The organism is Thermoanaerobacterium thermosaccharolyticum DSM 571, assembly GCF_000145615.1.
In the GTDB taxonomy this organism is placed as follows: Bacteria; Bacillota; Thermoanaerobacteria; order Thermoanaerobacterales; family Thermoanaerobacteraceae; genus Thermoanaerobacterium; species Thermoanaerobacterium thermosaccharolyticum.
In genome coordinates, this window is sequence record NC_014410.1 from 2,517,914 (window position 1) to 2,575,584 (window position 57,671).

At 36.4% G+C, this 57,671-nt stretch carries 56 protein-coding genes (2 of these 56 running past the window's edge); 2 read left to right on the forward strand and 54 right to left on the reverse strand.

All coding sequences use genetic code 11. The annotated features are described in order from the left end of the window. The 15 genes from pgeF to TTHE_RS12500 form a co-directional block, all read right to left on the reverse strand. Nucleotides 1–167, reverse strand: the start of a protein-coding gene (gene pgeF / locus TTHE_RS12435; RefSeq protein ID WP_013298915.1) for a peptidoglycan editing factor PgeF. It extends 649 nt beyond the left edge of the window; the window shows 167 of its 816 coding nt (coding positions 1–167); the start codon lies at nucleotides 165–167; the stop codon falls past the left edge of the window. A 68-nt stretch (nucleotides 168–235) separates the two neighbouring features. Further along, complete coding sequence (locus TTHE_RS14450) at nucleotides 236–373, reverse strand: hypothetical protein (RefSeq protein ID WP_013298916.1); 138 nt, start codon at nucleotides 371–373, stop codon at nucleotides 236–238. 97 nt (nucleotides 374–470) lie between these two features. Then, nucleotides 471–1,589 (reverse strand): DUF362 domain-containing protein, encoded by a 1,119-nt coding sequence (locus tag TTHE_RS12440; RefSeq protein WP_013298917.1) that lies wholly within the window; start codon nucleotides 1,587–1,589, stop codon nucleotides 471–473. Between the two features lie 15 nt (nucleotides 1,590–1,604). Next, nucleotides 1,605–3,161 carry a murein biosynthesis integral membrane protein MurJ gene (gene murJ / locus TTHE_RS12445; protein ID WP_013298918.1) on the reverse strand — a complete coding sequence of 519 codons (1,557 nt, stop codon included), beginning with the start codon at nucleotides 3,159–3,161 and terminating at the stop codon, nucleotides 1,605–1,607. A 36-nt stretch (nucleotides 3,162–3,197) separates the two neighbouring features. After that, complete coding sequence (gene fabZ / locus TTHE_RS12450; RefSeq protein WP_174664692.1) at nucleotides 3,198–3,626, reverse strand: 3-hydroxyacyl-ACP dehydratase FabZ; 429 nt, start codon at nucleotides 3,624–3,626, stop codon at nucleotides 3,198–3,200. A gap of 107 nt (nucleotides 3,627–3,733) precedes the next feature. Next, entirely contained in the window at nucleotides 3,734–4,075 is a 342-nt protein-coding gene (locus TTHE_RS12455) for a rod-binding protein (RefSeq protein ID WP_013298920.1), read from the reverse strand. Nucleotides 4,076–4,112: 37 nt separating this feature from the next. After that, nucleotides 4,113–4,913, reverse strand: coding sequence for a flagellar basal-body rod protein FlgG (gene flgG / locus TTHE_RS12460; protein ID WP_013298921.1), 801 nt, complete (start codon nucleotides 4,911–4,913; stop codon nucleotides 4,113–4,115). Between the two features lie 19 nt (nucleotides 4,914–4,932). Then, nucleotides 4,933–5,679 (reverse strand): flagellar basal-body rod protein FlgF, encoded by a 747-nt coding sequence (flgF, locus tag TTHE_RS12465; RefSeq protein ID WP_013298922.1) that lies wholly within the window; start codon nucleotides 5,677–5,679, stop codon nucleotides 4,933–4,935. A gap of 14 nt (nucleotides 5,680–5,693) precedes the next feature. Then, nucleotides 5,694–6,722 carry a rod shape-determining protein gene (mreB, locus tag TTHE_RS12470; RefSeq protein ID WP_013298923.1) on the reverse strand — a complete coding sequence of 343 codons (1,029 nt, stop codon included), beginning with the start codon at nucleotides 6,720–6,722 and terminating at the stop codon, nucleotides 5,694–5,696. 128 nt (nucleotides 6,723–6,850) lie between these two features. Continuing rightward, entirely contained in the window at nucleotides 6,851–7,102 is a 252-nt protein-coding gene (spoIIID, locus tag TTHE_RS12475) for a sporulation transcriptional regulator SpoIIID (RefSeq protein ID WP_013298924.1), read from the reverse strand. A 126-nt stretch (nucleotides 7,103–7,228) separates the two neighbouring features. After that, nucleotides 7,229–8,053, reverse strand: a complete 825-nt coding sequence (locus TTHE_RS12480; protein ID WP_013298925.1) for a M23 family metallopeptidase — start codon at nucleotides 8,051–8,053, stop codon at nucleotides 7,229–7,231. 101 nt (nucleotides 8,054–8,154) lie between these two features. Next, entirely contained in the window at nucleotides 8,155–9,222 is a 1,068-nt protein-coding gene (gene spoIID, locus TTHE_RS12485; RefSeq protein WP_013298926.1) for a stage II sporulation protein D, read from the reverse strand. A gap of 57 nt (nucleotides 9,223–9,279) precedes the next feature. Further along, nucleotides 9,280–10,743, reverse strand: a complete 1,464-nt coding sequence (locus TTHE_RS12490; RefSeq protein ID WP_013298927.1) for an S-layer homology domain-containing protein — start codon at nucleotides 10,741–10,743, stop codon at nucleotides 9,280–9,282. 19 nt (nucleotides 10,744–10,762) lie between these two features. Further along, nucleotides 10,763–13,303: an S-layer homology domain-containing protein gene (locus TTHE_RS12495; protein WP_013298928.1), complete on the reverse strand. Its 2,541-nt coding sequence runs from the start codon at nucleotides 13,301–13,303 to the stop codon at nucleotides 10,763–10,765. Nucleotides 13,304–13,319: 16 nt separating this feature from the next. Continuing rightward, on the reverse strand, nucleotides 13,320–18,575 hold the full coding sequence (locus TTHE_RS12500) for an IPT/TIG domain-containing protein (RefSeq protein ID WP_013298929.1): 5,256 nt from the start codon (nucleotides 18,573–18,575) through the stop codon (nucleotides 13,320–13,322). Nucleotides 18,576–19,032: 457 nt separating this feature from the next. Here TTHE_RS12500 and TTHE_RS12505 point away from each other — a divergent pair, with 457 nt between their 5' ends. Beyond that, entirely contained in the window at nucleotides 19,033–19,323 is a 291-nt protein-coding gene (locus tag TTHE_RS12505) for an MTH1187 family thiamine-binding protein (protein WP_013298930.1), read from the forward strand. Between the two features lie 21 nt (nucleotides 19,324–19,344). Here TTHE_RS12505 and TTHE_RS14050 read toward each other — a convergent pair whose 3' ends face one another. From TTHE_RS14050 to TTHE_RS12675, 35 genes are all read right to left on the reverse strand, one after another. Then, nucleotides 19,345–19,488 (reverse strand): YvrJ family protein, encoded by a 144-nt coding sequence (locus TTHE_RS14050; RefSeq protein WP_013298931.1) that lies wholly within the window; start codon nucleotides 19,486–19,488, stop codon nucleotides 19,345–19,347. A 133-nt stretch (nucleotides 19,489–19,621) separates the two neighbouring features. Beyond that, the gene (locus tag TTHE_RS12510) at nucleotides 19,622–19,840 is read right to left on the reverse strand and encodes a DUF2922 domain-containing protein (protein WP_013298932.1); all 219 of its coding nucleotides are present in this window, start codon (nucleotides 19,838–19,840) and stop codon (nucleotides 19,622–19,624) included. 37 nt (nucleotides 19,841–19,877) lie between these two features. Beyond that, a complete protein-coding gene (locus tag TTHE_RS12515; RefSeq protein WP_013298933.1) occupies nucleotides 19,878–20,102 on the reverse strand; it encodes a DUF1659 domain-containing protein in 225 nt (74 codons plus the stop codon). A 111-nt stretch (nucleotides 20,103–20,213) separates the two neighbouring features. Continuing rightward, entirely contained in the window at nucleotides 20,214–21,608 is a 1,395-nt protein-coding gene (gene pepV, locus TTHE_RS12520; RefSeq protein WP_013298934.1) for a dipeptidase PepV, read from the reverse strand. 97 nt (nucleotides 21,609–21,705) lie between these two features. After that, the gene (gene yjeM, locus TTHE_RS12525; RefSeq protein ID WP_013298935.1) at nucleotides 21,706–23,232 is read right to left on the reverse strand and encodes a glutamate/gamma-aminobutyrate family transporter YjeM; all 1,527 of its coding nucleotides are present in this window, start codon (nucleotides 23,230–23,232) and stop codon (nucleotides 21,706–21,708) included. A gap of 120 nt (nucleotides 23,233–23,352) precedes the next feature. Then, nucleotides 23,353–24,174 carry a 5'-methylthioadenosine/S-adenosylhomocysteine nucleosidase family protein gene (locus TTHE_RS12530; RefSeq protein WP_013298936.1) on the reverse strand — a complete coding sequence of 274 codons (822 nt, stop codon included), beginning with the start codon at nucleotides 24,172–24,174 and terminating at the stop codon, nucleotides 23,353–23,355. Between the two features lie 451 nt (nucleotides 24,175–24,625). Next, a complete protein-coding gene (gene murA / locus TTHE_RS12535; protein WP_013298937.1) occupies nucleotides 24,626–25,879 on the reverse strand; it encodes a UDP-N-acetylglucosamine 1-carboxyvinyltransferase in 1,254 nt (417 codons plus the stop codon). 9 nt (nucleotides 25,880–25,888) lie between these two features. Continuing rightward, nucleotides 25,889–26,641 (reverse strand): YwmB family TATA-box binding protein, encoded by a 753-nt coding sequence (locus TTHE_RS12540; RefSeq protein WP_013298938.1) that lies wholly within the window; start codon nucleotides 26,639–26,641, stop codon nucleotides 25,889–25,891. Nucleotides 26,642–26,795: 154 nt separating this feature from the next. Beyond that, on the reverse strand, nucleotides 26,796–27,953 hold the full coding sequence (gene wecB, locus TTHE_RS12545) for a non-hydrolyzing UDP-N-acetylglucosamine 2-epimerase (RefSeq protein WP_013298939.1): 1,158 nt from the start codon (nucleotides 27,951–27,953) through the stop codon (nucleotides 26,796–26,798). 18 nt (nucleotides 27,954–27,971) lie between these two features. After that, on the reverse strand, nucleotides 27,972–29,006 hold the full coding sequence (locus tag TTHE_RS12550) for an MraY family glycosyltransferase (RefSeq protein ID WP_013298940.1): 1,035 nt from the start codon (nucleotides 29,004–29,006) through the stop codon (nucleotides 27,972–27,974). Between the two features lie 71 nt (nucleotides 29,007–29,077). Continuing rightward, complete coding sequence (locus tag TTHE_RS12555; protein ID WP_013298941.1) at nucleotides 29,078–29,521, reverse strand: deoxycytidylate deaminase; 444 nt, start codon at nucleotides 29,519–29,521, stop codon at nucleotides 29,078–29,080. 270 nt (nucleotides 29,522–29,791) lie between these two features. Next, complete coding sequence (upp, locus tag TTHE_RS12560) at nucleotides 29,792–30,424, reverse strand: uracil phosphoribosyltransferase (protein ID WP_013298942.1); 633 nt, start codon at nucleotides 30,422–30,424, stop codon at nucleotides 29,792–29,794. Between the two features lie 16 nt (nucleotides 30,425–30,440). After that, complete coding sequence (gene rpiB, locus TTHE_RS12565) at nucleotides 30,441–30,887, reverse strand: ribose 5-phosphate isomerase B (RefSeq protein ID WP_013298943.1); 447 nt, start codon at nucleotides 30,885–30,887, stop codon at nucleotides 30,441–30,443. Between the two features lie 14 nt (nucleotides 30,888–30,901). Then, the gene (locus TTHE_RS12570; protein ID WP_013298944.1) at nucleotides 30,902–31,342 is read right to left on the reverse strand and encodes a low molecular weight protein arginine phosphatase; all 441 of its coding nucleotides are present in this window, start codon (nucleotides 31,340–31,342) and stop codon (nucleotides 30,902–30,904) included. A 16-nt stretch (nucleotides 31,343–31,358) separates the two neighbouring features. Then, nucleotides 31,359–32,408, reverse strand: a complete 1,050-nt coding sequence (locus TTHE_RS12575; RefSeq protein ID WP_013298945.1) for an L-threonylcarbamoyladenylate synthase — start codon at nucleotides 32,406–32,408, stop codon at nucleotides 31,359–31,361. A gap of 26 nt (nucleotides 32,409–32,434) precedes the next feature. Continuing rightward, nucleotides 32,435–33,154: a ZIP family metal transporter gene (locus tag TTHE_RS12580; RefSeq protein WP_013298946.1), complete on the reverse strand. Its 720-nt coding sequence runs from the start codon at nucleotides 33,152–33,154 to the stop codon at nucleotides 32,435–32,437. A gap of 344 nt (nucleotides 33,155–33,498) precedes the next feature. After that, nucleotides 33,499–34,560: a peptide chain release factor 1 gene (prfA, locus tag TTHE_RS12585; RefSeq protein WP_013298947.1), complete on the reverse strand. Its 1,062-nt coding sequence runs from the start codon at nucleotides 34,558–34,560 to the stop codon at nucleotides 33,499–33,501. Nucleotides 34,561–34,620: 60 nt separating this feature from the next. Beyond that, the gene (prmC, locus tag TTHE_RS12590) at nucleotides 34,621–35,454 is read right to left on the reverse strand and encodes a peptide chain release factor N(5)-glutamine methyltransferase (protein ID WP_013298948.1); all 834 of its coding nucleotides are present in this window, start codon (nucleotides 35,452–35,454) and stop codon (nucleotides 34,621–34,623) included. After that, nucleotides 35,441–36,367, reverse strand: coding sequence for a DUF1385 domain-containing protein (locus tag TTHE_RS12595; RefSeq protein WP_013298949.1), 927 nt, complete (start codon nucleotides 36,365–36,367; stop codon nucleotides 35,441–35,443). Before TTHE_RS12595 ends, prmC begins: the two co-directional genes overlap by 14 nt. A 30-nt stretch (nucleotides 36,368–36,397) precedes the next feature. Continuing rightward, complete coding sequence (locus tag TTHE_RS12600) at nucleotides 36,398–36,979, reverse strand: thymidine kinase (RefSeq protein WP_013298950.1); 582 nt, start codon at nucleotides 36,977–36,979, stop codon at nucleotides 36,398–36,400. 354 nt (nucleotides 36,980–37,333) lie between these two features. After that, nucleotides 37,334–37,543 carry a 50S ribosomal protein L31 gene (rpmE, locus tag TTHE_RS12605; protein ID WP_013298951.1) on the reverse strand — a complete coding sequence of 70 codons (210 nt, stop codon included), beginning with the start codon at nucleotides 37,541–37,543 and terminating at the stop codon, nucleotides 37,334–37,336. 63 nt (nucleotides 37,544–37,606) lie between these two features. Continuing rightward, nucleotides 37,607–39,529, reverse strand: coding sequence for a transcription termination factor Rho (gene rho / locus TTHE_RS12610; protein WP_013298952.1), 1,923 nt, complete (start codon nucleotides 39,527–39,529; stop codon nucleotides 37,607–37,609). A gap of 386 nt (nucleotides 39,530–39,915) precedes the next feature. Further along, a complete protein-coding gene (gene fsa, locus TTHE_RS12615; RefSeq protein ID WP_013298953.1) occupies nucleotides 39,916–40,563 on the reverse strand; it encodes a fructose-6-phosphate aldolase in 648 nt (215 codons plus the stop codon). Between the two features lie 67 nt (nucleotides 40,564–40,630). Next, nucleotides 40,631–41,482 (reverse strand): class II fructose-1,6-bisphosphate aldolase, encoded by an 852-nt coding sequence (locus TTHE_RS12620; protein ID WP_013298954.1) that lies wholly within the window; start codon nucleotides 41,480–41,482, stop codon nucleotides 40,631–40,633. Between the two features lie 73 nt (nucleotides 41,483–41,555). Further along, nucleotides 41,556–41,909, reverse strand: a complete 354-nt coding sequence (locus tag TTHE_RS12625) for a response regulator (protein ID WP_013298955.1) — start codon at nucleotides 41,907–41,909, stop codon at nucleotides 41,556–41,558. A 291-nt stretch (nucleotides 41,910–42,200) separates the two neighbouring features. After that, a complete protein-coding gene (locus tag TTHE_RS12630) occupies nucleotides 42,201–43,631 on the reverse strand; it encodes an N-acetylmuramoyl-L-alanine amidase (RefSeq protein WP_013298956.1) in 1,431 nt (476 codons plus the stop codon). A 209-nt stretch (nucleotides 43,632–43,840) separates the two neighbouring features. Next, the gene (locus tag TTHE_RS12635; protein WP_013298957.1) at nucleotides 43,841–45,754 is read right to left on the reverse strand and encodes an FAD-dependent oxidoreductase; all 1,914 of its coding nucleotides are present in this window, start codon (nucleotides 45,752–45,754) and stop codon (nucleotides 43,841–43,843) included. A 293-nt stretch (nucleotides 45,755–46,047) separates the two neighbouring features. Then, entirely contained in the window at nucleotides 46,048–47,832 is a 1,785-nt protein-coding gene (locus TTHE_RS12640; protein ID WP_013298958.1) for an ABC transporter ATP-binding protein, read from the reverse strand. A 36-nt stretch (nucleotides 47,833–47,868) separates the two neighbouring features. Then, entirely contained in the window at nucleotides 47,869–49,617 is a 1,749-nt protein-coding gene (locus TTHE_RS12645) for an ABC transporter ATP-binding protein (protein WP_013298959.1), read from the reverse strand. Nucleotides 49,618–49,964: 347 nt separating this feature from the next. Next, nucleotides 49,965–50,198, reverse strand: a complete 234-nt coding sequence (locus TTHE_RS12650) for a YgiT-type zinc finger protein (protein WP_013298960.1) — start codon at nucleotides 50,196–50,198, stop codon at nucleotides 49,965–49,967. Further along, a complete protein-coding gene (locus TTHE_RS12655) occupies nucleotides 50,191–50,514 on the reverse strand; it encodes a DUF4258 domain-containing protein (RefSeq protein WP_013298961.1) in 324 nt (107 codons plus the stop codon). Before TTHE_RS12655 ends, TTHE_RS12650 begins: the two co-directional genes overlap by 8 nt. 107 nt (nucleotides 50,515–50,621) lie before the next feature. Next, the gene (locus TTHE_RS12660; protein WP_013298962.1) at nucleotides 50,622–51,980 is read right to left on the reverse strand and encodes a PTS fructose transporter subunit IIC; all 1,359 of its coding nucleotides are present in this window, start codon (nucleotides 51,978–51,980) and stop codon (nucleotides 50,622–50,624) included. Nucleotides 51,981–51,993: 13 nt separating this feature from the next. After that, a complete protein-coding gene (locus TTHE_RS12665) occupies nucleotides 51,994–52,443 on the reverse strand; it encodes a PTS sugar transporter subunit IIA (RefSeq protein WP_013298963.1) in 450 nt (149 codons plus the stop codon). 3 nt (nucleotides 52,444–52,446) lie between these two features. Continuing rightward, nucleotides 52,447–53,382 carry a 1-phosphofructokinase gene (gene pfkB, locus TTHE_RS12670; RefSeq protein WP_013298964.1) on the reverse strand — a complete coding sequence of 312 codons (936 nt, stop codon included), beginning with the start codon at nucleotides 53,380–53,382 and terminating at the stop codon, nucleotides 52,447–52,449. Continuing rightward, entirely contained in the window at nucleotides 53,330–54,154 is an 825-nt protein-coding gene (locus TTHE_RS12675) for a DeoR/GlpR family DNA-binding transcription regulator (protein WP_013298965.1), read from the reverse strand. The genes pfkB and TTHE_RS12675 overlap by 53 nt, the downstream gene beginning before the upstream one ends. Before the next feature lie 359 nt (nucleotides 54,155–54,513). Between TTHE_RS12675 and TTHE_RS12680 the strand changes: the two genes are divergently transcribed. Beyond that, entirely contained in the window at nucleotides 54,514–55,446 is a 933-nt protein-coding gene (locus TTHE_RS12680) for a hypothetical protein (protein WP_013298966.1), read from the forward strand. Here TTHE_RS12680 and TTHE_RS12685 read toward each other — a convergent pair whose 3' ends face one another. The 4 genes in view from TTHE_RS12685 to TTHE_RS12700 are tightly spaced (at most 11 nt apart) and all read right to left on the reverse strand, a layout consistent with a single transcriptional unit that may run on beyond the window. Further along, the gene (locus tag TTHE_RS12685; protein WP_013298967.1) at nucleotides 55,447–56,631 is read right to left on the reverse strand and encodes an ArnT family glycosyltransferase; all 1,185 of its coding nucleotides are present in this window, start codon (nucleotides 56,629–56,631) and stop codon (nucleotides 55,447–55,449) included. It abuts the gene before it with no gap. A gap of 9 nt (nucleotides 56,632–56,640) precedes the next feature. Beyond that, on the reverse strand, nucleotides 56,641–56,979 hold the full coding sequence (locus TTHE_RS12690; RefSeq protein ID WP_013298968.1) for an EamA family transporter: 339 nt from the start codon (nucleotides 56,977–56,979) through the stop codon (nucleotides 56,641–56,643). Continuing rightward, nucleotides 56,976–57,350: a DUF2304 domain-containing protein gene (locus tag TTHE_RS12695; protein WP_013298969.1), complete on the reverse strand. Its 375-nt coding sequence runs from the start codon at nucleotides 57,348–57,350 to the stop codon at nucleotides 56,976–56,978. The genes TTHE_RS12690 and TTHE_RS12695 overlap by 4 nt, the downstream gene beginning before the upstream one ends. Before the next feature lie 11 nt (nucleotides 57,351–57,361). After that, nucleotides 57,362–57,671: the 3' portion of a glycosyltransferase family 2 protein gene (locus TTHE_RS12700; RefSeq protein WP_013298970.1), read on the reverse strand. The gene runs 398 nt beyond the window's last position; 310 of the gene's 708 nt are visible here — the last part of the coding sequence; its start codon lies off the right edge, out of view — the gene reads right to left on this strand; it ends in the stop codon at nucleotides 57,362–57,364.

Consider the following 57,671-nt stretch of genomic DNA (forward strand, 5'->3'; position numbering starts at 1 on the left):
TTATCATCATATCTTGTCAAACTTAAATTGAGAGAACTGTACTGACCTTTGCTGACACCACCTATTCTAGTCGAAAAAAGGTGTTTAACCTTTCCTGTATTTTCAAATGCAGGTATTGTATAAAAAACAACACCATCAATTTCATTTCTTTTAAACCCCTTATTCATAATAATCATACCTTTCTAAATCTAATTATTTCTTCTAAATATGAAAAAAGGACATCAATGTCCTAATTTCAACTTGCTTTCTTGTTTTTATCTTCTTTTTTATTTATGTACTTGTCAGAAAACTTAATCATTGAAAGCATTATTAAAAATAACAGAGCTACCGTAAGCACCCCTGCAACCGGTATTATAATAATGTACTTTTCCATCTTTGACCTCTCCCTTTTCAACCTTATATATACATTATACTACAATCGTATACAAATTTCTTGATTTTTTTAAAAAAATAATACAGGTTTCCCTGTATTATTTTAATTCAATAAGTTCATAATCTGTAGTACCCATCCCAAGCTCTTCACCATATTTAAACTGTATATCGCCTCTCGTCTCTGGATGGACAGAGACAAATTTATCATCCCCTTCTTTAAGACCACGGCCTACATCCCCTAGTGCAGAGTGCAGATTCCCCGGCTGTCTATTTACAAGATCAAAGCTTGCCTTATCTATAGCAACCGGATCAAATGATGCTAATATACCTACATCCTGCACAATAGGTGCATCGCTCCATGGCGTACAATCACATAAAGGTGTCACATTCATTACAAAATTCATAAATGCTATTCTGCCTTTTTTGTTTATGTACGCTCCGTAGGCATATTCAGTCATCCTTTCAACAAATTCATCCATATCTGTTCCCCACTGAGGCTTTATAGCATCGTATTGACACATAGTTATACATTCGCCGCAGCCTATGCACTTATCAGGATCTATGTAAGCTTTTCCATCTACCAATGTTATGGCATCTTCTGGACAGTTTTTTATACAGGTCTGACAAGCAGTGCAATTTTTGCCTACTTTAGGGCTTACCGTTGAGTGCTGCTGCTGCTTCCCTGCTCTTGGTGCACAGCCCATTGCAAGGTTTTTTATCGCACCACCAAATCCAGCAATCTCATGTGCTTTAAAATGCGAAAGCACAATCATTGAATTGGCATTATTTATGTTTGAAGATATCTTAACTGTCTTGAAATGCTTCTTGTTTATCTCTACTTCATCAGCATCTTTACTGAATATTCCATCTGCTATTACAAGCGGTGCATTGACAACAGCATAAGCAAATCCATTTTCTATAGCTGTAATCAAATGGTCTACGCCATTTGAACGACTTCCCTTATAAAGAGTGTTAGAATCAGTTAAAAACGGTTTACCACCATTTGCCTTGACTTTGTCAACAACCTGTCTTACAAAGATAGGATTTATATACGCATTATTTCCCTTCTCGCCAAAATGCAATTTAATAGCGACTAAATCGTCTTTCTTAAAAATATTTTTAAACCCTGCAACGTCAAACAATCTGGCGACTTTTGAAGAAATACTCCCTGAAGGCTTTAAAGACCTCATGTTGTAATAATATACTTTCGATTTCACAGTCATCACTCCTTATCATTCCTTTGCTAATTTTCCTTTGATTATACTTGCACCTTTCTTCACATAACTTACCAAAGAATTGTCAGTCAATAAAATAAATACAAAGTATATAAAAGAACCTATAAATATCGTCATAACTAGAGATAATACATCGTATATCTTGCCATCAGGCAAATATTTTGTAATCATGTTAAAAGTAAAATAAGCAAATGTGCCCATAATGGCTGAGCCTATTAAAGCTTTTACAAAAGCAGATGCTATTTCATATCCGCCAATCCTGCCAATCTTTTTTCTCAAGGAATACATAAGCATCAATGATGTAGCAGTGGCAGCAACTGAAGTAGATAACGCTAATCCGCCTAATGCAAGGTACCTGACGATAGCTAAATTAAGCCCAATATTTATAAGTACTGCAATAGCACCGTTTATCATAGGCGTCCTTGTATCTTTCAAAGAGTAAAAGCCTCTGCTTAGCACATTTCTAAGTCCATTGGCAGTCATACCCAAGCTGTAAAACATGAAAGCAATAGATGTAAGATAAGTGGATCTTTCATCAAAAGCTCCTCTTTCAAATAAAATCCTTATGATTGGAACTCTGAAGATAATGGCACCTACTGTAACTGGAATCATTATATAAAGTATCGCCTTTACCGCCATCTTAATTCCTTTTATAAACTCATCTATGTTGTTTGATGCAAAATACCTTGAAAGCATTGGATATATTACAATTGCTATTGCCATCGAAAATATATCAAATCCAATAAGCCTGTTTGCATAGTTTAATGCTGCAATGCTGCCTGCCGGTAAATATGACGCTATCATCCTATCGACGTAGGTATTTATAACCTGTATGGAAGTTCCTATAAGAACCGGTATTGCCAAAATAATTACTTTTCTTACGCTTTCATCCTTTAAATTTAACACAAATCTGTATTTAAAGCCAAATTTTAAAAGAACCGGTAGCTGAATCAATATCTGCACTATAGAGCCAATAACAGTTGCAATAGCAACTCCATATATGCCGTACTTTGCGCCGTACATCAGTGCCGTTCCTATTATAATAATGTTGTATGGTATGCCTATCATGGCAGGAACAGCAAAGTGTTGAAGCGACTGCAAAGCACCAGTTATGATATTTGACACCGCTACAAATATCATAACTGGTAATAATATTATCGTAAGTTTCAATGTCTCATAGTAAACATCGCCTTTAAATCCAGGAGCCATGATTTTAACTATTATCGGCGATGCAATCGCGGCAATTACTGTAAATAATACCGTCATTAAAATTATGACATTTAAAAGGTTATTTATAAATTCAAATGCCTTATCCTTTCCTTTTTTCGTGAGGTATTCAGAAAAAAGCGGTATAACTGTAGTACCGATAGATGCAGCAATTGCAGCAAACAAAACCATAGGTATGTTCTGGGCCATATTATAAGCATCTACGTCTTTCGTTGTTCCAAATTTTGAGCCCAAAACTACCTCTCTTAAAAAGCCAGTTACTTTGCTTATAAATGTTATAACCATGACAAGCCCTGCGGCTTTAGCGGTATTCTTTGCTATTGACATTTATCGCACCTTCATTATCCATGTTAATCAAATTGCTTAATTTTTTTCAACTAGCATAAATGATATTTCAGCTTCTGCTGCTAATTCTCCATCAACTGTCGCAATGCCCTTCGCTTTCACAAGATTTAATTTTGATGATAGTATCTCTACTTCAATCTTAAGCTGATCCCCAGGCTTAACTACCCTTTTGAATTTACACTTATTAATGCCCGTAAATAATCCTATCATATCATTATTTTTCTTTCCATGCATAACTGTGATACCGCCCAACTGTGCCATAGCTTCAACAATTAAAACACCAGGCACAATCGGATTATCTGGAAAATGTCCTTGAAAATATGGCTCATTTGCCGAAATGTTTTTTATGCCTACAGCCTTTTTGTTATCATCAATTTCCAGTACCCTGTCAATCATCAAAAAAGGATACCTGTGCGGTATGACCTCCCTAATATCCTTATTCTCCAACATCCTTGTCACTCCTACTTTTTTGCTTTTTACTATGATTATACCATAGTTAAATAAAATATGAAAATTGCACGACTTAAAAGCAAAAAAAAATGGGATTAGCCCCATCATATCTTTTTTGACAATTGGTTGTACATGGCATCAGCTATTCCCAAGTCGGCGTTTTTCGCAATTGACTGTGCATAGTTGTCGTACATCATAGTAGTAAACACATCTGTTGCAAAGTCATCACCAGTAAGTGGATCTTTCGGTATTGTATTTCTCATTTCAGTTAACATCTGATTTACAAATACTGCCTCCAAGTCTCGGCAAGCTTCTTTCAACTTCTCTTTGTCTTTGCTATTCATAGCATCTTGTATGGCTTTTTGAAAAGCATCGGTATTTGTCTTAATGTTCAACTGATTTATTTGATTCATCTCTTCTATGCTGTTAACAGGATTTACATTCATCTAAAGCGTCCTCCAATTATAAAAAATCTCTCAATTATTATCTTCTTAAATTATTAGCAATGCTAAGCATATCATCTGCTGCTTGAATAGCCTTTGAATTTAATTCGTATGCCCTTTGAGCTGCTATCATGTTTACCATCTCATTTACAACTTGAACATTTGACGTCTCCAAAAAACCTTGAACTACATTGCCCATTTTGCCCTGAAAATCATCTCTCGTTCCAGGGGCCCCGGATGCAGCTGTAGCTTCGTAAAGGTTGTTGCCTTTATTCAATAGTCCATTAGGATTTTGAAAATTGTAGATTCCAAGAGTTGCTATATCCTGCTGAGTCCCATCAGGGTTTTTCACAGATATAACGCCAAGTGGCGATATAGATATATCTTTTTGTGTGCTGTCAAAAGTTATTGGATTTCCTCCGTCGTCTAAAACGGGATAACCATCAGCCGTAGTTAAAGTTGCTGTATTTTGATCTACGCTTAATTTAAAACTTCCATCTCTTGTGTAGTATGTATTCCCGTCAGGGCCCAATACGGCAAAAAATCCTTCACCATCTAGCGCTACATCCAGCGGGTTATCGGTTTCCTGCAAACTCCCTTCACTAAAGTCTTTAACTATTGCTGAAGGCCTGACGCCAACTCCAACTTGCATATTTACAGGCTTTCCCTGTCCGGCATTCACATCTTCTGTCTGAAGAGTCTGATACATTAAATCCTGAAATTCTGCTCTGTCTCTTTTAAAAGATGTCGTATTTACATTGGCAAGGTTATTTGAGATAACATCCACATTAAGCTGCTGCGCATTCATTCCTGATGCTGCAGACCACAATGCCCTTATCATATTTAACCACCTTTCTTATTTATATTCTTCCCACTTCATTTACAGCCTTATCAAGTGTTTCATCAAAGGCTGACACTGTCTTTTGATTTGCTTCATAAGTTCTCATCGCACTGATCATGGTCACCATCTCATCTACAGGATTCACGTTGGAGCCTTCTAAATACCCCTGCTTAACTGCCCCGCTAGCAGGTATAGCCTGTCCTCCAGTTGTGAAGAACAGGTTATTCCCTTCTTTCCTTAATGTACTGTAATTGCTGAAGTCAACAATATTCAGCTTGTTAACAGTTTGACCGTTCAGACTGATATTTCCAAAATCGTCAACAGATATATCGCCATTATTAAGCTGTATAGGCCCATTTTGCCCCATAACGTAATAGCCATCCTTCGTCACAAGGTATCCATTGCTATTCAATGTAAAAGAACCATCCCTGGTGTATCTTATGCCATTTGGAGTACTGACAGTAAAAAATCCTGAACCGTCTATGGCAAAGTCTAGCTTCCCATCAGTCTTTTCAATATTCCCTTCTGAGAAATTCGTATTGAATGTTTCAACTAAAACACCATAATCCATATTACCTATATAGCCATTATACGGTACATTGTCACCGCCGCTTCTTGTAACCATGAAATCAGGAAACGCCATTGTCGTTACAGTATCTTTTTTATACCCAGATGTATTTACATTTGCAATGTTATTTGACAGTACATCTACAATTTTCTGTTGTGCTATCATTCCAGATGAGGCTGTATAAAGACCTCTTAGCATTTTATAACACCCTCTTATTTGATTTTAAATGCATCAACTACCGTCTCATGATCCTCCATCAAAGGTAAAGAATCCAGTGCTTTTCCTGTTCCCAAAGCTACACAAGATATAGGATCATTAGCTAGTATTACTGGTACATCCATCTTTTCCTCCAGCAGCTTGTCCAACCCATGTAGCAAAGAACCACCACCAGTTAGTACAATACCCCGATCGCATATATCTGCTGCTAATTCTGGAGGAGTCTTTTCTAATACGCTATGAACTATATCTATAATATCAGCTAATGGTTCTTGAAGTGCTTCAGTAACTTCTTTTGAGCTTATATCGAAACTCTTAGGTAGCCCAGATATCAAACTTCTTCCTTTAACGGTCATAAATTCTTCCTTATCTTTTTCATAAGCAGAACCTATATTTATCTTTACCTCCTCGGCAGTCCTGTCTCCAATTATTATGTTGTATTTTCTCCTTATGTACCTTATTATTGCATCATCAAAATTATTTCCAGCTACTTTTATACTTTTAGACACCACTGCGTTACCAAGAGAAATAACAGCAACATCAGTGGTGCCTCCCCCAATATCAACTACCATATTCCCACAAGGCTTTTCTATATCAAGACCTGCACCTATAGCTGCAGCTATAGGCTCTTCAATCAAAAAAGCTCTTCTGGCACCTGCATGTACAGCAGCATCTATAACAGCCCTTTTTTGAACTTGCGTAACCTCACTGGGTATGCATATCATTATTCTGGGCCTCATTATAATTCCCCCGCCGCAGGCCTTTTGAATAAAATATTTAAGCATTTTCTCAGTTATATCGTAATCTGAAATAACACCAGCACTCATGGGCCTAACTGCTACAATATCCCCCGGCGTCCTGCCTACCATTCTCTTTGCTTCATCGCCTACTGCGAGTATCTTGTCTGTATTCCTGTCAATTGCAACAACAGATGGTTCGTTTAAAACGATCCCCTCATCCTTCATATAGACAAGTACAGATGCCGTGCCGAGGTCAATTCCTATATCCCTTGATAGAGCAAACATTTAAACACACCCTTCTTATGTTTTTCGACATTATTATGGCATCCATATTTTTTATCGACATATAAAATTAAATATTTAATAAATTAATTCGACATACCTTTTATAATTCCTCTTTTTAATATTAAATTTTATTTTCCTAACTTGTATTTTTTCTTGGTGGCATTTCCACCCCTTATATGCCTTTCTGCTTTATTTTTCTCAAGTACTTCTTTAACCTCTTTGTAAAGCTTAGGGTTTATATTCTCAAGCCTCTCTGTAACGTCTTTATGAACAGTACTTTTGCTGACTCCAAAAACTTTGGCAGCCTCTCTTACAGTTGATTTGTTTTTTATAATATATTTTCCTATCTCTAATGTTCTCTCTTCGATATAATCCTTCAATACAAAAACCCCCTTAAGTATAGACCTTTCAATATATTTATATGCGGGGATTGTATCAATAGAATTAAATGACAAGCATGAAAGCAAAAAAATAACAGGGTATTTCCCTGTTATTTTAAAAGTTAATTATTTAAAATATTGCATAGGGTCAATATAAGTGCCATCTTTCAGCAATTCAAAATGTACATGTGGATCTTCTGCGATTTCAAACTTTGCAGTATTTCCAACCTTACCTATGACACTTCCTTTTTCTACAGCCTGTCCAACTTTCACATGGATGTTTTCATCCAGATTGCTGTAACGGGTAATATATGTGCCATTTTTGATTTCTACAGTATTTCCCAACCTGCTGTCATTGTATACTTTAGTTACAACACCGCCCATAGCAGCAACAACGTCTGTACCAATACGGGCTTTCAAATCTACTCCCTTATGTGTCGTCCACTCATCAAGGGTCTTTGAATATGTAAGTTTAGTTACTGCAAATTCCATAGCTACATCGCCATTTACCGGTTTTATCAGTGATAATGTCGTATCATTCTCACTTTTTGCTTCTGTACTTACTGATACGTTGTTTGACATGGTATTTAAGGCATTGTTTTCCTGGGTTTTAGTTGATGCAGCATTATCACTTACACTGGAAGCATCACTTTTATTTGAAGATACCACACCTTTGGATTTTGTATTTTCCACTTTCGTCTTGCTTTCTTCTTTTACAGCACTGCTGCTATTATTAGTTGTAGGATATTCTGTTATTAAATTTTTTGAGATTGAATTAGCGTTTGTTGTGCTTAATTTTTCCTGAGCTGTGTTTAGCTCAGCCATTTTCTTTAAATTATTGTTAGTTACGTATACTGCTGTTACTGCAACGACAACAATGCACAAGAATAGAATTAAGTAGAAGCCTTTTCTGTCGAAAAATCTTGCCAAATCGTCCCTATTTATTCTCACAAAAATTCACCTCCTTCTGGTATTTTAACCAATATAATTTAATTTATACCAAAGGAGGTTTTATACTATAAACAAAAAACTTATTAAGTTCTTTAATAGGCTTAAGCTTTTGCACTTTTAATTTTTAAAAGGTCATCAATTCTCATTATTTCGACACCAGTATAATAATGTTTTAATATATCTTCAAAATTTTTACCGCCTTTCGCCATTGCATTAGCGCCATACTGGCTCATTCCTACTCCATGTCCATATCCTATCACATTTATTACCACATTGTTTCCTCTCATGCTAAAACTAAAATTCGTTGAATTTAGCTGAAATAGATCTTGTATATCTGTGCCAGTAAAGTCTATACCACCGATATTTAGGGACAAGACATGTCCTGCCTCAGTCCTCTTGATATTTTTTATGTACCCTAAAAGATTTTTAGTACTGATCTTAGCTTTTGGGGCTCTGCTTTTTATGCGGTTTACAAATTCATCAGATGATACTGTCACAGTCGTCTTAAATTTCTGAGCCACTTCCTCGCCAGGAGATGGAACACTTTTCAAATACGGGAGGTTTTCTTGCCAGACATTTTTAGCATCTTCCGTCTCACCACCACTTATGGCGTGATATGCAGGTTCAATCAGTGCGTCATTGTACACTATTACAAGGTCTTTTGTGTCATTTACAGCTTTTACTATTTTATCGCGATATAAATTATATTTATCACCCCATCGTGATCTCATGACATCATCCGATATCCATGCCTGACAATGCTTGTAATCTGTACAAACATCACTACCAGGGTGAAGATCACAACCTTTTCCCCCCACAGATATCTCCTTTGAAAGTGCATAAGTCCTTGCTGCCACAGCTTGTGCCTTCAGCGCTTCCATCTCAAAATCTGCAGGCATCTCTGCAGCCACAACGCCAACAAGATAATCTTCCAAGTTCATCTTGACTTCTTTGTTCTGATCCACGACAAAAACATTTATCGTATTGTAGTCATTAGAAGTTTTAACCTCTGCTGTTTTGAAATCTGCCATCTTACCATCTTTTATAAGCTTAACACTGCTATGTTGTACAGTACTGCTTCTTACTGGGATAAAACCAATTACGATTATTGTAGGCAGCACCAATGTAGCAAAAATAATTAAAATTACCCCGTACGCAATATACTTCATTTTATCCTCCTTAAAGTAAGCTAATAAAGTATATGCAACGGGGCTTAATATTATGAATCAATAATTGATTACTTTTTGTACATAATCTATTGAAAGGTCTTTCATCATAAAATCAATCATTCGCGATATCATAGCAGCGGCTTCTTCTCTTGTCAATGTATCATTGGCATTAATGTTTCCATTGCCATCACCTTCTAATAGGCCTATCTCATTCGCAACGTATATATCTCTTTTAGCCCATGAAGGTATGCTACTATCATCTCTAAATCCAGTACTAAAATATCCAGAAGGTGCTAAATTTGAAAGACCTAGTGCCCTTACAAAAATTACTGCTGCTTCAGCTCTCGTAAGGGCTTTATCAGGACTAAATTGGTTTGGGGCTGTTCCTGATATCAATCCTGCCTGGTTTGCAGCTTTGATATACCCGTAATCACTGTCTGCGGTAGAGACATCTATAAACGGTGATACTTCATTTATCTTATTTTTTGTATATCCTATTGTCTTTGGAGCTGTGTATGGTGCTAAATTTACAGCCTTTGCTACTGCCACCGTGAAATCGGACCTTGTAATAGGAAGTTTCGGACCGAAGTACTTTGATGTATTGGGGAAAATCTCCATGCTCATAAGCTTCAATATGTCATCATATCCCCATGTACCGTTTATGTCGTTAACATTTGGTACCACCAACCTTTTTTCCTGTGGTACTTCATCTAAGCTTGCACTGCTTGAACCAGTATTTCTGCCTATAACATTTCCACTGCTATCAAATTCAGGCAAATCATAAGAGTACTTCATCACATCCTGTCCTGTTTTGCTTAAAAGATATCCACCTCTAAAGCTTATGTAGTTTGGATCGTTTGTTACGTACTCGATGTCAGAATTTACTGTAAATGATACATCCACATCAGCGGTTCCACTCCAAGAAATATTAGTGCCGTTTGCTACTGTATTGCCTGTTATAAGATAGCTTATCTGCTGTGTCTTGACATTCCCATAGGCATGATCAAATCCAACGGTTTTATCCGTTATCTCCACAGTAATCGTTCCGTTGCTGTTGTTTAGAGTGTAAACTTTCCTTCCTGCAAAGTTTCCGGCAAAATAATTTACGCCCGGATTCAGCGATTTAATGTCGGAGCCGTTGAATACATAGGACGATAGCTTGTATATATTTCCACCTTCTGTAATGGTCTCTGAATACCTGCTTAAAGTTGTCTTTGACTGAACTTGGTTGTACTGGTCCTTTGGCGTCTCAACAGTAGAAAATGTGAGAGTCCTTGTAAGTTTTCCTCCATCATCAGATGTTAACTGATATCTGTATGTGGTAGTCGTTTTTCCTGACCTTGTTGACTGGGATGTCGTAAGTTTGCCGTCAAAAACAACAGGCTTGCCTGTAAGAAAGACCACCTCCTTGTATTCATATTCATTTGCAATTCCACCTTCATAACCTGCATCATTAGCATAAACATACGATGGAATTATTATTGAAATAAATACAGCTAGAATAATTATGAGTCTTTTCATTTAAGCTTCTCTCCTTTTGCTACTCTACCGTTATTATAATGCCATCTACCCCGTCTCTTATTATATAAAGGTTGTCTCCACTCTTTAAATCATTTACTGATATTACCTTGTTGTTCTTCACTATAACAGCTTTTGAAACATCGATAGAATCCAGTGATGTATTAAGCTCCCATTTATTATTAAATCCATTCCAATCCATAACATTGTCTAAAGTCAAGACATTTCCACTGCTACTACTTAATACAGCCTTGCTTACTCTGTCAGTGCTTATTAAATCATAGCTTTCAGAATCAGAACTGCTGTTTGTATATATATTTATTGCTATTGCATCATAATTGTCATTATCATATTTATCTTTTCTTGCCACTATGTATACATACCCATACTTTATCAAATCTTTCCCATATTTTTGATTGATAAAGTCATTATAATCTACTATAGTAGGTGTATTTCCACTATTATCTATAATATACGTCTTATCACCTACATAAAAAGTTTTATCATCAATTTTATTCCATTCATTAGCATCCAAAGCATAAGCATTATAGTTTTTGCCTATCGTTATAGAATCTGATGTGACTTCATCAATTTTTCCAAAGGCATAGTAGTATTCTGATGGAGCACTTGTATCCAATATCGATATAAAGTTTGCTGCGCCACCTCTTGAAAATGAAACATACGCCTGACTGGCTTTTGACAGCTGGCTTTTTGGCACCAAAAGCCCATTATCTAATATAATTGTACCATCATTTACGTTTACCTGGCGATTGTCATTTTCATTATCAAACGTTACTAACATGGTGTTTCCATCGTACGTAATGTCACCAACATAGCTCATATTAAATCCACTTTGTATTGATACAAGTGTTGCAGTTTCTGTGCCATAATGATTTTCCAACATTATGTAAGCATCATAACCTTTATATTTGCTAATATCACTTACAGGTATTTTACTGCCATCTAAATAGACAGAAGCACCATCTAAACTATACATAGCATAACTTGATGTGGCACTCCACTGTCCTTGCCTGTATATTTCAACATCCTTAAGCTGTATCTTAGGATTAAATCCAGATACCCCTGATATTGTTCCCCGTATTACCGCTACAGGTTTATTATAATCATCCTCCAAGAATATTTCATCAGGCGTTTTAGTATTTATACTGCTGAAATAAAGTTTTATATACTCTCCTACTTTTAAATCGCTGGCACTTATTGCTGCACCCGTCCCAACAACAGGCATATCAGCATTTACCGTATACGTACTTCCATTATCCAACGTTATTGAAACTTGGCTATTATCTGTCTCTATATCGACTATCTTTCCGCTGTCTTGCCTGTCTCCAAGGCTAACCTGACCATTTTCACTCAAATCAGTGTAAACTACATCTATTCTCGTTGCTGTGCTACCATAAACAGTGACTTTCGCTGTCTCACCATACTTCAAGTCACTGATGGAAGCATCAACTGAATTCATCGTAACCTGTGTATTATTATTGTAGTATATTACATAACTATTTCCACTGTCATCAACTAGTCTAAAGCTTCCTTGCCATATAGAATCAATTGTACCGCTTATGGTTTTTATGCTGCCATTATCAGTTTCCGCAAAGATAACATTGCTTCCATTTGTGTAATACGTCAATCTGTCTCCGTTTGAAATGATTGATGATAATCCTGCCTTTCCATTTTTTAAAACAACAAAATCATAATTTGCATTTGGTGAACTTTCCGCAACTAGCGCAATATCTTGTCCACTGTCATTTTTCAATACATAAGTATGTCTGACACCTCCGTCTACATTATCCCTTTCAATGTCTTCTATATAGCCTTCATCTTTTGTATAGCCCATCATTGCATATGAAACATTAAAAGCTCTGCTTAATACTGCTGCCATCTGCTCCCTTGTAATGCTGTCATTGGGGCCGAAATAGCCATTGTTGTATCCAGACATTATTGAGGATTCTATTGTAGCTTCAATGTAAGGCAATTTGTCAGCATCAAAAAGACTGCTGTCTTTGTACGAGTAAACGTACTGTGCATCTTTCCCATAGACAGGCGCCAGATTTATGCCTTTAGCGATCCAGTTGGCTATCTCCTGCCTTGTGGCATTTTTCGTGAAGTCCAAAGACTGCTCCTGCTTTGACAGAAGCCCTGCATTTTTGGCAACGGTTATAACCCCTTGTGCCCAGCTATCTACCATACCGCTGGAAGTAGTACCAGCAGCACCCGGTACTCCACCAGATGCGCTGTTTTGAGCCACTTGCACATCTTTCTCTTTCCCCATAAGTCTAAGTATCATAGCAAGAGCTTCTTCTCTTTTCAACTTGTTTTTTGGATAATAAAGTCCACTTCCATTGCCTCGTACTACAGACAATGCTGTCATTCTCATTATATCGCCTTTTGCAAAGCTACTATCTATATCATTGTAGGACATGTTTTTAAAAGTAGCTGTTGCATTGTTTACTCCATTGTACATTGTAGATCCTGATACAAAACTAAAATTTAAAATAACAATAAGTAAAAATACAACAATAAAACTTATGCTTAACTTTCTCATTTTACATACCTCTCTATTAAGTAAAATTCACAACAGCATATCTACCTGTATGTATAGCATTTACCAATGCATACTGCAATGCAGAATAAACATTCGGATAATATTCAGTAGTATCGTCAAAATTTTTGACAGACAATGTACCGCTTTTTACCACTCTATTGCCGTAGTAATTTATTTTAATATTTACAGGTTGCTTAAAACTACTCATATGTGTAACGCTGCTTCCATCTATCTCATCGTAGCTTATCTGATAGACGTCAGATACAATGCTGCCTGACTTCCCAAGGTTTTTGTTTAAATCATCTATTGTCTTGCCATCAAGTAATTTTACGGTAATCCTGTCAATGTTAGAAGTAAGGTTTAAAGCTTGTGGTGTAAAATCCATGCTAAAGTTAGGCGCCCTAAGACTTATTTTGCAGTTTTTATTGCTAAAACTTTCTGGCACATTTATGACCCACGTATTTGTATTTTTGTATTTGTAGTCTGTTAAATCTATTAGATATGCGCTTTTACTTGCCGCATCATCTCCAAGTGTTATATAAACTACGTTACCTGATATATTCATAGTTGTATTGCCTACTTTATCTGGCACACCAATATCGTACTCAGAGTTGTCAGAGGAATCGGTATATGCACTGTCGCTGGCTGTAAATTGGCTGTTCCCTTTGTCATTGATAGCTCTCATTTTAAAATCATAAAGTGTATTTGAACTTAGCCCATCAACATAGTACTCAAGTTTATCTGTAGACGCAATAAACGAATAATTATCGTCACTATGCTTTTTGCCATATATTTCATAAAGCTTTGCGCCATTTACAGCATTCCAATGTAAATATATTGTATGATCGTTTCCTCTAATTTCTTCAGCATAAAATCCGGATGGATTGTCTGGTGCTGTCTGAACATACGTAAATCCGCCTGCAAGCACTCCCTGTGCACCGTCTGAATTAAATACTATAATATCAACCTTTCCGGCTTCATGTGGAGGTGTAATAACAGTTATCTCTTTATAACTTTTAACAATTACACTTTCTGCTTCTTTACCACCAAATTTCACTGTAAGCCCACTTTTAAAATTGTCACCTGTTATTGTCACAGTATCACCGCCAACTGTAGAGCCTGTATTAGGCGTTATAGATGTTATTACAGGGCTGGCACCTGTCTTTATATATGTATATGCACCTTTCAATGTAAAACTTGCACCATCATCATTAAGCACCTTTACATCTACAGGTATATTTAAAAATTTTTCATCTGCGGCAGGTGTCTTCACAACAATGGTAGTTTCATTATTTGACACTATTGTTGCCTTATATTTTTCAAAATAAACTTTCACATTACTTGAAAATTGGCTTCCTGTAATTGTTACTATAGTTCCTCCATCAATACTTCCCTTAGATGGATCTACTTTAGTAATAACAGGTTTTGAAGCAGCTGAAACAAATTCAATGTTTGTCGTAGCTATGCCGCCATCTGGATTCACGATCTTCAAAGTTTTCGTTCCTATATCCCAACCAGCTGGTACATCAAATTTTATCTCACTGCTATCGAATATAGTTATATCCATCATTTCTTTATCATCAATATATACTTTAGAGCCTGGTCTTATAAGCGTATTGCCATCATATATAGGTACAGCAAAGTTAGAACCACTTACAATAACACTTGTAATACTATTAACGTCAACTTCTGGTGGAATTATGCTACTTATTGTAGGTTTAGATTGAACATATGTAAACCCATTGTCAATATATCCTATGCCCGTATCGTAATTTACCACAGAAACTCTTACAGGACCTGGAAGATTTGGAGGTGTAACGACCTTCAATGTACCATAATCAACATATATTACTTTTGTTGCTTTCACATTTCCAAAATATACATCAGGTCCTATCGGATTTCCATCGCTGTCTTTTAAGATATTTCCATTTTGGTCCTTTGCAATCCTGAAATCCTGTCCTATTATTGTAACAGTATCGCCACCATAAGTAGAACCTGTATTGGGGTTTATTTTTGTTATTACAGGTATGCTGTTTGGCACAACATATGTAAAGCCATCCTCCCCATCATGAAGACCATACGTGTAGTTGCCACCGTCGTAATTTATGACAGTAACATATGTCCTGCCCGGATTACCTGGTGGTGTCATTGCCTGTATGGTACTACCATCGGAGCTTACTGTTATATTTGTAGCAAGTTTTCCGCCGATATACACTTCCGCTCCTCTTCTAAAGTCACTTCCTGTTATAGTTATAGCTGTACCACCATTTACAGTTCCTTTATCAGGTGTTATCGCCGTTATAACAGGATTTGATTCAGGAATAAGGTAGTGAAATTTTTGCGGAGATTTTGCAGTAGCAGTATCTGGATTCACAACTGTAATATCATAAAGGCCACTATACTGTAAATCGGGTACAACTGCTGTTATAGTATTCTCATCAATTACGTACACATCATCCATGACTGTATTGCCTATATAAACTGTTGCACCATCGCTATCTCCAATCTTCCTTGAAAAATCACTGCCAAAGATGTAAACAAGCGTTCCTTTGCCGCCATAATTAGGTGAAATACTGGTAATTTTGGGCTTCGTCTCAATAAGCAGGTACTCAAAACCGTCAGTCAATGATGCCGTTCCGCCATCAGATGGATTTATTACTTGCACGATCTTTTTACCTAATGTCCCTGCAGGCGCCACCGCATTTATTACAGTATTGCCTGATGTAACGCTTGTCACTTTTGCCTGAACACCGTCGATGGTTACAATACTTCCACTTTCAAAATTGCTACCTGTTATAGTTATCTGCGTTCCACCTTTTGTAGGGCCTTTGTTTGGATTGACAGACGTTATTGTAGGTGTCTTCTGTGTGTCTTTTATTTCAAATCCATTTTTAAGTGTAACAGTACCGCCTTCTGTGCCATTCTGCCCATCGTAGTTTGTTATTGTTATATCCTGCCAGCCAACAGGGTAAGGATTTGAGGTTACAGGAACCATTGCCTTTATCTGTGTTCCAATATTTAACTTTTTACCGTCTATAATATTTCCGCTATTATCCTGTACACTTATAACTTCAAGATTTATATTCCCTATTGTAACTGTCGGGTATGAAGGCACATATACTCCATTCTGTACCGTCTGACCTACGTAAAAATCCATTCCTGTAATTGTTATTAGATTTCCACCGTATTTTGAACCAAAATTTGTAAATACGCTTGTGATGGTAGGAGCCGTATAGTAATAGTACCCATTTGCCATTGTTGTAAATCCGCGATTCTGATCTGCATCCTTATTGACAACTTTCACATCAACATAACCCAGCACGCTGCTCTTTGGAGTTATGACGGTTACTATTGACCTATTACTAGAATCAATTGTCAAATCCTTTACTGTGGCTAAAGCACCGCCAAAGTAGATGCTGGCACCAGGCCTAATATCAAATCCCTGTATCGTTACGGTATCCCCGCCTGCCCTGCTTCCGCTGTTAGGAGATATGCTCAAAATCTCCGGATTGGATGGAAGCGGATTATACGTAAATTTTTTAGGAGGTGAGCTTTGCTCAGAGTACTGCATGACGACATTCCCATTTGAATCCATTATAGTCGTTTCAACAGTTACAACAACATCAACAGGCATAGACTGCCCCGGAGGATTTAGAGTAATGCTGGGAGATAATACCTTTAAAATCTCCTGCCCTCCAGACGGCACAGAAACACTTTCTATTTTAGCTTTGTTGCCGCCAAAAGTTACGTATAATTTTCTTTCTCTTTTACCGGTTGCATTTTGCCCAGTTACAGGATCAGTATATGTATAATTGCTGTTGACATAAGTTATTTCAGTGCTGTCGGGATTGGCAGTATAAGTAGAAGGATCGTCGCTTCTTTGAAAATTGTATCCCCAAATTGTCACATCTGTATTGCCATTTTCGTAACCGCTGTATGGATTCATATCAATAGCAACTAAGCTATCTTCAACAGCAAGATAGAAAAAGCCATTAGATTTTGTAACTGTATATCCTGTAATTGGATCAACTATATCTACATTGACAGGCCCTGATTTTGAATAAGGTGGTGTTGTAACCTCTATTGCATCCATATTGTCTGTAAGTCCCGGCAAACTAACCATCTGAACATTTTGGCCCTGAATGCCGCCAAACTTGACTATAAGGTCCTCTCTGAGGTTTTCACCTACTATGATAACTTTTGTTCCACCGGACATTGTCCCTGCATTTGGAGTGATACTGTCAATTGTTATGGCAGAGGGCGTTGGTATAATTTTTAGCGCATTCACCAGTGTGACAGTTGAACCGTCGCTTGAAACTATATCTATATTTTGATATGGAAGTGTAGTATCTTTTGGTGCAGGTACTTTTACAGTCATTTCTGTATCGCTTACCACTGTAACATCGCTACTGTTTACAAGGTTTTCTCCCACGTAAACTCTCATACTGCTTCCAAGTGTCGAAAATCCGTGACCGTATATTGTTATCTTATCGCCTACTATAACCTGATACTTGGATAAGCTAGTTATATCTTGATTAACTGCAGATAGCTTAGGAGGACTATACATATTAGATTGTCCACCATATATATTAGTAACGTATATATTGTAAGTTGTGCTGGGATCAATCCTTAAACTGGAAGGTATATCTGAGATTAGCACAGAACCGCTCTGTGATACCACATTTGATGTTTCTCCATTTATATTGCCTAAAGCTATATCGCTCAAATTGCTTCCTTCCATCCTAATAAATGATTGAGGCTCTGATATTCCTGTTACATTTCCATTGGTGTCCCTCGTCACAGTCTTATAATTATCTAGTGCAGCACTTGTTACCTTAGGATTGTCGAGATATGTAAATCCATTTGGAATTGCAGCACTTTGTCCATCGCTTCTATGCACTATAATCATATACGGTTTATTAGGCGAAAGACCCGTTATATTTTTATCTGGAACTTTTGCATATATCTTGCTTTCATTAACGCTCAGTATCGTAAGCTTTGTGCTATCTGATATAGAATCAATATAGACTGCATCAACCTGCGATATCATATTTCCTGTGCTGTCGAATGTCATAAAAGCACTTCCGTCAATCTCTATGTCTGTAGTGGAGTTGTAAGGCCCTTTTGCAGGCGATGCCATCGTTCCGTCATACCGCAATGACTTAACAGCAGTAATATTGGGAGGGCTTGACGCATAAGCCTTCGACATATTTCCTGGGAAAAGCGACACCAATATGACAAATATCAGCAATAATGACAAATATCTTCTCACTCTCTACACCCTCTTTTTCTATAAATATACTTTATATATAATAAACATTAACTTTTATAAATCAAAGTAAAAATTTCGATATTACAGCCAAAAATAATCTACCTCACTTTTTATATCGGCATTTTGCTTATCAATTTTAAGCAAATAAGCAAAAAAAATGCTGCAATAAATGCAGCACACCATATTGGGTTGGGGGTGCAGAATATAAATTAAATTATGGGGAAAAGGGGAATCATTCTTACGAATTTTATTATATTACATTAAAATGTCTAAATAAATAGGACTTAAGACCCAAATAATCAAAATTTTATCAAGTATTTGTAATCTTTTTCTTCTAAATGCCTTGTTTTCAGCATTTTAATTCCGATGGATAAAAAATTATTTTTCGACAAAATATAATAGTATACTGCAAAATTTTTAAAATTTTCAATATATGATTAGCTAAGGAGGCATTCAAATGTCGATACTTGAAATAAACATCGTCCCTGTAGGAACCGGCAGCGCTTCATATTCAAGCTTCGTTCAAGATGCCGTAAATCTTTTAAACAAAAGAGGACAAAAGTACACCGTAACACCTACATCTACAGTTATTGAAGGAAACACGCCAGAGCTTATGAAAGTAGCCGAAGAAATACACAATATTCCTTTTCAAGACGGCGTAATGAGAGTCGTAACAAATATCATGATTGATGAAAGACGGGATAAACCAGATAATATGGAAAAGAGGGTTAATGAAGTTTGTCAATAGCCAGAATAAGCGCAAAAGCGCTTATTCTAGTTTAACTATAGCTTTTGTCAGCTCATTTATGGAATTTGTCAAGCTGTCTAACTTCCCTTCGATTCTCACTAAAAGATAAATGCTTATAACTATCGGAAAGCCCAGATTTGCAATACCTGCAAATATCTCACTCATATCGATCCTCCTTTGAATAGTTACAATACCAATGCTCACATAAAATATAAATCTACCATGATTTAAATTAATATATCACCTATATGATATTGTATCTGATTAATAATATAAAAGCGGGGATATCCCCGCCCTTTTACTTGACTGCAAATTCTTTTTCTGTCGTAGATACAAGGCTGGCACTGACTGCTTCTACTAGCTCGCCGCCACTTGTATCAAATATATTTTTTGAGATTATTGTCTCCATCGCTGTCTTTACTTGATCATCTGTCAATGTTTCAAGGGCATTATCCACATTGATTCTAAAGTTACTGCCAAGCTTATTTTTAAAATTCATCTGAAGTTGAACTGCCACACTAAAACCTCCTTTCTGTATGAATTAGTTTAAATTTTTACTCTTGCGACAAGTCAACTTGATTTATGCGTGTCACAGATTTTACAGGATATGTTTGAAGCCCACTTAAAATTGCAGCCACATCCATGACATCCTGATCCAGTGCAGAGCTTTTAATGTTGTTGTATGTCCTGCTTCTTATGACATCGACGCCTCTTTCGTCTTTTCCAGTGATGTAGGATATGGAAATCCTTGAGCCTTGTGGTGTAGATATAACTGCCATTTTAATACCTCCTTTTACTTTTTACACTTATAATATAGAAAAAGCGAAAAAATCTTACCCATAAAAAAAACAGGAAATTATCATAAAGATAAGTTCCTGTTTTTAATGCATTTACTTTGCCAGCTCGTATATGGCACGGGCATATATCTTAGCATTTAAGACGAGATCATCTATCTCAATGTACTCATTGGCTTGATGGTCAAGGTCCGGTTTGCCCGGGAAAATCGGTCCAAATGCCACCATGTTTTTCATCTCTTTGGCGTACGTTCCACCACCAATCGACAACGGCTCATCTTTCCTTCCTGTCACATCCTCATAGACTTTCATAAGCGTCTTTATGAGGAAATGATCTTTAGGGAAATAAAGTGGCGGCTGATGCATCATGTTTTCTACTCTCATGCCGTATTCTCCTATTTTCTCATTAAATGGATTCATCAGGTCTTCGTATTTAAATGTAACCGGATATCTTATATTTAGTCCAATGGTGCCTTTCTCCTCATTTAAATTAATTGTGCCGACATTAAACGAAAGCTCTCCTGTGTCATCTTTCAAATTTACTCCAAATGTCTTGCCATTTGTTTCAAGCCCTACATTTTTCGCAAAAAAGTCTATGAATTTCTTCACATCATCGTCTTGCTGATAAATAACATTTAAAAACAATATAAGCTGCATTATGGCATTCTTGCCAAGATAGGGGAGACTTCCATGTGCAGACTCTCCGTGAGACTTAATGACAAGCATGTCATTTTCAATACCGCAATCTATATCAAAGCCTGTCACATCTCTAAATCTTTTTACTTCATCTGGAATACTTTCTCTTCGCTTTTCATCTTTGACAACTATTGCACATTCACAATAATCAGGAACCATGTTTGGCCTATTGCCGCCTTTTATGTACTTAATAGCCAATTCATCAGACTTTTCTTTAAAATCTTTTACAACATTAAATATTGTGATGCCTTTTTCTGCATAAATGACCGGATAATTTGCATCTGGAGTAAAACCTATTGTAGGTGCTTCCTCATGCTTTAGATAGTATTCTATCTCTTTTGAACCCGTTTCTTCATTTGTGCCAAACAATATCCTTACTCTCTTACTTAATTTAAGACCGGAATCTTTGATCGCCTTTAAAGCGTAAAGAGAAGCCATAATTGGGCCCTTATCATCTGTTGCTCCTCTGCCGTATATTTTGCCATCGTGTATTTCAGCACCATATGGAGGATAATCCCATCCATCACCTTCCGGGACAACGTCTAAATGCCCAAGAACTCCTACTATTTCATCTCCTTCACCGTACTCAGCATAGCCCACATATCCATCGACATTTTTCGTCTTAAATCCAAGATTATCGGCAATCATGAGAGCTTTCTCTAAAGCTTTTCCTGGTCCTTCTCCGTACGGCATCCCTGGCTTCGGCTCCCCTTCAGTGCTCTTTATTTTTATAATTTCCTGTGTAGACCTCACCAACTCGTCCTTTAAAATATCTACATACTGATCTAATATCATAAATCAGCCCTCCTACCACAATATTCTAATACCATTATAGTCTCTTTCTCTTATGAAATAAAGCAATATGAGGTAAACCTCATATTGCTCAATCCATCTAATCATCATTTCTTAACAATCTATAAGCACCATTCTTATACCTTCTTGAATATCTCCTAAATAAAAGAAGCGCTGTAACAGAGAAAAATACAGGACCTATTACCATCCATATGGTAGACGCATAATCACCTGATGTCATAGGCTCTATAATAGTAAAGAAATTAGCAAATCCCACTATAGCAGCACTTAATATCGTGACTACCATTACAGTTGTTTTGCTTTTAAATACCTGATACCCTTTCTTTATGCTGCTTTTCCCTTTAAAATATGGGTATGCAATAATTAAAAAGAGATAAGGTATTGTCATTGCCACATTTGCCATTAAAACAAGCCTTGTAAAAAATACTTTTGCAATGTCTCCACCAAAAGACACTAAGAATATCATTGCCACTACAATGCCACACTGTACCCATATAGCCACCTTTGGAATTCCGTCTTTCACATATCCTATATTTCTAGGCCACAATTCCTTTGGGGTTCCTTCTATCAACTGTTTAAGAGGCGTATACGTCAATGTAAAAAACGCACCGATAAGTGCTAAGAACATTGACATACCAACGATTCTTGCAACCCAATTGCCTATGACAACAGCAGTTGCCTGTCCCATTCCGAGGCTTAGGCCAAGCTGATATCCCAAATTGTTCATAATGACATATGCCACGTTTGCCAGATTTATCTTATCAGAAGATAATACATCCTTCCAGTTTGTAAAAATACCTATCAAAAATATCCCCAATGAATATCCAATTGATATTATTGTAGCAGCTATCATCATACCTCTAGGAAATGTCTTTTCTGCATTCTCTGTCTGGTCAACAACGCCACCTACTACTTCTGTCCCACCGTATGCAAATATAGCAAAAACCACAAACGACAAAACAGAAAGAGGTGTCGTATACGAAGGATTCGGTGATGTTATAAATGATCCAATGCCTGTTATAGGCTCTTTAAACTTTCCACCCGTCGCTATAAAGACTATAACCGATCCAATCAAAAGAACAACGTTTAAGAGAAGTATAGCCGTCCCTCCTATAGATGCCACTTTTGAAACACCGCTTAAGCCTTTGCTTGCAACAAATGTTATCACGATAATAAGCATGATGCCAAGCATGCCCAATGTCTGCGTAGAATTAAGCCCTAAAAAATGAAGCTCAGATGTCTTATCACTTCCAAAAATAGCATTTGAAAGTGGAATCCATATTGTAGAGCATATGTTTACAAGCCATACAACATACGAAGCATACCACATGAATGTTCCTGTAAATGCGTACAATGGTCCCACTGATTTCTCCATCCATGTATATATGCCACCGCTTTCTTCTTTAAAGGCAGCACCATACTCTGCCATCATAAATGCATAAGGTATAAAAAATGTAATACCTGACAATATATACCATGGAATAGCGCCATAACCCATCAAATAGAAGGACCTAGGCATATTTGTAAATCCAAAAACAGATGTAAATATCATCAATATCAATGATATCTGCGATAACTTCCTTCTAGCATTTTCTTTTGTTGCCATCTGATTCCTCCTCTTATTTTTTAATTATTAAACTATTTTAATACATTCATTATAATTTAATTTCACAACTTTTGCAATGTTTAAGCCTTACCTAACATTTTACATTCAAACACAAAAGATCTATTGCTTCAAATATGAAAGAATAAGCTCAAAATATTTTCCTCTTTCTTTTTTATTATTAACAGTACCCACAGCGTTATTCTTTAAAAATAAAATATCTTTGCCAGTCCTCACCTTATAATGAAGGCAAGCTTTATACAGCATTTCTCTCAAGCTTTTTGTAAGCTTCAAATTGCAAGATATTTCGTCTATTAAGTCCAATTCATCTCTTTTAAATATCTCATTTTCGTTTTTCATAAAGTCTTGAGCCCTTTTTATGAACACATCGATTTTATCTAAGTTTTTCTCAATAAGGCATGAAACCACATTTTTATCAACAATATCAACACCTATCCTGTCAGAAACTACCTTAATCAAAAATATCCTGTGCTGTTCTACATACTTCGACGCTGAAAGATAAAAACCGCTGGATTCCATATCACACAAAGCTTCTTCTAACTCACTCGCATCTTCTATAGGTTTATCAAAAGTTTCAATAGAATTCTCATAAAATTCATGTTTTAATAATACATCTGTATAGTAATCTTTTCCTGTAGAAGCATCCTTTATCTTATTTATAATATACGCTGTACCTATTTGTACATCATTTTTTGCACCACATATACCCATGTTTATTACAATATCCTCATCAAAAAGAAGATTCCTGGATAAAATATGAGACGTAGCTACAGCACAGGCAATTTTGCCAACACCGGTTATTATTAATGTCATATTATCGCTTTTAAAAATTTGATAAAATCTATCATCCACGTCTTTTTTTAAGTCATAATATTCTATAATAGGCTTTGCCTCAACATACAAAGATACAGCCATGTAAACCATAATTTAATACATCTCCTTTTTTTGTTAGCTTCATGGGAAAAATGCTTATAATATTATAATTCTTTTACCATGACTGCACAAATAAATTTTTATTTTATGTTTACTTAAACTTATTTTATGTTATAATAATATAGAAGCAATAAAAGTCAGGTGTCAATGGTAATTAAAAAGGCGGGAGGTGCATTCCCGTCTTTTTCTGTAGATATGTACTCATTTTCGAATACCACCTAACTATTATTTCTAACAGCCTAAGCAGCAATTCAAAAATTTTGTACAGATCTACATAGCGGCTTTGTTTCCGCTTCTTTTCGTCAGATGCCAATGGTTTCACCTCCTTTCGTTGGAGGTCATGATAATTATACATAAAAAACATTTACAAGATAAAATAAAATTTACTTATCAAGTAAAATACATACAATAAAAAAGAAAGTGTACATAAGTACACTACGCTTTAATCAACTCTATATATAATTGCACCTAGATTTTTTAGCTTTTCCTCTATATTTACATAACCTCTATCTATATGATGCACATCATTAATAATCGTCTTTCCTTCTGCTATGAGTCCTGCCAAAATCAGTGCAGCTCCAGCTCTTAAATCTGTAGCCTTAACTTCCGCACCAGACAAATGATCGATTCCTGTTACTACTGCAGTTCTTCCTTCAATCTTTATGTCTGCTCCCATCCTCTTTAATTCGTCTACATGCATAAATCTGTTTTCAAAGACCGTCTCTATAATTACACTCGTCCCTTTTGCCCCAGCCATCATTGCCATCATCTGCGCCTGCATATCTGTTGGAAATCCTGGATATGGAAGCGTCTTTACATCAACAGCCTTATAATTCCTCTTCCCTTTAACTCTCACACCTGTACCTTCCTCAAATACATCAATACCGCATTCAGTTAGTTTAGCAATAATAGGTTTTATATGATCTACTATGACATTTTCTATAAGTACATCACCACCTGTCATGGCTGCTGCAACCATATACGTGCCAGCTTCGATCCTGTCAGGTATAACTGTATGTTCTGTTCCTTTTAGTTCTTTTACACCTTCAATCCTTATTGTATCTGTACCAGCACCTTTTATATTTGCTCCCATCTTATTTAAGAAATTGGCAAGGTCTACTACTTCAGGCTCTTCTGCTGCATTTTCTATCGTTGTAATACCGTCAGCAAATACAGCAGCCATCATGATATTTTCAGTCGCACCAACGCTGGGAAAATCTAAATATACCTTCTTGCCTACCAGTCTTTTGGCTCTTGCTTCTACATATCCATGCCCTATATCTATTTGAGCCCCGAGAGTTTGAAACCCTTTCAAGTGTAAATCAATTGGTCTTGTCCCTATTGCACATCCACCAGGTAACGATATCTTTGCATGACCCAGTTTTGCCAGGATTGGACCCATCACAAGAAAAGATGCTCTCATCTTTTTTACTAGTTCGTAAGGTGCCTCCACATCTTTTATATCGACATTTATCTTCAATTTTCCGTTCTTAAAGGTACAATGAGCACCAAGAAATTTTATAAGTTCTATCATGACATTTACATCTTTAAGCTCTGGCACATCGTCTATAAACACTTCTCCATATGACAAAAGCGATGCTGCAATGATTGGCAAAACAGAATTTTTCGCGCCACTTATCTTTACTGTACCTCTTAAAGCAGGACTATTCTCAACGATGATCTTCGTGTATACCACCCTCTAATGTTAATATTCTATTGCTATTATTGGTGTCGCAATCCAAATATAAGTTTTATCATCGAAACTACTGTATCTTAATGCTACGTTTAAATTTATTTTTTCACTTCCCATCTCAATATATTCCTTAATTTTATTTGTGTGAGCAGAAATACTGACTAAATTTTCATCGTTTAAACCTTCCACTTTGACAGCGTTCGTGTCTTTCATCACTTCTTCTAATATACTACTAATCTTATCCTTATTCAACAGTCCTTTGTATGCACCTACAAGACATGTAGCAATTTCTGGTGTAAGGCTTAATTTTGAATACGCCTTTATAATTTTTTCGTTTTCACCAATCACGTCCTTATTGCCTTTCAACAAATATTCATCTATCAAAATATATGTTTCATTGGCTACTTCATTTTTAACGCTTTGCATTACAATGGAAACTTTTTTGTTCCCTGTGTCATATTCAGCATCATATTGTCTGAAATTGTCCTGATCTAGTTTTGAAACCTTTACCTTTTTATCGTCAATCCCCATTGATTTTATAATTTTTTCTACAATCATATTCATTTCACTTATAGACGTAAATTTTGAATTCAACTTTGACCATGCATTAATGTTGGCATATTCATAAGATGCTCCACTTTTTTCAAAGCTATTTTCCAAAACAGCAATATCATTGCTTTTGGCTGAAAAAGCATCCATTTGAGAATTTAGCATGACAAACACGATTAATATTGTTACAATAATCAATGATAACTTATTAAACATATTTTTCCTCCAAAATTATAGTAAATAAAAAGTGGGCGGTATTATACGGTAAATTCACAAGGGGGATAATAAATTTACCATATCTTCCGCCCAACCTATTATAATTATTGACTATTTTAAATTTTTTATACATGAAAATAGGACTGTCCTTAATTTAGGATCGTCCTATTGTCTTAAATTCATCCGGTCTTTCATTTATCATACCGAATACATATTTTATAGCGGTCACTATACGCCTTGATGCATTGCCATCTCCATATGGATTTACTGCATTCGCCATCCTATCGTATTCATTTTTATCTGTAAGTAGAAGTTTTGCTTCACTGTACACTCTATCAAAATCTGTACCTATTATCTTTACAGTACCTGCTTTAACTGCTTCAGGCCTTTCTGTCACATCCCTTAAAACCAAGACAGGTTTCCCTAGTGATGGCACTTCTTCCTGAAGACCGCCTGAATCTGTCATAACCATGTAACATCTTTTTAAAAGGTTGTGCATTTCATCTGTGTCAATTGGATCCAGCAGCAATACATTTTCAATATCATCAAGAATACTAAAAACAGCATCCCTTACGATGGGATTTTTGTGAACTGGATATATTATATACGTATCTTTAATGTTTATGGCGATCTTTCTTAATGCATTGCATATATTCTCTATAGGTTCACCCCAGTTCTCTCTCCTATGTGCCGTTACAACAATTACCCTTTTATTTTCATAGTCTATATTGTTTAATCTATCATCGCGAAATACATAATTATCTTTAACAGTGTATTTCATGGCATCTATGACTGTATTCCCGGTTACAAAAATGTCTTTATCACATACACCTTCTCTTAATAAATTGTCCTTTGCCGTCTGTGTTGGTGCAAAGTGCAAATCCGCCAGGACGCCTGTCAACTTTCTATTGATCTCCTCAGGATATGGGAACCATTTATCGTAAGACCTTAATCCAGCCTCTACATGGCCTACCTTTATCTTCTTGTAAAAAGCCGACAAAGCAGAAACAAAAGTTGTAGTTGTATCTCCATGTACAAGAATTAAATCAGGTTTCTCCTTTTCTAAAACTTCGTCAAGTCCTTTTAAGACAGATGACGTTATAGCGGACAGTGATTGATTTTTCTTCATTACGTCAAGGTCGTACTTAGGATTAATATTAAAAAGCCTCAGCACCTGATCCAGCATGTCCCGGTGCTGAGCTGTAACACAAACTACCGTTTCTATATCGCTGGCACTTTCCAACTCTTTTACAAGTGGTGCCATTTTTATTGCTTCTGGTCTTGTACCGAAAATCGGCATAACTTTTAGCATGTCTTCAGCTCCTTATATTTACACATTCATATTTTTCGCCTTATGTCCATACAATCCCATTTTATCTGCTCCCCATAAAACTGCTAAAATGGCGATAATCAATATTATATAGCCTTTTGCGCCATTGGTAAAAGATATGAGTATTGCGCTTAGCCCTAAGAATAGACTTACACCATACATGACAAAAACAGCTTGTTTTTGTGTAAGACCCAATGCTAAAAGCCTGTGGTGCAGATGTCCTTTATCTGCCTCCATGATAGGCTTTTTATTTGCTATACGCCTTATTATCGCAAATGTAGTATCAAATACAGGAACTCCTAAAGCCAAAATCGGCACAGCAATAGCTATTGCTGCAGCAGATTTGACAGCGCCCTCAATAGATACTGCCGATAAAATAAAGCCTAAAAACATGGCACCTGTATCGCCCATAAATATCTTTGCAGGATTAAAATTGTACGGTAAGAATCCCAGTGCAGCACCTGTTACAGCAGCAGTAATAACCGCTGTTTCGTACCTACCGTTTAACAGTGATACTACAAATAGGGAACCAGACGATATTGATGCAATTCCTGCAGCAAGTCCATCAAGCCCGTCAATAAGATTCATAGCATTCGTAATGCCTACTATCCAGAATATACTTAGGGGTATTGCAAAAACCCCTATATTTATCATTCCATCTCCAAATGGATTCGTTAACCATTCAATCTTAACACCGCTTAAAACGACCACCAATGATGCCAAAAGCTGTCCCAAAAGTTTTACTTTCGCCTTTAATTCAAATTTATCGTCAAATATTCCAAGTACAACTATAATTGTACTTCCTGCAATTATTCCAAAATTAGTCTGAGATTTTGGCAGAAATAAAAGTATGCTAAGAATAGTGCCAAGGTAAATGGCTAATCCACCGATAAGTGGTACTGGCTTCTTATGAACACGCCTTTTATCCTTTGGTATATCAATGGCTCCAATTTTGTAAGCCAATTTCTTTGCCGCCGGTGTAGCTATAAGTGCAACCACAAAAGCCACAACAAACGACAAGATGTATATTCCCATTTTAACACTCCCCTGAATGTTTATACATACTTATATAATATGCCACAATCGACCTTATTGTCAACTACATCTTATCTATCTATTTTTACTACTTCAATAGTGGCTTCTTTAAAATACTCAAAAGATAGCTTATCAGGGTAATCCCCTTCATAAACTACCCTTTTTATTCCTGCATTTATAATCATCTTAGCACACATAGAGCAAGGACTTGCACTTACATAAATTGTAGCATCTTTAGTGCTGACACCATTTAATGCTGCCTGTATTATGGCATTTTGCTCAGCGTGGGTCCCCCTGCACAGCTCATGTCTTTCACCTGATGGTATGTTTAGGTTTTCTCTCATGCAGCCAACTTCTTCACAGTGTTTAAGGCCAGTAGGTGCACCATTGTATCCTGTCGATATGATATGCTTGTCCTTGACGATGACGGCACCTACCTGCCTTCTCAAGCAGGTAGAACGGGTCTTTACGACATCCACCACCATCATAAAATACTCATCCCACGACGGTCTCATCTTTTATTCCTCTCAAATTTCATTTAATATTTTGCAATACCAACGCTCACACAAAATTTAAATCTATTATGCCGTCAACTCAAAATGTTCATTGCGCTAACGCCGCCAATGCGTCATCCATGACGTTGGCGGCTGCTGATTTGTCCTAAATCAGCTACGCTGCATTTCACATTTTTCGTTGGGCATACTGACGATTTAAATTAATATGTTCGCTTTTGGTATTGTATCAAACACTTAATTATAACTGTCCCAACCATTGTATCAATCAAGTTACTTCGTTCCGAAAAGCCTGTCCCCTGCGTCGCCAAGGCCCGGTACTATATAACCGTGCTCATTTAACTTTTCGTCGATGCAAGCAACATAAATAGGTATATCGGGATGATCCTTGTGAACTGCTTCTATTCCTTCTGGTGCTGCAATCAGATTAACAAGTTTTATGCTTTGTGCGCCTCTCTCTTTCAAAAAGTGTATAGCAGCACATGCAGAACCGCCTGTTGCAAGCATAGGATCAACAACTATTAAATCTCTCTCATTTATATCTGATGGCAGTTTGCAATAGTATTCTACAGGTTTCAATGTCTCAGGATCCCTGTAAAGGCCTATATGTCCTACCTTTGCTGCTGGTATAAGCTTCATCATACCATCTACCATTCCAAGTCCAGCCCTTAAGATAGGCACTATACCTAGCTTTTTACCAGCGATGACTTTAGTCTTCGCCACAGCAATAGGAGTCTTTACTTCTATCTCTTCAAGCGGAAGATCTCTTGTTACTTCATATGCCATAAGCATAGATATCTCTTCCACAAGCTCTCTGAACTCTTTTGAGCCAGTATTCTCATCTCTTATCAAGCTGATTTTGTGCTGTATAAGTGGGTGATCTAGAACATAAACATTTTTATACATTTACTTACCTCCTATGTTATTTTGAATACTTTTTTTCAATTTCTGTAATCTTATCAAGTCTTTTCTGATGTCTTCCACCTTGAAATTCCGCATTAAGCCATTCATCAACCAAAATGGCTGCAAGACCTGGTCCTACAACTCTTCCCCCCATGCATAGCACATTTGCATTATTGTGCTCTTTTGAGTACCTTGCTGAAAATGCATCAGATACGTTAGCTGCCCTGATTCCTGGTACCTTATTGGCAGCAATTGAAATGCCTACACCAGTTCCACAAAGAAGTATACCTTTTTCAAACTGACCACTGGCTACTGCCTCCGCTACTTTTAATGCAAAGTCAGGATAATCTACTGATTCCTCGCTAAATGTGCCAAAATCTTTGTATTCAATTCCTTTCTCATCTAAGTGCTTCTTAATAGCTTCTTTAAGCTCATATCCACCGTGATCAGAACCTATTGCAATCATTAAAATGCTCCTTTCTACAATTTTTCAATTATGCGCATGATAGATGTATATATTTCTTCAGCCGTTTTCTTGTATACATCTTTTCCGCGGCCAAATGGGTCATCTATGTCACCTTTAAGATCTGCAAATTCGTTTAACGTAAAAATCTTGTCTGCAAATTCAGGATACTTTGTAATAAGAGATTCTCTCTGCATGTCAGTCATAGCAAACACAAAATCAGCATTTTCCAAATATTCTCTTTTGATGCTGCGAGATTTGTGATTTGATATGTCTATATTGTATTCCTCTTTTAAAACCTGGATTGCTTCATCTGTAGCAGGCAATCCATCATAAGTCATAATTCCTGCAGACTCTGCTACATGTTCTGTGCCTTTTTCTTTAGCAATGTGGTTGAATATTCCTTCCGCCATGCTGCTTCTACACGTATTTCCAGTACAGACAAATAATACCTTCATATTAACTATTTGCTCCTTATGCAATGATTTCCTTATATCCTGCAGCTTTTTCAAGCCTGTTCATTATGGCAAGTCCAATTCCACTATAGTCAAATCCCTCGGCGTATACTATGTCAACACCTTTTTTGTCGAATTCCCTTAGGCAGTTAAACAGATTTTTCGCTATAGTCTCAGGTCTTTCTCTGTCTCCAACTACCAAAACTACCCCATTTCGATATTTTTCGCATGTTTGCTCTGTTGCCATTATACCAACTTTTTTACCATTATTCAATTGAAATTCTGTCAACTCTTGTATTTTTTTTATAACATCCCCTAGATTTCCCTTGACTATGAAAACCTCCGCATCAGGAGAATAGTGTTTATACTTCATGCCAGGAGCTTTTGGCCTTAGATCTTTTGCAGGTTTTTTATATACTATGGGGTCCACCTCAACAGAACCTATGGCATTCATTATCATCTCTTTCGTTATTCCACCTGGCCTTAATATGATTGGAATCTCTCCCGTCATATCTACAACAGTAGACTCCACACCAACATCGCAGCTTCCACCATCTATTATCATATCAACACTACCATAAAGGTCATTTATAACATGTGAAGCATCAGTTGGGCTTGGTTTTCCAGACAGATTGGCGCTTGGAGCCGATACTGGTATGCCAGCCCTTTTTATTAGAGTATGTGCTATAGTATTTGATGGCATTCTTATTGCTACGGTATCCATCCCAGCAGTATTTATTGGCGGAACGATATCAGATTTCTCAAATATCATAGTAAGGGGCCCTGGCCAGAATAACTCCATCATCTTTAAAGCATTATCAGGTACATTTTTTGCATATTTAAAAAGGTCCTGAAACTCTGCAATATGCAAAATAAGTGGATTGTCTTGCGGTCTTCCTTTGGCGATAAAAATTTTTGCAACTGCATCTGGATTCAGCGAATTTGCTCCAATGCCGTAAACCGTCTCTGTAGGAAAAGCCACAAGACCTCCACTTATAAGTATATTTGCAGCTTCGTCTATCAATCCTATATCAGGATTTTCCCTATCAAGCTTTACTATCTTTGTCATTTGTCACTACCTCTCAATCTACATTATCATAAAACTCTAGTAATTATTATACCACTAATGATTCCGGCAATCATTCCAAAAACAGAAATCCTTCCTCTATATAAATCTCGCGATTCAGGTATCATTTCGCCGCATGTAACATAAAGCATAGCTCCTCCTGCTATTCCTAAATTAAGCGCTATAAAAAAAGGAGACACTTCTCCCATGTAAACGCCTGCAATAGTGCCCAAGCCTGTCGGTATACCGGCTAAAATAGCATAAAGCATATTTTTAAAAGGCGTAACACCTCCAATAGATAAAGGTGTAGACATAGCAATCCCTTCAGGTATGTCATGTAAGGCAATAACCAGTGCAATACTTAATCCAAATGAGCTTGATGACATGAATCCTGAACCAACAGCTAGCCCTTCAGGAAAATTGTGTATGGCTATGGCAAAACCCATGATTATTCCTTCTTTTAAATAATTATTTCTCTTGCCCTTCTCCGGCAGGATATCTTCGAAAAATACAACAATCAACACTCCCGCTATAAGTCCCAGCATACCTACATTTAGCCCAGCGATTTCAAATGCATGTGGAAGCAAATCAAAAGTTACCACAGATAGCATAATCCCACCTGCGAAGCCCAGTATCGTACTTAAAAATCTATTTGTAGGCTTTCTATAAAGATATGTAATTGCACCCCCAGCGCCTGTACCTATTATGCCGATAAAAAAACCCATCAACACAATATGAAAATTACTCACAATATCACCTCATCTCTTAAAATTTATTCAACAATTTAATTTAATATGATATAAGGCAAAATAAAATCTACCCGAATGGTAGGAGGTCCATCCGGGTAGAATAGCGTCCTCAATGAGGACAGCTGGGGGGCAATATTCATAATTTCATAATGTGAATTAATAAAGTGTTTTTATTATTATAAATGAGAAACCAAATATGGGTCAAGTTAAAAATGTTTAATAATTTAAAAAAATATATAAGTTATCTAAATAGCAAGATTGTATTATTTGTTATTCATTTCACATAAAAATATTTCAATTTAAAGTTGAAAATCAGAAAAATAAAAAGGCCTGATATACAAGCCTTACTGCATGCTTTCAAGTCTTTCAGCTTGGTCCTCAGCCAAAAGTGCATCAATTATCTCATCTAAATCGCCGTCAAGTACCATCTGCAATTTATAAAGAGTAAGTCCAATTCTGTGGTCTGTAACTCTGCCTTGAGGGAAATTATACGTTCTGATTCTTTCGCTTCTATCGCCTGTGCCTACCTGCAGCTTTCTCGTCATAGAAATTTCTTTTTCTTTTTCTTCCCGTGCCATCTCATAAAGCTTAGCCCTGAGTATCTTCATTGCCCTTTCCCTGTTTTGAAGCTGTGACCTTTCATCCTGACATGATATGACAATACCTGTTGGAATGTGGGTAAGCCTTACTGCAGAGTCAGTAGTATTGACACTTTGACCGCCATGACCTCCGGACCTAAATACATCTATCTTTATGTCATTAGGATTTATCTCGATATCTACATCTTCTACTTCCGGCAGCACTGCGACAGTAGCCGTTGATGTGTGAATCCTTCCACCTGCTTCTGTGGTAGGAATCCTCTGTACGCGATGAACACCACTTTCAAATTTAAGCCTGCTATATGCACCTTTTCCTGCAATATTTAATATTACTTCTTTAAATCCTCCAAGCTCTGTAGCATTTGAACTCATTATCTCGTACTTCCAATGCTTTTTCTCAGCGTACATTGTGTACATTCTAAAAAGATCATACGCAAAAAGTGCTGCTTCTTCGCCACCAGCTCCTGCCCTTATTTCCATTATAACGTCTTTCTCATCATTAGGATCTTTAGGAAGCAGTAAAAGCTTTATCTCATTTAACAACTTATTTTCTCTCTCTTCAAGGCTTTTAAGCTCTTCCTGAGCCATATCTTTAAGATCATCATCAAGCTCAATTATCTCTTTTGTAGATTTTATATCATCCAAGACTTTTTTATACTCACGATATTTTTGCACAATCTCCTCAAGACTGGCATGCTCTTTCGCCATCTTTTTCCATTCATCCATATCCTTCATTGACTCAGGATCGCTGAGTTTACGGCTAAGCTCTACGTATCTATCTTCAATTGTTTTAAGTTTATCTATCATCATCTCACCTCAAATGCTGATTATACCATATTAATTTAATTTTTAAAAGTATCAAAACAATCACAATCGCTTTCCCAAAACTACCCTATCGATTCCCTGCAAGTCCTTCACCACTTCAATATCGGAATAACCACCATCAACGAGAATATCTTTAACATCCCATGCTTGATCAAATCCCACTTCAAATGCTATAATGCCACCAAATTTTATATAATTTACTGAATCTTTCACAATCCTTCTGTAAAAGGTAAGCCCATCTTCGCCTCCATCAAGGGCAATTTTAGGTTCCCTTTTTACTTCCTCCTGCAATTCATTTATTTCATTACTTCTTATATAAGGTGGATTTGATACAATTAAATCAAACCTTATACCATCTGGTATTGAAGAAAATAAATCGCTTTTTATAAAGATAACTTTATCAGATACACCATTTATATCAGCATTTTCTTTTGCAACTTCTAAAGCCCCATCGCTGATATCTACGGCATAGACTTTTACATCTTTGTACTTTGCTATGCTTACTGCAATGGCGCCACTTCCTGTCCCTATGTCTAAAACAGTGTCTCCACTTTTAAGTCTCTTTAAGACTTCCTCAACAAGTATTTCCGTATCATTTCGCGGTATCAAAACTGAAGGGCTTACATTAAATATAAGCCCCATAAAGTGCTTTTCCCCCACTATATACTGATACGGCATGCCACTTTTTCTCAAATCTAAAACTTCCATGTACTTATTAAAACTATCATCTGTTAATTCCTTATCCCTGTTTATCAGTAAATATTCCTTACTTGCTCCTAATGTAAACGATAAAAGAGCTTCTGACTCTATGCGGGGTTCTGCTATAGAGCCTTTTAAATATTTTGTGCCAAAATTTACAGCATCAAATATCTTCAAATGCCTTTCCTCCTTCATCTTCAAGGACGCTTTTTAAAGATGCAATTGCAACCTCCAACTGGCTGTCATCTGGCTCTTTCGTCGTGAGTTTCTGGAGAAGTAAACCAGGATATACTAATGCTGCAATAATTTTGTTGTCACTGTGTCCTGCTACCTTTATAACTTCATATGATATACCAGCAACAGCAGGTAGTAAAAGTATTCTAGATATTATCCTTATATAAAGTGTAGGCCACTTTAAAAATGAAAATACAATAATTGAAACTATCATAACTATAAACAAAAAGTTAGTGCCACATCTGGGATGAAGTGTCGTATACTTTCTGGCATTTTCGACAGTAAGTTCCTCTTCATGCTCAAAACAATGTATTGTCTTGTGCTCTGCACCGTGGTATTCAAAAACTCTTCTTATGTCTTCCATGTGGGATATAAGTACAAGATATGCAATAAATATGGCAACTCTCAATACACCTTCGAATAAATTTATCAAAAACGTATTTTCAGTATATCTCTTTAAAAATCCTGCAACATATGTTGGACCAATAAAAAATATGATTACAGATATGGCTAGCGATAAAGCCACAGAAAAATACATGATTACGTCATCAAGTTTATCGCCAAAAACCTTTTTTAAAAAAAGTTCAAACTTAGTTGGCTCTTCTTCACTTTCACCTTCTACTAATTCTGCAGAGTAAGTTAAGGTTTTGATTCCTATAATTAAAGAATCTATAAGTGCCACCGTACCTCTTATAAACGGTACAGATAAAATCTTGTATTTTCTTGTCAAAGGCTTTACCATGTCTTTTTTTACAATTATGTCATTTCCACATCTCACAGCCGTCGCAATGCTGTTATGACCTCTCATCATCACACCTTCTATTACTGCTTGACCGCCTATATCAGTTTTTTTCATCGCTACACCTCCTATAAGCAATAAATTATACTACGTACGAGGAACTTCATGACACTTCCTGCACCTTGCTTCGTATGATTCCTTCGCTCCAACCATTATTATGGGATCATCGTAATTTGCCGGTTTCCCATTTATAAGCCTCTGAGTGCGGGTAGCCGGATTGCCACACTTCATGCATATTGCGGTAAGCTTGTCAACAAATTCTGCAATAGCCATTAATTCTGGTGTTGGTCCAAAAGGCTCGCCGCGAAAATCCATATCAAGTCCGGCACAGATTACCCTCTTGCCGCTGTCTGCTATTTCCTTTACAATGTCAACTATTTCGTAATCTAAAAATTGAACTTCATCTATCGCAAATACATCCGTATCTTCTTCCGCATAAGTTAGTATTTCAGATGCCTTTACTATGGCTATAGCATGCATATTATCGCCATTATGTGAAACAACTTTATCTATGGAATACCTGTCATCTATGGCAGGTTTAAAGACTTGGACTTTTTGTTTAGCAATCTTAGCTCTTTTTATCCTTCGAATCAGTTCTTCGCTTTTTCCGCTGAACATTGGGCCTGTAATAACCTCTATGTATCCATGGTCTTTAGGACCGTAAATCATCAAAATCCACCTCTTAGACAAATAGTTTAAAACAACAAAAAGCTTATCATGGAAAGATATTATAAAAAACTATTATGGAAAGTTATCATGAAAAATTTATCATAAGCGAACGATTAATGGAGCTTTCGTAATATATCACGATGAATGTAGCGCAGTTTGGCGTATGAGCGAAAGCGAAAGCCGTCACAGCGCATAGACGGCGTTAGCCAAACAAGCGAAATGAATCGCTGATATATAGAAAACGAAATTTGTGAGCGTTGATAAATTTTTCATATTATGAATTTAATTTAGAATTTTAGTGTTTCCCCACGTTCCATACAATAAAAGGTTAGAGCAACAACTCTAACCAGTTTATTATTTTGCATCAATGTTATATTTTCTCTTAAATCTTTCCACTCTTCCACCTGTATCAACTAACTTTTGCTGTCCAGTAAATAGTGGATGACATTTTGAGCATATTTCAACTCTAAGTTCTTTCTTTGTAGAGCCTGTCACAAAAGTATTGCCACATGCGCATCTTACAACTGCATCATGATAATAAGTTGGATGTATTCCCTCTTTCATCGCCTTCACCTCTTTCAAACCGAAATTGCACTTAAATGATTATAACATACATAATTTATAATATCAAGATTTATAAAGTTGAGATCTTATGGCCTCTATAAACTCAGCATTTGTCCTTGTCCTCATAAGTCTATCGATTAATACTTCAGTCACTTCATTAGGTGCTATGCTGCTCATTGCCTTTCTAATCATCCACATAGCTTCCAGCTCTTTCTGTGAAAGTAGCAGCTCTTCTTTTCTTGTACCGGATTTGTATATATCAATTGCAGGGAATATACGCCTTTCCTGTAATTTTCTATCAAGATGAAGCTCCATATTACCTGTCCCTTTAAACTCTTCAAATATGACATCATCCATGCGGCTTCCTGTTTCAATAAGTGCAGTTGCAAGAATAGTCAAGCTCCCACCTTCTTCTATATTTCTTGCAGCGCCAAAAAATCTCTTAGGTGGATGAAGTGCTGATGGATCAAGGCCACCAGATAAAGTCCTGCCAGATGGTGGTGTAACCAGGTTATAAGCTCTTGCAAGCCTTGTTATACTGTCCATAAGAATCACAACATCTTTACCGTATTCTACAAGTCTTTTTGCATATTCCAATACCATCTCAGCCACTTTTGTATGATGCTCTGGAAGTTCATCAAAAGTAGAGTAAACAACTTCGCCTTTAATTGACCTTTTCATATCTGTAACTTCTTCTGGTCTTTCATCAATCAGAAGAACGATCAAGTGAACTTCGGGATGATTTATAGATATGCTATTGGCTATTTTCTTTAATAAGGTTGTCTTTCCGGCCTTTGGCGGAGCCACTATCATTCCTCTTTGGCCTTTGCCGATAGGCGCAATAATATCCACAAGCCTCATGGCAAGTTCTGTTGGAATCGTTTCAAGTTTTAATTTTTCGTCCGGGAAAATAGGTGTAAGCTCGTCGAACGGAATCCTCTTCTTTGCAAGATCTGGACTCTCGCCATTTATCGACTCCACATATAGAATTGCAGAATATTTTTCCCCTTCTCTTGGAATCCTTGTAATTCCTTTTACTTTATCACCGACTTTAAGCCCAAAACGCCTAATCTGTGATTGTGATATATAAATATCTTTATTGCCCTGTATAAAATTTTCAACTCTTAAAAATCCATATCCATCAGGCATTATATCAAGTACGCCTTCTGCGACGACGTCTCCCTGTGTCTCTATGAGTTCTTTTAAAGGCTCAGATACATCGCTTATAAGAGGAAGGCCTTCTTTAATAAATATGCTGTGGCCTTTCTTTGTCTCTTTTTCTTTATCTTCAACCCCTTTTTCTTTATCTAGAGCCTCTTTTTCCTCTTGTACGTCTTCTCCTCCTAAATCTTCAGCCACATTTTCTTCATCTTCAACGGCTTCATTTTCATGCTTAACTTTTAAAGCCTCATCAATGTCCTTTTTCGCTTCCTGAACAGTTTCTGTAATATTTTCTTTACTTCTAAGACGCATCCTTAGCTTTCTTCTAAGCTCTTCATAATCTGCATCCGACTTTTCCAGTTCTTCAACAGGTATGCTAATCTTCCCTAGAGTTTTTTTCTCTTCTTTTTTTTCTTCTAAATCACTTTTTTCATTCGCTTCATTTGTATCTTCTGGAGCGTCTTTGCTTTCTTCTTCTGAGGTATTATCACTTTTCGCCTCAGTACCACTCATCACATTTTCTTCAATATTTTCATCACTTTCATTATCTGATACTTCTGGCTCAATTTTTTTGTCAGCAACTTCTAAATTTGATGATTCGTCTTTCTCGTCTTGATGTTTTTCATCAGACGTTTCATCTAAATGTAAATCTTTGGCTTCATTTTCTTTATCAATTTTTTCGTCAAGCTCAATCTGTTTTGACTTTTCTACTATGAGCTCCTTTAACTCCTGCTTTCTGTACTTAGTAATGCTTTTAATCCCGTATCTTTTTGCTATTTCCCTAAGCTCTGCAAGGGATTTCCCTTCTAAATCATTAAAATCCAAAAAAAGGCACCTCCTGAATGCAATAATTATTTATATTTTAAAATGGGATTTTATTAAAAAATTTATAAACCAATATTTTTAATAAAAAGAATTTGTTTAAGATTGGTCTTAGAATACACGGTTTTAATATTTGTAAATGTTAATGATGTATTCCTGAGCCATTCAAACGTTACACACTATTTATATTTTATTATACATATTTAAAAAGTCAAGTAATATAGTGCAATTTTAATAATTTTTTAACATCTCACTTATATTATCGTCATACTTTATAAAATTATTCAACAGTTGTAGATTTTTTTCTTAAATTTTATAAAAGTATTTTTATAAATGATGAGATTTAATTCAGATAAAAAAAGTCAGAGGAAAAATCCCCTGACCCTGCTTTATTTCTTTGGAACTGTCTCCCAATCCTTTAAGAATCTCTCAATACCTATGTCTGTCAATGGATGTTTAATCATCTGCATGATTACTTTATATGGAACTGTTGCGATATGTGCTCCAACTTTTGCTGCTTCTAAAACATGCATTGGGTGCCTTATGCTTGCAGCGATTACCTCTGTTTCAATTCCATATATATCAAAAATTTGCACTATATCTGATACAAGTTGCAAACCATCAGTTGAGATGTCGTCAAGTCTTCCAACAAACGGGCTGACGTATGTAGCACCTGCTCGAGCTGCTAAAAGTGCCTGCGTTGCTGAGAATATAAGTGTGACATTTGTCTTTACGCCTTTTTCTGTAAGTATCTTAACAGCCTTTAGACCTTCTGCTGTCATAGGTATCTTTATTACGATATTCTTGTGTATTTTGGCAAGCTCTAAAGCTTCTTTTACCATTCCGTCATGATCTTCCGATACAACCTCTGCGCTTATAGGACCATCCACAATTGTTGTGATCTCTTTCACAACTTCTATGAAGTCTCTACCTTCTTTCGCTATAAGGGAAGGATTAGTTGTAACACCGCATATAACCCCAAGCTCATTTGCTTCTCTTATCTCATCAACATTGGCAGTGTCTATGAAAAACTTCATATTGCACATCTCCTTCATCACATATTCATCCCATAGGGGCAAAAAGAGTCCCTACTTTATCTAAAACTTAAGCTCTTCCTTCTGAGCCAAACATCCTCATCTTACTCTTTACAACTTCTTTCATTGCCTCTTTGCATGGACCTAAAATCTTTCTTGGATCGTAGACTTCTTCATCTTCTTTTAAAAGTTCTCTTAATCTTGCAGCAAAAGCTTGTCTTATGTCAGTATCTATGTTGATTTTATTTACGCCTAAACTTACGGCCTTTCTTATGTCAGCTTCAGGAACTCCCGATGCACCGTGAAGTACGATAGGCATCTTAAGCATCTCTTTTATCTTTTTAAGTCTATCAAAATCAAGTTTAGGCTCACCTTTGTAAGGACCATGAGCAGTACCTATAGATATAGCAAGGTAGTCAACACCTGTCTCTTTCGCAAATTTGTACGCTTCATCAGGATCCGTCATAGCAGCTTCTCTTTCATCAACAGTTACGTTGTCTTCTGTACCGCCAATTTTGCCTATCTCTGCCTCTACAGATACACCCATGCCGTGTGCAATAGTTACAACGTTTTTCGTCACTTCAATGTTTTTCTCAAGGGGTAACTTAGATGCGTCCATCATAACTGAAGTCCAGCCATTTCTCAAGCACTTCATGACGTTATTAAAATCTGTACCATGATCTAAATGCAATGCGATGGGAACTGATGCTTTAGTTGCCAGTGTTCTTACGATTGCAGAAATTGTCTCAATGCCAGCATATTTTAAACCGCCTTCACTAACCTGAATTATGGCAGGAGATTTCATCTCTTCTGCAGCCTCGACAATGGCTTGGGTTATCTCAAGATTGTTAGTATTAAAAGCACCAACTGCGTAGCCTTCTTCATTGGCCTTTTTTAATAATTCTATACCTGTTACTAACATCATAACACCTCCTTAATATATTTTAACCAAATAGCGTACATAAATCAAGAAAAAAAGGTACCATGAGGTACCTTTACACTGCCAATTTGTCACCTAAAATTTTATTTATATACTCCCTGATTTTAAAAATGTCAAAAGGCTTTTTAATGAACTTTTGTCCTTTAAAACACTCTTCAGGGTCATCCGCTGACATGAAAATGATTTCCATCTGTGGATACAACCGCTTTAGGCTTTTTGTAAATTCCAAAACATCGCACTTACCAATATGTATGTCAAAAATGCTTAAATCCGGCTGAAAATTTTCCAGTTTCTCATGGACTTTTTCGATTTCATTGCATGTCTTAGCATAGTGGCCTTCCATTGTAAAAATTTCTTTCAGCAGTGAACACACACCTTTGTTGTCATCTACAATCAAGATCCTCCCCAATTTTACACAAGCCCTCCCTCATTACTAACTTCTAAGGGCAATAAAACTAGCAATTCATTCAAACGCTTTCCCCTTGATTACATACACAAATATATATATTCTACATAAATCTAAATATTCCTTTTTTTATTTGAAAAAAATTACACAATTATGCGTAGTAAAACATAATATTTTTTTGAAAAAGGTTTAAAAATAAAACAAGGGCGATATTAATATTATTGATATTAATTTCGTCCTTGTTTTATAAATACGCTTAAACATTATTTTTATTTTATTTGTCAATATGTGTCATTATGAAATAGTCGACTTAATAGTTCCATTCTTGAGCTCCGTAAAATATTGAACTAAGCCATTGTAAATGCCCTGCGCAATTTTCCATTGAAAATTATCATCTGTCAAAAGCTGAGCGTCTGTAGGGCTTGTGACAAATCCTGTTTCTACCAAAACTGCTACCATCTTAGTCTGATTTAAAACTACCAATTTAGGTCTTTCAGATAAACCTCTATCTGTGGTATTTATTTCTTTCATCAAATTATCGTGTATGATTTGCGCAAATGTCTTTTCATCTCTCGTATCGCCATTATATCCATTCGGGTAGTAGAGGACTGTCGTTCCGTTTGCAGATGGTGAATCAAAGGCATCGCAGTGAATACTTACAAATGCATCTGCACCTGCATTATTCGCTTGATCTGGCCTATCATAAAGTCCTACGTACGTATCAGTAGTCCTAGATATCATCGTCCGAAATCCGCCATTGTCTAAAAGCGTCTTTAACTTTAATCCAATAGCAAGAGCTATGTTTGCTTCATGTATCCCGCCAACACCAATAGCTCCTGGATCAGAACCTCCATGACCGGGATCAATATAGATTAAAGGTCCGTTATTAGAGCTGGAACTATTATTCCCAATGTTAAATGATATATCAAATTCTTTTTTATCTTGTGATTGCGTAATTGTATATGGCAGACTGGTAGTCATGCTTACAACAAGCCTTGTGATAGCTGGCTGAAGCTGGTTCTGTCCAATATAAGCCATATTAAGTCCACCTTGATTTATGGAGATCTGCTTATTAGTAACTGCATTTATAGCATTGCTAAAGTCAAAATAGAGTCTTACACCAGAGCTATCATTTATCGTACCCTGCTTGTACGTCAATGGACCATCTGCTTTTACAGTTATTGTGTACTTGCCATTTGCATAAGAAGAACTGAAATCCGTAATATTGACATTACTGGATGTGGGAGGAACCGTCACCTTTGATGTAACTTGTATAAGGTATTTATCTCCTATCCACTTTACATCATAGCCTAAGCTTTCAAATAAAAATCGCATAGGAACATAAGATGTATTATTGTTTATAAGCCTTGCAGGTGCTGGAAGCTGAACCTTATTGCCATCTACAGTCGCATAATTTTTCCCTATAAAAAATTTGAAAACTTTCCCTTTCGTAACAGTTATAGTCTGGGTCGATCCATCCCAGTTAACGCTGGCACCTAATCCCTGCCCAATTGATCTTAATGGCACAATTGTATTTCCATCCAATATAAGCGGTGGATTATTACCTGTATCAAATTTATTCCCATCGATAGTTATAGTGATATCTGGTACATTGTAATTTACTACTTTGCCATCTACAACGATATTTCCGCTGTACGCATAAGAAGTAGCATGAAGTGCTAAAATAAAAAGCAAAATAGATAGAATTGCAACGGCTTTCCTCAATTCTCTACCCCCTTTCATCACAAATTTTATTATTTATAAACATATTTACATGATAGCTTAATTTTATTACAGACAAGTTACAAAAACATTACAATTTATTAACTTCTCATGACAAGCTTCATTTTTAAGCTTTTGGCTCATCCTTAATAGACATTTTTTTACATCATATTACAAAAAAAATACCTGTCTCCAGGTATTTTTCTAGCAGCTTATTTATTAATGTAATTATATAATGACAGTGTCATGTCATAGGCATCCTGCCATTTAACATTTCCACTTTTCAAAACATCTATATATGCTTCTTTAGATACAAGCCCTTTTTCATAAGCCATTTTAAAAAGGTCTCCACTATTGCCATTTGCCTCATTTCTGTATCCTGCATATGTCAAAAGTATGTCTGCGGCTTCTTCCTTTGTAAGCGACTTGTCTACAATGTATTTTTGCAAATATTGATAGTTATCATCTATAAGCTGTGATTTATCTGGTATTGACCTTTTAATCATGTTTGATGTCATATAGTAAAATGATATGCTTTTTATGTTTTCATCAAGTTTGTAGTCATTTGTGTAACCAGGTACTATAAGTCCCCAGTGGAGGACAAATTTTAGTCCGTCAAAAGCCCAGCTTTTCTCTACACTTTCTTCTACTTTAAACGGCGTAAGGTATGCTCCCTGATTTACTAAAATAGATTGTATATTCTTTATATCTTCTTCGCTTCCTATTATGTCAGCAAATGATTTATTCTTGGCTATTGAATATGCAGATGCTACACCTGCAGCATCTCCTTCTGCCATCCCTATCGGTATTGTCCTGGCTGATCCTGCTGCTAGATGGCTGTAGGATGCTGACCGTCCAACTACCAAGAGGTTGTCTACATTCTGTGGTACTATGCACCTAAAAGGCACTGCATATTCTACTGGTTTTCCATATACAAAGCCTGTGTCCTCTGGCGATGTGGCTTGTACATCTACAGGATATGAGCCTATTGCAATTCTATCATAGAAATCTCTATTAAATACAACATCGTTTATGTCCAGTGTGTAATATCCTTTTATATGCCTTGTTTCTCTTATATAAAGTTCATCTGCTGTGCCATCAAGCTCTGCTTTTTCAAAGCCCGGAATATTTGCTCTAAAAAATTCGACTATTCGTGGAAGTTCTTTCTTTGCTAATTGTGTTCCATTGTCGATTGACTCTTTATTAAGTCCGTCTACGCCGTATATCAAAAGGGCATTTACTAATACTGTGCCGTCATCTTGCTTTCCTAGGTTTAATCCTCTTAGCCTCAACATCTGTGTAGATGGCTTGTACTTTTTCGTAATTGATAAAAATCCATTTGCTGATGTGTCGTTTATATACGTCGCTGGTATCTTCTTCTCGTACTTTATTATTTTTATAAGGTTGTCCCAATCTAATCCTTTTAATCTGAATACAAGTGTTGATGCCTGTACTTTGCCTTTTACACCCATGTCTTCAGCTCCAACTGTGTATGGAACACCTGCTGAGGCTGCAACGTCAGCATCCTGTGTTGCGTCGATTATCCTTTCCCCATAGAAATTTACTTGTTTTCCATCTTTTAGTGCGGTTATGCCTATTATCTTTTTTCCATCCATTATGGGTTTCTCAAATACTGTATTGTAAGACTGTGTTATATTTGGCAAACTTAAAAGCTTTAAAAATACTTCTTTTGCCTTGTTTACATCAAAAGAGTTTTTTGAGCCTATGCCTTTAAAAAATTCTTTAAATGTACCTTGAGTAAGCAATATTCCATTGGGGCCCTTGCTCATATCAATTGTGTTTAACATGCCGTACGTCATAAGGCCACCGGGACCATTGTGCTTATCAATTATTAAAACTTTAGCATCATTTTTAGCTGCAGACCTTGCAGCAGCTACACCTTCCGGTTCTGCTCCTACGACTATCACATCATATTGATTGCCATCATCAGGCAGATTAAGCTTAATTGGCTTAGGAAGGTTTTGCTTTTTTTCAATTACTTTAGCTGTGGCATTTTGCGGTGTTTTTTTGTGCTTTTCTACGTAAAAGTAGCCGCCTATTACTGTAATTATTAATGCTGATACTATGAAAATGAGTATTGTAGTTTTTAAATATTTTTTTTGCAAAATCATCACCTCAACATATTACTCATATGTTGATTATATCATGATTATGTTGATTTTGAATATACATTTTTTATGAAAATACGTGTTCAAATGCATCATTTACTCATAATGCAAAGCTTCAATTGGCTTTAGTCCTGCTGCCTTGTTTGCAGGGTACATCCCAAAGAATAACTTTTCGACCACTCCACCATGTATCATTGTCTTATAGACAATTCAATGAGAATACTTAATAAATTACCATTAATTCTCATTGAATTGCTCAATATATAAGCACATTATTTAATATTTCTTATCTAAGCACCTTCGCTTAAAAATCTGTACTGGGACATGTAAAGATCGTAATAAAGGCCTCTAAGATTCATAAGCTCATCGTGCGTCCCTACCTCTACAATTCTGCCTCCATCTACCACCATTATCCTATCGGCATCTCTTATAGTAGAAAGCCTGTGAGCTATGACAAAAGATGTCCTACCTGTAAGGAGCCTTTTTATACCTCTTTGAACAAGCCTTTCTGTTTGGGTATCGATATTAGACGTAGCTTCATCAAGTATCAATATGCGGGGATTTGCCAAAAGTGCTCTTGCAAATGATATTAGCTGCCTCTGTCCCACAGAAAGCCGTGATCCTCTCTCATTTACTTCTGTATCATAACCCTTTTCCATCTTCATGATGAAGTCATGCGCATTTACCGCTTTTGCTGCTGCTATTATATCTTCATCTGTAGCATCGAGCTTTCCGTACCTGATATTTTCCTTTATTGTAGCTGAAAACAAAAATGTATCTTGCAGCATGATGCCCATCTGACTTCTTAGTGACTCTAGCTCTACGTGTTTTATGTCTTTGCCATCTATTAAGACAGCCCCCTTGGAAGGGTCGTAAAAACGACTGATTAAATTGACAATCGTCGTCTTGCCTGCCCCCGTAGGACCTACAAGTGCCACAATCTCTCCTGGATTTACTTTAAAACTGACATTGTCTAAAACTACGTTTCCATCGTCATAGCTGAATGTAACATTTTTAAATTCCACTGCTCCTTTTATCTTGGGCATCTTTATCGCATTTTTTATATCCACTATATCCGGCTCAATGTCCATAATCTCAAATATTCTTTCAGCAGACGCAAAAGACATGACCAAGCTGTTGTAGAAATTGCTTATATCAAGTATAGGTCTCCAAAACATGCCTATATACATTGTAAATGCAATTATTGTCCCTATCGTAAGTCCACTTCCAATAAGCTTTGCACTGAAATAGTACAGTATAACCGCACCAAGACCGTAAGATGCATCTACCATCGGCCAAAACAGATCGTTTAACTTCACGGCATGGACAAAACTTCCCATCATGTCTTTTACAAGCTCGAAAAATATATATGATGTCTTATCCTCATTTGCAAATTCCTGGACGACTTTTATGCCAGAAAAATCTTCGTGAGTGTAGGCGTTAAATGTGGATCGCTTTCTCCTAAAATTTTGCCACCTTCTTCTCGATAAAGTCTCTATAGAAAAAAGCCCAATCACAAGCAGTGGAAGCAGTGTCATAGATGCCAGTGCTAATTTATGGTTTAAATAAAACATCATAGCTCCTACGCACACAACTGTCAAAATCTGTGGAATAAAGTTTGTAACGCTGTTGTTAAAAAGATCCTGCAGTGAATTTACATCCCCAATAACCCTTGCCAAGATTTTACCTACAGGCCTAGAATCAAAAAATGAAAATGAAAGTTTTTGTATGTGGCTATAAAGTTCATGCCTTATCGTCACCAGTATATCATTTGTTACAGATGCCATCTTCACTATTCTAACTTTCGATGCCATCATAGCCATGAAATTTAGCGATACCATCAAAAGCCCGATTATAAGAAGTCCCTTAATATCGCCATTCCTTATATTTTTGTCAATGGCCGTCTTCATAAGAACTGGATTTATAAGACTTACAATCATCTCAAAAATCAAAAGCATTATTACAAGAAATACTCTAAATTTATGTTTCTTGAGGTACTTAAAGAGTCTCTTTAATATCACAAAGTTTGACATGCGCCTCAAATCTTCATCCTGCTTTACCATATTTCTCGCCATTTTTATCCCTCCCTTGCAAAATCATACAATTATCATTTAGTTGCACACATCAGTCTCACTGTATTCAACATCGCTGAAATTCTTAAACTGTTCTAAGTAAATTTCGTAGTATCTTCCTCTCTTCTTAAGAAGCTCCTCATGGGTTCCTTTCTCAACGATGCGCCCATCCTCCATATAAAGTATCATGTCTGCATTCTTAACCGCCGATATTCTATGAGCAATGATAAATGTTGTAGCATTCTTCCGCCTTTCGCTTAAATTCTTTAAAAGCCTAAACTCTGTATCCATATCCAGTGCAGACGTTGCATCGTCCAATATCAGTATCTTTGCATCCCTTATAAGGGCTCTTGCAATTGATATCCTCTGCTTCTGTCCACCAGATAAGCCTATGCCCCTTTCACCGATTATCGTGTCATACTTGTCATCAAACTCCTCTACAAAATCATCTGCACAGGCGAGCCTTAATGCTTCTTTCACTTCTTCAAACGTAGCATTTTCCTTTCCAAACCTTACGTTTTCTTCAATGCTTTCTGAAAACAGAAATGTATCCTGCTGTACGACAGCCATCTGGCTTCTCAAATCATGAAGGTTTATATCTCTAACATCGTATCCATCGATATAGACAGCACCCTCCGATACATCATAATATCTGCCGATGAGATTTACCAGCGATGACTTACCGGAGCCAGTAGTACCCATTATAGCAACCGTCTTTCCTGCATCAACTTTAAAATTAATATTCTTTAAAACCAATTCATCATTATATTTAAATGATACGTTTCTAAACTCCACATCACCTTTTAAGTTTTTTATCCTTATTGATTCATCGCTGTCCCTTATAGACGGCACCACATCCATTATCTTCATTATCTTCTTTGCTGATGCATCAGCTTGAGCTATTAAGTTTGTCAAAAATCCTAGCATCCTCATGGGCCATATAAGCATGTATATATAACCGCTAAAAGCCACCAATTCACCAATAGACAATGAATTTTTTACAACAAGTATGCCACCCAAAACCACCAGTATCACAATCGAAAAATTTGTGAGAAAATCGATAGGTGGAAAATACTTTGCCACTATCTTGTTTTGTTCCATACTAAGCTCAAAGTTTTCATTATTGAGGTTTAAAAATTTCATGATCTCGTACTTTTCTCTCGCAAATGCCTTTACAAGCCTCACGCCTGCTATATTCTCCTGTGCGGCTGTATTCATAAGCACTCCTTGGTCGCTTAACTTGCCGTAAGATATGCCGATCTTCTTTTCAAACTGCAGCGCAAGATAGCCAATAAATGGCATACCTAAAAGGCTTACTACTGTAAGCTTCCAGTTTATAAGAAAAAGTATCACCGATGCAGTTATAAAATATATCATGTTTTCAATAAACATCCGTATCCCAAAAGAAACACTTCTCCACACATTATCAACGTCTTCGCCTATCCTTGACATAAGCTCCCCTGTATTCATACTGTCAAAGTAGCTGAAAGGAAGACTTTGTATGTGGTCGAAAAGGTCCTTCTTTATATCTATGCTTATCTTTGCTGAAAGTACATCAAATATATACTCCTTCACATACCCAAGCACAGCCCTTAAAACCGTAATTGCAATAAATCCCCACAGTATAGGCCATAATAAGCTTTTATTTCCGCCTATAAATACTTTATCAGTTATAAGCTCCTGAAGATATGGATTAAACATATCAAGAGCAATTGCAAGTATCATCGCAATAGTTGGTATTATAACGTGCCACTTGTACCTTAAAACATATTTTAAAACTCTCCTCAAAAATATCCCCCCTAAAAATTAAAAGACTGCACAAGAACATAGTCTTATACAGTCTTTTGCGCAAACTTTGATACACAATAATTATAGATACAATCATCGTGTATAAAGGCAAAGATCGTGTTGGACTGTGTTCTTAAATTTAAAGTACAGCAAACAAAGCCAATAAATTGCCATAAATTTACGGCTTCAAAATAAAATGCCATACTTATCACGCCATTTTCAGTCTAATGGCTTATTTAAGAACACCCTTAATCATCACAATCTTTCCTTTCAAAGAGAAACTACAGATATTATACCATTCAGGACAAAACAATTGCAACAAATTTGTGAAAAAAAATCCTTAATGATCAGCTTTCTTTATATTCAAAAACTGGAACTTCAATTGTTTTTACAGGTTTTTTCTCATAAAAGTACTCATCAAGTTTTAGTGATGTATCTGCATCAAAATACCTTTCACCACATTCTACGCATTCAAATACCGGCACATGCTCAATAACAATAAGCTTATCATTTACCCATTTTTCTATTCTCGTCTCTTTCTTTTCTAATTTCCCACCACACTTAAAACACCTGTCATTCATGATATTTACCTCCTCTTGTTCTTTCATCAATCCATTTGGGTAATTCTGGAATATATGAAGTTATTATAACCAAACTTTTATTCTGAAAGCCGCAAACCGTATGTATATATTTATTATCTTTCTTCCCTAATATAAGGCAACTATGACCTCTTGGATCATCAGGATAATCCTCTAAAATTTCACCATTTAATATAGATGTTAAAACATCAACAATCCTTAAGTTTCTCTCAAGCAGTTTATCTAAAGCATGCTCACTCAATAACCATTGACCTTTTAATATCAACTTCTTGATCATTTTTATATCAAAATCATTCATATATAAATCACCTTTAATTTAATTATATCATATCAAGCAACTAAATTATGCTTTAATTTATACGCTAAAAAAAAATCGCCCCGTATTTTGGAGCGATTTTTTCATCATCACGATATTTTCTTTTTCAGTAGTCCAATCATCAAGGCTGTCACAACCATGCCAATAAGTATTGCTACGATGTACAAAAGCGGATTTGATATAGCGATTGGTATTACGAATATCCCGCCGTGGGGTGCTCTAAGTTCAATGTGGAAAAGCATCAAAAGTGCACCGGTTACTGCAGACCCCACCATGATGGATGGGATTACTCTAAATGGATCTGCCGCTGCAAATGGGATAGCACCTTCTGTTATAAATGAAGCACCTAATACCCAAGCTGCTTTTCCTGCCTCTCTTTCTTCTTGTGTAAATCTATTTCTAAAAAGGACTGTAGCAAGTGCCAAGCCTAAAGGTGGTGTCATACCAGCTGCCATTACTGCTGCCATAGGCATAAATACATTTGATGCTAAAAGACCTGTTGCAAATGTATATACTGTCTTATTGACAGGGCCACCCATATCAAATGCCATCATCAGTCCTAGTAGTGCACCGAATATGACTGCGTTTGTTGAACCCATACCCTTAAGCCAATTTGTAAGTCCTGTCATTATCGTCTTCATAGGCGTACCAACAACGTATATCATAAGAAGTCCAACGATAAGAGTCGACAAAACAGGCAATATGAGTACTGGCATAAGTCCTTCCATCGTCTTAGGCAATTTTATAGTCTTCTTTAGATAATACACTGTATAACCAGCAAGAAAACCAGATATGATACCGCCTAAAAATCCTGCACCAGTTGAAACTGCCAACATACCGCCTACCATACCTGGTACAAGTCCAGGCCTATCTGCTATTGAATATGCCAAAAAGCCTGAAAGAATAGGAACCATCAGTGCAAATGCAGCACCGCTTCCTATCTGCATCAACGCTGCAGGCAGAGTGCCTTGCACCTGAAATGCCTTGTAGCCCCATAGAAACGAAAGTGCTATTGATATACCACCAGCGACGACAAATGGAATCATGTAGGATACGCCTGTCATCAAGTGCTTATAAACACCTGTCCTTTGGCTGGCCCTCTCTTCATGAATTTTTTCGACTTTATCAATATAATCTTTTGGCTTTTCCATCTTTAAAGCTCTTTCAATTAGATCCTTAGGATTTTTAATAGCTTCCTCTACAGGGACCTCCAGTATAGGTTTACCTTCAAAACGGGACTTGTCAACTTTTGTCGCAGCAGCAATTATTACTGCATCTGCTTCTCTTATGTCGTTTTCTGTCAGTTGATTTTCAGCCCCTATTGACCCCTGTGTCTCAACTTTGATTGCCACATTTAACTCTTTTCCTGCCATTTCAAGATTCTCTGCAGCCATATAGGTATGGGCAATACCTGTAGGACATGCAGTTACGGCAACAATCTTTTTCATCACAGAATCCCCCTTACTCATATTTTTTAAAAGCATTTACGACATCTTCGTAAGTCTCAGCCTTGTTAAGTTCTTCCCTCACCTCCTCATGCATCAGTGACCTTGAAAGCTTAGCTAAAATTTTTAGATGTAGATTGTCTGAATTCTCAGGTGCTGCAATCAGGAAAAAGAGGTGTGCTGGTTTTCCATCCATCGAATTGTAGTCTATCCCCTCCTTCGACTTTCCAAATACTAAAGAAGCCTTTTTCACCAAGCTGCTTTTCCCATGAGGTATAGCAACTCCCATACCTATTCCAGTTGAGTACTCTTCTTCCCTCTTTAACACCACATCCAAGAATTTATCTTCGTCATCAATTGCACCTTTTGCTGCCAACGGTTTTATAAGTTCTTTCAAGACAGATAATTTATCCTTTGACTTTAAGTCGAAAATCATCATATCTTTATCAAGTATCTCTTCTATCATTATTTATCCCCTTTCAATTATTCCAATTTCAACTTTTTCTTTCAGTTCATTTACATCTTTTAAAGAACACGCTTTTGTACCTTCCCGCATGACAACTGAGGTAGAAGCAGCAGACGCCATCTTTATCGTTTCTTCTATAGCCAGATTATTGTAGATGCCATGAGCGAATCCAGCAACATATGCATCACCTGCACCTACTGTACCTTTTACATCAACTTTTATAGGCTTTACAAAATATATCTTCTCGTCTGTCAAAACAAGGCTGCCTTTGCCGCCCATTGATACAGCAACTATTGAAACACCATTTTCAATAATCTTCATGCCTTCTTCAATTATTTCATCTTTTCTTTCGAGTTTTTTTCCTGCAATTTGTGAAAGCTCATGTACGTTAGGCTTTATCATGTAAGGTTTTGCTTCAATGCCGTATTTCAAAGCATCTCCATCAGCATCCAGTATAACTTTTATGCCTTTTTTCTTGATTTTTTCAATAACATATCCGTAAAACCTTTTGTCGACACTTGGTGGTAAACTACCAGATAAAACAATCACATTTGAGAAATCGACATGCTCATTTATGCTCGAAATTAACTTCTCCACTTCGTCACGAGAAACATCTGGCCCAGCTTCATTTATATCTGTATACGTGTGGTATTTCTCATCAATTATCTTTATATTTATCCTTATATCGCTTTCGATTGGCACGAAGTGAGACTCAATTCCTAATTTATTTAGTACATCTTCAATGTATTTCCCATTTGGCCCCATGAAGCCAAGGCACACCACATCATTGCCCAGATTTTTTAAATTCTTAGCTACATTTATCCCTTTTCCTCCAGCATCGATGATAGACCTTGATACCCTATTTACCGCACCAACCTTAAAGTCATCAATTATCAATGTTCTGTCTATCGCCGGGTTTATGGTCACTGTCGTTATCATCTGCTACATCCTTTCCAAAATTTAATACATCCACATTTACCTGCTCATACTTCTTCACTATCTCATAGTCCAGTTCATCGTCAGTAATAATGGCTGTTATATCACCGATATCGGCAAATTTCACGAAAGATTTCTTGCCAAATTTCGTATGGTCAACAACAGCGTAAACCTCATTCGAAACATCAATCATGGCCTTTTTTGTATTTGCTTCTATAATGTCAGGAGTCATAAGGCCGTTTTCATAAGATACCGCATTTGCACCAATAAAAGCCTTATCTACTTTGAAATTTCTAATTACCATTTCAGCTATAGGTCCTACAAGCGCCTTTGTATTAAGCCTCTCTATACCACCTGTTACAATAAGTTCAATATTGTGATAACTTGATAATTCTATCGCAATTAACGGCGAATTCGTAACAACCGTAAGATGTATGTCTGGTAAAGATTTTGCAATCATCAATGTGGTAGTGCCAGCGTCCAGTATTATCGAGTCGCCTTCTTCGATTAGAGACGCAGCAATTTTTCCGATTTTCATCTTCGATGGAAGCTCATAATCCTCTTTTTCCACGAAAGATGGCTCATAATGTGTATGCGTATTCAATATGGCACCGCCGTGTGTCCTCTGTATAAAGCCGTCAAGTTCCAGCATTCTGAGATCTCTTCTTATGGTTGACTCTGATACACCTAATATTTCGCTAAGTTCTGACACTGTCATGCTTTTATCTTTGCTTAAGAGCTCTGCTATCTTCATCCTGCGCTCTTCGCCAAACATTTAATCACATCCATTCAAAATAGATGATAATTATTGATTATTTATGCTCACTTATGATTATATAATGAAAATGTTTTTTTGTCAATCGCCCATATATAAGATTTTCACTTTTTTACTATATTATAAATGTGAATTTGGAAAATATTATTATAAGCGAACGATTAATGAAGCTTTCGTAATATATCACGATGAACGAAGCGCAGTTTGGCGTATGAGCGAAAGCTAACCCTAACAACGCATAGACGGCGTTAGCCAAACAAGCGAAGAGAATCGATGATATATTAGACAAGCGGAATTTGTGAGCGTTAATAATATTTTCCATGACAATTATATTAAAAATGAAAATGGGGGAATAAAAAATGATAAATGGTTTTGAAAAAGAATGTGGAATAGTCCCAATGAACTTTTTTGAAAGCCTCGCTTCAATTAGCGGCTCACAGTTGAAAGTCATAATGTACATTGCAAAGCATACAATAAAAAATGGAAATATAAGTCCTGTAAAACTGACAATAGATGAAATTCAAAAAGGGAAATATGAGAATGGCGAAAGAATAGACAGCGGCACAGGTTTATCTACAGGTATAATAAGCAAAAGTTTGAAAAATGCCATAAAAGACGGATTTTTGGTGTGCTACGTCGATAATAAGGACAAATTGCGGCAAAAGAAATACTACACATTAAGACAAAATACATCCATTGAAGGCACCACGTATAAATATGACGAAACAGGTAGAATAACAGAATTCGATGAATGGCAAAAAATGACATCTACAGATTTTTCAGGTGTCGAAAATGTCGGCACAGATTCTTACGTAAATTCAATAATTGAAAATGGGAATTCAAATATTAAAAAAGATGATGAAAGCTTAAATGGTGAAACAAGTCCATTTTCAAAAAGTGAAGACAATATGATCATATCAGATATGAATGATATGATAGATATTAATATTAAAAGTAAATCTATCAATCATATCAATGATATGACGTATACTAAAAATGAAAATCAACCTAAATACGTAGATAAAGATATGCTTAAGCAAAAATACAATCTTACAGATGACGAGATGAAAATATGCATGTCCAGAATGAAGGGAAAAGATATAAAGTATCCAGCAAAGTTTTTAGAGAAAGTGATACAAAACTACCTTAAAGATAAGTCATTATTAAAAGATGCTGCAGTATCATATGCAGCACCTAGAAATTATTTTAATTCATATCCACAGAGAAAATACGACATCGATGAACTTGAAAAGAAGCTTTTAGAGGTTTCAAGAAGAAAAAGCACCCCTTGATTAAAGATTTTTATCAAACAGCAACTTATCAATGACGTACGATGAAAGAAGGATCAATAGAGGCATGATGGTAAATGCATACCTGTTTGTCGGAATAAACATGAGCTGAATCAATGTCAAAATGATAGCATATATGCCTATAAAGCGTATTTCATCTTTCCTAAGAGAATAAAATGCTCCAAGCCAACCTATCGCCATCAAAAAGCTGTGGAGAAGATATAAATTCCTCAAATATTGATACTTTAAATCAAGATCGTACCACATGCTGCCAAAGATTATATTAAATTTGCCGATGGTATACCATTTAAAGTAGTAAATCGGGCTCTTCTCAAAACCTTTGACGATAAATTTGATGACATCCATGGTAGAGCGTATATTCTGTGGCACATGATCAATTCCATTAAAGTAAGGGAATGCGCCACCCAGCATGGGATTCCAGGTCTGCGACGCAAGTAAAATCAGCTTGTGAAGCGTAACAATATTTCTAATCCACCACGGCATCATTATAGCTGTAAATCCAAGCAATACATACAAAAAGTTTTTCAGTGTATACCTTATATCTTTAAACTTAAAGTACATTAAAATATATGGTATCACAATAATTGGTGCAGCTGCAGGTCTTATTAAAATGGACAATCCAAAAAAGACACCTGTCATGACATTTACAAATATCCCGGGTTTTTTATACGCTATAATCTGCAGATACAGATACACCATAAAAGTAAAAGTATATACAGTCTCTGTAAGTATAAGAGTGGATGCCCATACAAATGTTGGATAAATCGCTGAAAAGAATGCAGCTATAAGCCCAACTTTATTGTTTTTAATTTCTCTGCCTATGAGATAAATAAAAAGAACCGTCAGCACGCTAAATATACTCTGTATGATTCTCACAGCCTGAAGCGGACTTCCATTAGAAAACCCAAATATCTTATATATCAATGCAAGAAATAAAGGATATCCGGGAGTAATATACGCATTTGGCGTATTTGACATATACCCTAAAAAACCTTTTGTCAAAAACTGCTTCACCATTATATCGTAGTTTTTGGCATCACCTGAAAGGGGAGGCTGCACAACTTTGTAGACAAAAAGAAGCCGAAGGTATAAAGCAACGATGATGATTATAACTAATGAAGCGATGACAAAAAACTTCTTCGATACATATTTCGCTTTACTATCCATAATTACCTCCTATCGTAGCGCAATTAATGATGCTCCAGCAAAAATAAGTACTACACCAATCCACCTAGTTATTGGTACTGTCTCTTTAAAGATAAGCCATGCCACAAAAACTCCAACAGCATACGCTGTACTTTGGAGAGGATAAACAATGCTGAATTTTCCCTTTGCTAGTATATAAAGCCACAAGACGGTTGCTATCGCATAGATTATTATTCCACTTATAACATACGGCGAAATTAAGGACATTAATACACCTTTTAGACTACCTGCATTTCCAATGCCGATTTTCCATAATACTTGACCCGTCACCAGAAGCAACACATTTACTGCAACAAGGACATATATCACTTATCTTTGCCCCTTTCTAAATCCTTATTTTTTTCTGATTCAATCATATTTTTTAAAATAGCTACCTCTTGCGTCAGCTTCACAATGCTTTCAGATTGCTTTGATATTATCATAGTAAGGTGAAAGCAATATGAGATAATAAATAAAAGTCCTAGCAAGAATAGGACAGATGGGGCGTAATATATGTGGAGCAACCTGCTTAAGAGATTCAAAAATCTCAAATTTGCTGAGATTACAATCATAACTATCGAGAAGAATATCCAAAATAAGCTGTACTTTTCTAATAGATTGCCTCTCACAATCTCTCTCACAATTATTATTAAAAACAGTATGCTAAAACCAAGAGAAAAAGTATATACATTGAAAGACACAAAAAGACCTCCTATGCTTTTTGATGTTCTTTGCGGCTCATACAATTCACAAGTATGGCAAGCGTCACCTTTACCATATAATAAATTGATCGTTTAAAGTTTATAGAAGACTGACCGCCTAGCCTCTCATGCATCTCTACAGGTATCTCCCTCATCCTAAAGCCCATTTTGCTAAGTTTAGCTATTACCTCCACTTCAGGATAGTCCTGCGGATAACTTTCACTGAAATATTTGATGACTTTTCTGTTGGCAGCTCTAAAGCCTGATGTAGAGTCATATATTGCATAGCCTGTCAATATTTTTAATAGAAATGTAAAGAAG

Excerpts from the sequence above, each read along its gene's own strand:
- TTHE_RS12550 (WP_013298940.1), bottom strand. The coding sequence starts at position 29,006 with ATGGGAATATACATCTTGTCGTTTGTTGTGGCTTTTGTGGTTGCACTT.
- wecB (WP_013298939.1), bottom strand. The coding sequence starts at position 27,953 with ATGCTAAAAGTTATGCCGATTTTCGGTACAAGACCAGAAGCAATAAAA.
- TTHE_RS12515 (WP_013298933.1), bottom strand. The coding sequence starts at position 20,102 with ATGGCAGTTATATCTACACCACAAGGCTCAAGGATTTCCATATCCTAC.
- murJ (WP_013298918.1), bottom strand. The coding sequence starts at position 3,161 with ATGTCAATAGCAAAGAATACCGCTAAAGCCGCAGGGCTTGTCATGGTT.
- TTHE_RS12495 (WP_013298928.1), bottom strand. The coding sequence starts at position 13,303 with ATGAGAAAGTTAAGCATAAGTTTTATTGTTGTATTTTTACTTATTGTT.
- TTHE_RS12680 (WP_013298966.1), top strand. The coding sequence starts at position 54,514 with ATGATAAATGGTTTTGAAAAAGAATGTGGAATAGTCCCAATGAACTTT.
- TTHE_RS12650 (WP_013298960.1), bottom strand. The coding sequence starts at position 50,198 with ATGAATGACAGGTGTTTTAAGTGTGGTGGGAAATTAGAAAAGAAAGAG.
- TTHE_RS12575 (WP_013298945.1), bottom strand. The coding sequence starts at position 32,408 with ATGACAAAGATAGTAAAGCTTGATAGGGAAAATCCTGATATAGGATTG.
- TTHE_RS12620 (WP_013298954.1), bottom strand. The coding sequence starts at position 41,482 with ATGTTAGTAACAGGTATAGAATTATTAAAAAAGGCCAATGAAGAAGGC.
- TTHE_RS12665 (WP_013298963.1), bottom strand. The coding sequence starts at position 52,443 with ATGATAGAAGAGATACTTGATAAAGATATGATGATTTTCGACTTAAAG.
- pepV (WP_013298934.1), bottom strand. The coding sequence starts at position 21,608 with ATGATATTAGATCAGTATGTAGATATTTTAAAGGACGAGTTGGTGAGG.
- yjeM (WP_013298935.1), bottom strand. The coding sequence starts at position 23,232 with ATGGCAACAAAAGAAAATGCTAGAAGGAAGTTATCGCAGATATCATTG.
- TTHE_RS12655 (WP_013298961.1), bottom strand. The coding sequence starts at position 50,514 with ATGAATGATTTTGATATAAAAATGATCAAGAAGTTGATATTAAAAGGT.
- fsa (WP_013298953.1), bottom strand. The coding sequence starts at position 40,563 with ATGAAGTTTTTCATAGACACTGCCAATGTTGATGAGATAAGAGAAGCA.
- TTHE_RS12570 (WP_013298944.1), bottom strand. The coding sequence starts at position 31,342 with ATGAAGGTATTATTTGTCTGTACTGGAAATACGTGTAGAAGCAGCATG.
- upp (WP_013298942.1), bottom strand. The coding sequence starts at position 30,424 with ATGTATAAAAATGTTTATGTTCTAGATCACCCACTTATACAGCACAAA.
- TTHE_RS12685 (WP_013298967.1), bottom strand. The coding sequence starts at position 56,631 with ATGGATAGTAAAGCGAAATATGTATCGAAGAAGTTTTTTGTCATCGCT.
- TTHE_RS12505 (WP_013298930.1), top strand. The coding sequence starts at position 19,033 with ATGTCGATACTTGAAATAAACATCGTCCCTGTAGGAACCGGCAGCGCT.
- spoIID (WP_013298926.1), bottom strand. The coding sequence starts at position 9,222 with ATGAAGTATATTGCGTACGGGGTAATTTTAATTATTTTTGCTACATTG.
- flgF (WP_013298922.1), bottom strand. The coding sequence starts at position 5,679 with ATGCTAAGAGGTCTTTATACAGCCTCATCTGGAATGATAGCACAACAG.
- TTHE_RS12675 (WP_013298965.1), bottom strand. The coding sequence starts at position 54,154 with ATGTTTGGCGAAGAGCGCAGGATGAAGATAGCAGAGCTCTTAAGCAAA.
- TTHE_RS14450 (WP_013298916.1), bottom strand. The coding sequence starts at position 373 with ATGGAAAAGTACATTATTATAATACCGGTTGCAGGGGTGCTTACGGTA.
- TTHE_RS12490 (WP_013298927.1), bottom strand. The coding sequence starts at position 10,743 with ATGAAAAGACTCATAATTATTCTAGCTGTATTTATTTCAATAATAATT.
- TTHE_RS12555 (WP_013298941.1), bottom strand. The coding sequence starts at position 29,521 with ATGAGACCGTCGTGGGATGAGTATTTTATGATGGTGGTGGATGTCGTA.
- pfkB (WP_013298964.1), bottom strand. The coding sequence starts at position 53,382 with ATGATAACGACAGTGACCATAAACCCGGCGATAGACAGAACATTGATA.
- mreB (WP_013298923.1), bottom strand. The coding sequence starts at position 6,722 with ATGTTTGCTCTATCAAGGGATATAGGAATTGACCTCGGCACGGCATCT.
- rpiB (WP_013298943.1), bottom strand. The coding sequence starts at position 30,887 with ATGATTGCAATAGGTTCTGATCACGGTGGATATGAGCTTAAAGAAGCT.
- TTHE_RS12640 (WP_013298958.1), bottom strand. The coding sequence starts at position 47,832 with ATGGCGAGAAATATGGTAAAGCAGGATGAAGATTTGAGGCGCATGTCA.
- flgG (WP_013298921.1), bottom strand. The coding sequence starts at position 4,913 with ATGATAAGGGCATTGTGGTCTGCAGCATCAGGAATGAATGCGCAGCAG.
- TTHE_RS12455 (WP_013298920.1), bottom strand. The coding sequence starts at position 4,075 with ATGAATGTAAATCCTGTTAACAGCATAGAAGAGATGAATCAAATAAAT.
- TTHE_RS12540 (WP_013298938.1), bottom strand. The coding sequence starts at position 26,641 with ATGTTTAATAAGTTATCATTGATTATTGTAACAATATTAATCGTGTTT.
- TTHE_RS14050 (WP_013298931.1), bottom strand. The coding sequence starts at position 19,488 with ATGAGTGAGATATTTGCAGGTATTGCAAATCTGGGCTTTCCGATAGTT.
- TTHE_RS12530 (WP_013298936.1), bottom strand. The coding sequence starts at position 24,174 with ATGGTTTACATGGCTGTATCTTTGTATGTTGAGGCAAAGCCTATTATA.
- rpmE (WP_013298951.1), bottom strand. The coding sequence starts at position 37,543 with ATGAAAGAGGGAATACATCCAACTTATTATCATGATGCAGTTGTAAGA.
- prfA (WP_013298947.1), bottom strand. The coding sequence starts at position 34,560 with ATGATAGATAAACTTAAAACAATTGAAGATAGATACGTAGAGCTTAGC.
- TTHE_RS12595 (WP_013298949.1), bottom strand. The coding sequence starts at position 36,367 with ATGAAAAAAACTGATATAGGCGGTCAAGCAGTAATAGAAGGTGTGATG.
- TTHE_RS12660 (WP_013298962.1), bottom strand. The coding sequence starts at position 51,980 with ATGAAAAAGATTGTTGCCGTAACTGCATGTCCTACAGGTATTGCCCAT.
- TTHE_RS12600 (WP_013298950.1), bottom strand. The coding sequence starts at position 36,979 with ATGATTTACGGTCCTAAAGACCATGGATACATAGAGGTTATTACAGGC.